Consider the following 55,740-nt stretch of genomic DNA (forward strand, 5'->3'; position numbering starts at 1 on the left):
GTGTGCTCGGCACGTTGGCGCTAGGTCTATGGCCGGGTATGGTGTTCGATCTGATTAATGCGCATTTCTCGATCGTCGGCGATTTACTGATTCGGTAGCGAAGAAGAGTGAATATTGATGCGAAGAAGAGAGAGGCTTTCCCCGGGAGGGGAAGGTCTTTTTGTGTGCACCAGCTAGCGCAGCGTAGGACGATTCTAGAAGAGGGTAAGAGAGTTGGAGTGGAAGCTGGTTCGGAGTTGCGAGATATTGACGACCCGTTTAAGACGGAGCAACCATAACAAAAAAGGCTCTTTTCGCCTGGCATATTCCGTATCGAAATCCGCATACACTGGGAGAATTTACGGGGAGCAGAGACTGTGCGGGGGCGATGTCTTTAGCGAGAATTAACATGACGGGCATCAAAAAAGAGGACTTATCGGGCCCGCAGTTTCATAATAACAAATTGCGGGTTAAAGGCTGAGTATGATGAACCGATACGATTAGGATTCGGTCAGGTTTAGAATGTGGGGCTCGCGATCAGACGGCGGTAACGAGTGCTTGCGTAGGTTGAACCTAGCTGGCTTGCAAGGGGCAAGCGACAGTGGGGGAACGCCGTCATTGTAGAAATGCGTACAATGCCGATTAATTCGATGATGAAAGTGGAGTTGCGTATAGGGAACGCTAGGTGAACAATCCGTCGTTTGATACGAAGTGGAGAGCGCAAGATAATACTAACCGGAAGGGGGCGTGAGACTTATGGCCTATTTGGATGCGAGAGCCGCTTCGGCAAAACCCGTTTCACATCGGCGGTCCCGCTGCCCGACGAACGGACGGGTGTTGAGCGGCTAAAGGTGGATCGGCAGGTAAGGTTCCACAATTTAAGGTTGTTGGATTTAATGGAAACATTTTCTTTACGTTGATCGTCTATCAACTGATGGCGGAGTCTCATGTCCGGATGATTGCAGTCAATGATTTCCCTATGGACGCCTAACGGATCGTTTCCTTGGTGAGATGAATGCCGAGAAACAGGTCCTAATCCTTACTGGCATACGAGATACATGTTGTTTATAATGGAACGATGGCAAGCGGCCGGGAGTGTGCAATCAATAAAGGCGGAGGCTATGAGATGGACGCGGTTGTGAACGATTTTGCGGCAAGAGCCGGCATGCAGGGACTTATTTACATTATTGTCGATTTAATTTGCATTACGGTGGCCTGGTTCGTCGTGCAGGAAGTTCGCCTCGACGTATTCATGAAACGAGCGCGAAGCGTACATACCAAGACTCTCCAAATTATGCTGGCCGTTATCCTTGGTCATCAGTTCGCCCGGTTCGTCCTCGATTACTGGCAATGGTCGAACCTGCTACGAGGACTTGTCGAATAACAACATAGAAACATGTCAACAATGGGTAATACATGACGGTACGAAAAAACAATCAGCCTCCGAATACCTATTATCGGCATGATTCGACAGGTATAAATTAACGCTTGTCGACTTATGTATCACGGTGATATGATGGGGAATAGTGGCGCTTTCGTTAAGTGCCAGATATAGGCAAAGAAAAACTGCGCGCGGAGGGAAACTTAAAGATGAGCAAAATAATCGTCCGCGGCGGTCAGCGACTAGTCGGAAACGTTCGTGTCAGCGGAGCCAAAAACGCTGTACTGCCGATACTCGCGGCCGCGTTACTTGCACAAGATGGAGAAAGCGTCATTGCCGACGTTCCATTCCTAGACGATGTGAATACAATTCAACAAGTGCTTGCCGCACTCGGGGCAAGTCTATCATACGAGAACGAAACCATGCGCATCTCCGCGCAGCAGTTGTCGTCATATGAAGCGCCTTACGATTTGGTTCGCAAGATGCGCGCGTCCTTCCTCGTGATGGGACCGCTGCTTGCGCGGCTTGGCTGCGCAAGAATTTCACTTCCGGGCGGATGCGCGATTGGCACGCGGCCGATCGACCAGCATTTGAAGGGATTCGAAGCCATGGGCGCCGAGATTATGCTCGGCCATGGATTTATTGAAGCGCGCGCGAACGGACGTTTGAAGGGTGCGAAGATTTATCTTGATGTCGCCAGCGTCGGCGCGACCGAGAACATCATGATGGCCGCCGCTCTTGCTCAGGGCACGACCACCATCGAGAATGCGGCAAAGGAGCCGGAGATCGTCGATCTGGCGAACTATCTCAATGCCATGGGCGCAATCGTCCGCGGAGCGGGTACGGGCGTCATCCGTATTGAAGGTGTTGAACGTATGACAGGCGTTCGCCATACGGTTATTCCTGACCGGGTCGAAGCCGGAACGTACATGATTGCGGCAGCGATTACGGGCGGAGACGTGCATGTGGAAGGCGCGATCGCCGATCATCTGGCACCGGTCATCTCGAAGATGGAAGAGATGGGCGTCGAGATTTCGGAGACCGATACGGGGATTCGCGTACGTGCGAGCAAGCCGCTCAGAGGCGTTGACGTGAAGACACTCCCTTATCCGGGCTTCCCGACCGACATGCAGTCGCAGATGATGGCGCTGCTGATGGTGTCCGAAGGTACGTCGGTCGTAACGGAGACGGTATTCGAGAACCGCTTCATGCATGTGGAAGAGTTCATGAAGATGAACGGAAGCATCAAGGTCGAAGGACGCACGGCGATTATTAACGGCGGCGTACCGCTTGCAGGCGCCAAAGTGTGTGCGACCGACCTGCGCGCAGGCGCGGCGCTCGTCTGTGTGGCGCTCGTCGCTGACGGCGAGACAGAGATTACTGGTATCCATCATGTGGACCGCGGCTACGTCGACATTACCGGTAAGTTGGCTAGCTTAGGCGCGAACATCGAGCGTGTCGAAGCGGTGAGCGAAGCCGCAACAGCCGCAACGGCAGTCGATAAGCTGCAGACCCTTGCCTCCGGCATTGAAGCCGCGGTTAGTGCGGTTGCAGCGCAAGCGGATACGGTGTTGACGGCGGCACTGGCCTCCGAGAGCGTCTCCGAGAAGAAACGCGACAAAGATGTCAGCCGTTTGAAGCCGCAGCCGACATGGGCCGTGACCTAATAATTGCAGGTAGATAACAAAAAGAACCTCCATACAACGTATGGAGGTTCTTTTTGTTTCTCTTTTGGTTCTCGACCGGAAAACGGTTATGACCATACATCGCTAACGTACAGACTCGCTTAGCGCCGCTGTGCCGCCCGTCGGCTACGAAGTGCGCGGCACAGGACGTAAGCGCCGAAGATGCCGATCGAATCGATCAAGACATCAATTAAGCGTCCGTCCCGGTTGAAGAATGGCTGTAACAGTTCGGTCAACAGGGCGTACAGGACGGCCCAGATCAGCCCGGAGGGTTGTTTGCCGCCTTTGGTCAACAGCAGCGACAAGATGAAGAAGCCGGTGATGTGGCCGATTTTTTGGATGACGTACAAGTTACTCTCCGGCATAATATCCAGCTTGAATAGATCTGTTAAGTGGGCATGTGACGTAAAGTCGAAATGAACATAAAAATCGCTCATTAGAAGACTTACGCTAACCGTACAGGTCCCCACGAATAGTACACCGCACCATAACACAATCGCTAACATACGCATTGGAAACACCTCTTGCCGCATGAAATACCCCTTATCATCTCTCTAATCTCTAGCATCGCCGCATAGGATGGATAACCGCCGAGGGCGGCCGGAACGCCAAGATCCTCAGAACAGTACCGCATCCGTCTATCTTTAGTGCATAACTATAGCATACACCGACGCGGTTCTCAAATTTCTCCATAAAAATGACAAGGGGAAGGCGCCTCTATTTCGTTCTATCCTATCAGCGGGCTTCATAGACTTTTGATATCACAGAATGGCGACCGCTGTGCCGGCAGAAGCGAGGAAGGGGAGAAGAGCGTGAACCGGATGAAATGGCCGAGAACGAAATGGACTCACCGCAATCGTGTACATCGATGGCGGTGGTGGATGGGGTTTGCAGCAGGGGTGCTCATGATGGGAGCGGCCAAGGGATTATGGTTTTCGGGCGGACAGCCTACCCCGATCGACCCGCTCGGTTCCGCGGGTTATCAGGAGTCGGCTCCTGTGGAGTCGAATCAATCGGACCATCCGCAGATGGGGACGGGACAAGCCCTCGACAGGGAAGCACCTGTGCCGACGAGGCCGGCAACGGGAGGACGGACCCCAAGTCCGGAGAACGAAAAGCCTGCGACGAGGACGTTCACCGACTACGACCGTCTCCGCGTAAGCGTATATTTGACTGAACATAAGCGCATTGAGCGTTTGCCTATCGAGCTGTACGTGCGCGGTGTGCTCGCAGGGGAGATGCCGATCGATTTCGAACTGGAAGCCTTAAAGGCGCAAGCGATCGCGGCGCGCACCTACATTTATCGGAGACTCATGAGCGGGGACCGCAGCGGGACGCCGGACGAGCAGGCGGACGTGACCGATACCGTGCAGCACCAGGTCTATGTTCCGATGGCTGATTTGCTGAACCGGTGGAAGGGGCAGACGAAAGAGGACAATCTCGCGAAGCTGAACCGGGCGGTCGAAGAGACGAAGGGGCTGATCATTACGTACGCGGGCGAACCGATCCAAGCGGCGTTCTTCTCCACGAGCAACGGCTATACCGAGAATGCAGCCGACTATTGGACGCTTGATGTGCCTTATCTGAAGAGCGTCGCCAGCCCGTGGGACAAAGCGATCTCCCCGCGGTACAAGGAGACCGTGACGATGAAGATTGCCGATCTGGCCGACAAGCTGGGTGTCAAGAAAAGCGCGATCAGCCACATGCGGGTGCTCGAGCGAACGGAGGGCAAACGCATCGCAACGATCAACGTGGGCGGCGAGAAGCTGAGCGGGCGCGAATTTCGCGAGAAACTAGGACTCGCCTCCTCGCAATTCACCTGGCAGCTCGATGGCAGCGAGATTCATATTACGACCTATGGATTCGGGCATGGCGTCGGCATGAGCCAGTGGGGGGCGAACGGAATGGCGCAAGCCGGCGCGGACGCCAAGCGAATCCTGCTCCATTACTACTCCGGCACGAAGGTGGAGCAAGTCTCCAAGCTGCCGGAAGGGCTGTAGAAACTTCCAAACTTCCAAACTTGAAATTGTTGAAAGCCTCACGTATAAAGTGCTAGCTTCTGGCAACAATGCTTGATGAGGTGATTAAACAATGAATGATCAAAACAAAAAACCATCGCAAGACGCTCCTAAAACCGTAGTGGGAGCCAGCAACGCCAATACTTCCGCCTGGAGAAAACTGTTCTCCAAGAAATGGGCAGCACCGGCAGCATTCATGGCAGCGGCGGCAATTATCGTAACCTTAATGTGGGTCTACCAGGGGCCGGACGAGACGCCGACAATGTCGACTACGCCGGATACCCAAGCCACGACGGGGACGACGGCCGAGGAAGCAACGACGCAGCCGGCGGAAGAAGAGGAAATCATCGCGAAGTCCGGCACGGAGACGATGCAGTGGCCGGTCGCCGACCGCAACGCGGTGAAGGTCGCCAAGCCGTTCTATGACATCAACGCGACGAAAGAAGAGCGCGAGAGCGCACTCGTTCAGATCAACGCCGATACGATCGTCGGCAGCACCGGCATCAGCTTGTCGGCGGCGGAAGGCGACAAAACGTTCGACGTCGCGGCGGCGCTGAGCGGCAAGGTATTCTTGGTGGACAAACATCCGACCAACGGCAACATCGTCGAGATCAAACACGCGGACGGGCTGAAGACGGTCTACCAAAGCTTGAGCGACGTTCAAGTGAAAGTCGGCGACGAAGTCGAGCAAGGCGCAATCATCGGCAAAGCCGGCCGCAACGAAGTCGAACGCCAGCTTGGCAACCACTTGTTCTTCGCAGTGTACCAAAACGGCACAGCGGTGAACCCAAGCACGCTGCTGGACCAGCAAGCCGACTAATCGAATGAATGTTCGGAGCAAGCCCGCGAGCGGGCTTGCCGCGAGGGCAGGGGATTCCCCCTGCTCTTGCGTTATTTTCGGCCGAAAGGGCCCTTGTCATGAAAATATTTGCATTCCTAGGCTTGTCATGCTTGGCCATAAAGAATATCTACCCGACCCCCTCATATAATGTACCAAACTATCTCGAGTAGGGAGGCGGGAGCGTGCACGACTACATCAAAGAACGTACGATCAAAATCGGCCGGTGCATCGTGGAAACGAAGCATACGGTGCGGACCATCGCCAAGGAGTTTGGCGTGTCCAAAAGCACGGTGCACAAGGATTTAACCGAGCGCTTGCCGGAGATAAATCCCGATTTGGCGGACCAGGTGAAACATATCCTGGAGTATCACAAATCGATCCGGCACCTGAGGGGCGGAGAAGCTACGAAAATCAAGTATAAGAAGAGCACAGGGCGTAAGCGCGAAGTGGTGGCCGCGGCAAAAACGTAAGCGATTTTTTCTACAAAAATAGAGGAATTTCGTATACAAAAGAACAAAAGCCTGCAAAATCAGCGGTTTTGCGGTGTTATGGGTGGTGCAAGTTGGGATAAGGTCACGGAAAGGTCACATTTCTTGCAAAATGGTGGATGGAAGGATGTCTTTGAAGTGGTCGTGTACTTTCACTCGGGCATCCTTTTTCATCTTATCGGTGACGTGCGTATAGATGCGCAACGTCGTATCAGGGTCATCGTGACCAACCCTTGCCATAATGGTCTTAAGGTCAACACCGGCTTCCGTAAGCATGCTGATATGCGTATGACGGAAAGTATGTGAGGTGACATGTTTCTGAATGGATGTCTTGCGCATGATTCGTGCAATCCGATAATTGATTTTTCCATGATTCATTGGATAGCCCATCTCGTTCCCAAAAACAAAATTCCCGTTATGAAAATGCTCGTCGAAATGAGCGATGGTCATTCTGTGTTTCTTCTTACTTTTGATGAGGTTGCGGATGAGCTGCATGACGCTCTGATCTATATCGATCCGGCGTACCGATCCTTTCGTCTTCGGTGGAACTAGTTCATATTTCTTCATATTGCCGGTTGGGTTATACAGCGTTTTGGTCACGCGAATCTCATTCTGCTCGAAATCAAAGTCGGGCTCCTTAAGGACAAGCATTTCACCGCAACGGATTCCGGAAAAAATCATCAGATTGAATATTTCATCATCAGCAGGCAAACCGTACTTACGAGCGGCATTTAGAAATTCAGCCACTTCATGGCGTTCCAGATAACTCGACTCTACAGAATCGTTTTCCAGTTCTTCGATTGTCTGGACCGCCTCGGGAATAGTCGTGCCAAAGGCAGGGTTATCCTTTCGATAACGCTTGAGAATGGCGAATTTGTAGATTAGGGATGCAGTGCCATGCACAGATGTAATATGGCTCTTGGAATAATTCTCGTCGGACAGGCTATTCAGAATGTGTTGGTGCATGTCATGCGTAATTTTATCAATATTGACGGCGCCGATATGTTTATTCAAAAGGTCGATATGGATACGGCGCTGTCTCACCGTCCCCTTTTTGACCTTGCGCTTTGAATAGACATCAAGCCATTCCGCAGCGAAGTCACGAAAAGGAAGCTTCTTCGCTTTCTTCTGGTCGATGCCGTCTTCCTCCAGTGCGCGAATGACGGCATCGACGCGGGCCTCGGCCTCCCCTTTGGTTTCCCCGCGTCGCTTTATCTGGTTACGTTTCCCGGTTACAGGATCGGCTGGCCCATCCTTAATACAAACCCATAGATATCCCTTTTTATTCTTCGCCTCGATTTTCTTGAAAGATGCCATGTCAACCTTACCTCCCTACCACTCATATTCAAAACGTATCCGACGCTGAAACACAACTTCTAAATCGGCAATGCTTATACGTAAAAAACTAATATCTCGCGTCCCCATCCGTTCTAATCCAATGATACTGACAAGATTGGGGAGTAGGATAGTCACAGACGATGTGTCCTGAGCCGCCTGTAGGGCCGCCAGAGGCACGGAAATGGCTTCGGCGTCCTGGACGAAGGTAAAGTCCGTCTCTCTCTTATAGACGCTTTCTAGGCGTATTTGAAGAGGCTTCCCCCAATCTACTTTATCGATGTAGGCATACAGGAAATACGGATCGCCGAGATTGTTACAGACAAGGGTTATCTGATGCGGTTCAAGTAATATGGGAGCCGATTCGATGCTTGTAAACGTCCGTTGATACTGGAACTTTAGATAAGCTTCGCCAATCTCAGCCTGTAGGATTCGCCGGACAATCTGCTGCATCCTTCGTACAACTAATTGTTCCGGAAGAGCGAATGAGTCAGACAGGACCTTAATGTAATTGTCATGCCCTTGAATAGCTTTGAATTCTTCCAACATGAATATCGGGATAGCGGCGTATAGCTGGAATTGGTCAGCCTGCATTTCTTGAAGTGCAATGAAAGAGTCACTCAGTTGTTCTTGTTTACCGCAGTGTTGAATTGGATGCGAAAGCTCATGAAAGAAAATCGCGCGCTTGGTCTTATTATCCAACTTATCATCAAGGAATATGAACCGATACCCATCCTCCTCCCATTCCGCGAAGGAGGGGCCAGGATATTTAGTTATCTCTGTATCCCAAATTGCAGCGATCCGCTCAATGTCCATATCAGCGGCGGATCGAAGACCGGCTTTACGATAGCTGTTATTAATCCAGGCTTCTAGTTCCGTTTCTTTGTATACTGACAAGTTGTAATTCATGCTGCCCCTCCAAGTTATATGGAACGTATGTTCTGTTTTTATGTTAAAAGAAAAGCCCAGATTAGGGCTATCCTCGTTTTATTTCCCTCGTTGCTGTTTACCTTTGCGATACGCTTCAACAGCAGCCTTAGCAGCCGCTCGTGCAATATCGAGTTCCTCTTCGGTATATTTGTCAGCACCACCGAAGAAAGCACGACCAACATTAGCGTCGAAATCAGTTGATTGTTCTCTAGCGCCAGTATCTGTGTTTTCAAGAACTCGTCCGAGTAAGTAATCAACAGAAGTCTCATAGAAATCAGCAAACTTTTGGAGCGTACTCTGACTAGGCTGTTTTTTATTCGTTTCATAATAAGCTATTGTACTTTGACTTAAGTTGAAGCGTTCGGCAAGTTCCTTTTGGGAAAGTTTCTTGCGCTCGCGAAGCTTCTTTAATCTCTCTCCAAAGGTCGACACAAACAGCCCTCCTCAAAGTCATCATATTATTACCGATGGTCATAAATAAAGGTTTATGACCGTTAGGTATAATATTTTGAAATAGTCATTGACATGATGACTTTGGGTCATATATTATTGAGTCATAAACAATGACAAATGGTCATAAAGGTGGTGTTGTAACGCATGAAGAATGTGAGAATAATCGCTCTACGTGAGGCCCGAGGCCTTACACAAGGGAAACTGGCAAAGGAAGTCGGTATGACCCAAAGTATGATTTCTCACGTTGAGGCAGGACGGAAAGAGCCCAGTAAAAAGTATAAGATTAACCTGGCGCGTTTCTTTGACGTTACGGTTGAATGGCTTTTTTATGAAGAAATCGATGACTTAAAGTCATTGGATAACACAGTTTCTGCTTAATCAAACGAAAGTAGGTGAACGCGATGTTCAAAGTCGAGATCGATTATGACGTGCTACAGACAATGATTAAGAATGCCATCGATGCTGCTCTTGAAAGTCATTCGTTTACGAACAGCCTGCCGCCAATTCTGAATCGGACGCAATTCATGGAGCTGTTGGACATTGGCGCGACCAAAGCGGCAGAGCTTTTCAACCGCAAAGACTTCCCAGTCATCCGGGAGTTCGGTCATCCAAAGATTCTAACACATCAACTTATGCAGTGGTGTGAGCAGCATTCGGAATGGGTCAGTCAGCATGCTGGGCCAGCATACCCGGCTAAAAGAGCACCGCATATCAGGCGGGCTAAATAAAGAAATCCCGACAACCGGAAGGATGTCGGGGGACGGGGGCATTGGCAACCGGCTACGTTGTGATTTTATGGTAGCATGTCTGACTGTCCAAAGTCAGACTTCATTTTGGACAAATTGGGGTGTATTTGAATGGAGTTTGGATCGATGCTCGATTCGGTTTTAACCGAAAGAAAGGAGACTCAGCTTCAAGCGGCTGCGTCATTGAACGCAAGCAATTCAGCTATCAGCAAAGTGACGCTCGGGACTCGGAAGCCGTCCAAAGAGCTGATGCAATCAGCAGTTGCATATTATGATGAGCCATTCCTTGCGGTGGCAGCTGCGACGGAAGCCACGGGAGGGGCGTTCGTTCCCTATATGAACAATGCAGACCTTCACCGCGCATCAACTCATCTGAAGACGATGGAGGAGCTGGAAGAAGCCGTGACTGCGATGCGGCTAGCGCCGATCACGAAACGCAAGGATCAACTCAGTGCTGACGAGAGAGAGCTGATTCGCAGGGCGATCTTTGAATGCGTAGAGGCGATTACGGCGCTGACGCACCACGTTGCGGTTTTATGCAAGGAGTATGCGTTTAGCTGGTTTGGGGTCTGGAAAGAACATAGGGCTAAGCTCAAGGCCCACAAATACATATCGTAAGGGTGATTTGATGAGTCGGGAATATGACTTAAAGACGGGGCGCCAGCGGATCGACGACCTGGTCATGATGCGGCGGCGGTTGATGCACACACAACAGCCTAATGGAACGTGGGATTGGTTTCTTGAACAAGAGATTGCGGCGATCGAAGCCGAGATGGCTGAGGCAAAAAGCAAAATGACCGCCTGGCGGGGCGATCATTTTGAGGTAGAGCAGTTATTAAGATTGTTTCCAGTATACACACCTGAGCAAGCTGCGGCAAGTGCTGCGCTGTGAGGGGCGACAAAGGATTTATCTTGTCGTCGTCGGCTTACATGACTAGGCCAGTAAATCAAGAGGAGGTGGAGAGAGTCAGTGGCATGGATCGAATTACACCAATCGTTGTGGACCCACCGCAAGACCCTGATCCTGGCTGCAATGCTTCAGATCAATGAGACATATGCAGGTGGGCACCTGTCTCGCTTTTGGACTTGGGCGCTGGACAATGCACAAGACGGCGACTTGTCTGGCTTGCCTGATTTGGTTATTGCCTTTGGTGCTGGGTGGCAGGGAGACGCCACAGCGTTCGTCAATGCATTGGTCAAAGCAGGGTGGATTGACCGGGACGGGGACCAAGTTGTTATTCACGATTGGCACGACTACGCGGGGCGTCTCGCCGAGAAGAAGAAAGCGAACAAGTTGCGCATGCAGAAAGCACGCGAGTCGAGAAAAATGAAAACAAACGACGAACGTGCGGCGAATGTGCAGCGCACAAACGATGCACAAGGCGATAACGAGCAAGGCACGGGCGAAACACGAAATGAGCACGTGCAGGGGCTACCTAACCTAACCATACCTAACCATATTATTACTATTATTCCTAGCGAATCAGGATCGAACGATGACGGTTACAACCGAATCGTTGATGCGTACTGCGAACTGCATCAGAAAGGAACATGGCAGCTAGGGAACGAGGTCACCGAGATCCATAAGGTGGTCAACAAGGGGGTGCCAACTGACTTTGCAATCATTCAGATGAACCGTCTTCTATCCCAAAAACAGGAGCGCGAAGGTCAGCGCTTCCGACTGCCCAAGTCGTTTTCATATTACAGTCAAGCCATCTTAGATGCTTGGGACGATGACCAACTCATGCGAAAGGGAGATGTATCGAATGCTCCGAAAAATGGCCGGATTCAGCAGTCTGGATCTGGAAGAGCTCAAACGCAGGGCCGAAATCCTTCGTTCTCAGACGACGAACTCGACGAGCTCGTCGTATAGCAGCGTTTGCCCAAAATGTCATGATACTGGCACGATCAACGTCATCGAACTGGTAGATACGGGGTTTACAAACAGTAAGGGCGAGTCCATCATGCGGGAGCAAATCAAAACGGACCCCATAACCGGGAAGTTGCCGCTATGTGAGTGCTACAAGGACAAGCTGTTCGACAAGTACAACGCTTCGGCCGGCATGAAACCGGAAGAGCGAATGCGTCTCTTTGATTCCGCGGATATCGACGACGAGAACGCTTCGAAATTCGAAATTGCCCGCGCTTTTGTCGAGCAGATCGAGCACCACTTGGCGGCGGGGGCATGGCTCTACATTTTCGGAGACGCCGCGCGGGCTCGGCCCAGGGGATTGAGCGAAGTCGGAACGGGTAAATCGTACCTCACCCATTGCATTGGCAATGAGCTGACGCGAGCGAAATTCAAAGCCATTTACGTGACGGAGGACAAGCTTTTCGGCGATATCAAAGCTACTTACAACCGGGATTCCGAGGAAAGCGAAGGCGAGGTGTTGTCACGTTATCAAGACGTGCCGATCTTGCTGATAGACGATTTGTTCAAGAGCAAGCAGACAGATTGGACCGAGGACAAGCTGTTCCACCTGCTCAATAACCGTCTGGGCCCGAATAAGGTCACCATCATCAACAGCAACTATGCGCCGAACCGAATCGAGCTTGTTTGCCCAAAGACGGGGAGCGCTATCAGCAGTCGTATTCTCGGGGCTGCCTTAAACGTGGAGATGATCGGGAAGGATCGGCGGCGTCAGCAACGGAGAACGGAGGTTCCAAAGTGGACGAGTTCGAATTCGATGCAGAAACGGTTTGTCGACTAATGCGTGAAGAACTGCTTTGGGAACAGCATCAGATGCTTTTGGAGGATTTGGATTGGTTCGAGGATCAGGAGGTCATATGCGGAAAAAGCGGATTAACACCTATATCGCTTGCGAAGACCTCAATCATGTTTGGGATGAGAGCGAAGTAATCGCGTTCGATCAGATGTGGTGCGAGGGGCTCTGCATATACGAAATTGCAGAGGCGTTCCAGCGCGATCCTGACGAGGTGGCGATTCTCGCCATTGATCGAGCCTGTAAGCGGATGATCAAGCCGCGGGGAACGGGCGCGCTTGGAGCAACACAGAAAGGACAAAAGAAATGGGCTTGAATCATGGGGATAGATTCCCACATCAAGAGGATGTACTTGCCCTGGCGGACGGGCAAAAATACGTAGTCGAAATACAGGGGAGATTCTTTATAGTGACGCCAGCCACGGACGAGGATCTGATGAAGGCAAAAAAGGACCCGGTATGCAAGGATTAACAAGGAGTGTGCTCAATCGATGAACTTTAACATTCACCGCAATGATTTACTGCCGTCACTCAGCAAGGCAGCTGAAGCAGTTGATTCGCGTTGTCCTGTACCGGTTATGACGGGCGTCTATATCGAAGCAAATGAACACGGGCTTCGACTGGTGGGTTCATCTTACCAGGTCACGATCGAGACCCACGTCAGTTCGGACAGGATCGCAATCAGCAGGCACGGAATCGCCGTCTTGGCGGCGAAATCGGTATTGGAGATTGTCCGGAAAATGCCGGAGGCAATTATCGAAGTCGAAAGCTTGGGTTCATCAGTAAGGTTTCGATCCGGCCGTATGAAGCTGGAGTTGGCCAACTACCCTGATCGTGAAGACTTTAATTTGCCTTCGCCTATAGCATCCGAGGGTCAGCTAATCGATGGGGGCGCCTTTGCAGAAATGGTCACACGTTCCGTTTATGCCGTCATGAAAGAGGAGAGAGGCGGCGCCTTGTCCGGAGTAAAGATAGACTCGGACGAAGACAAACTAATCTTCATGGCTACCGATAGGCAGCGACTTGCAATGGTTTGCGAACCATCATCTATCGAGCTGAAGAAAGAGCTTGTCATCCATGGCGATCACCTAAAATTGGTTCGATCCTTGTTACAGTCGGGAGACGAGATGCGGTTCCGTGCCGCTGATGACCATGTGTCTTTTTCGGTCAAGGATACAACGGCACACATCCGATTGATGAACGGATCGTTCCCGCGGCTTCATAACATCATACCAAGCAAGACAGAAGCCCTCATTACAGTCTTATCAAAACCATTGGCTGATGCGGTAGAGCGAGCCAAAATCACGGCCGAGAAGAGCACCATTCTGTTCAGGTTTGGGGACGGGGAGATCGAGATCCGGAGCAAGAACGAGAAGGGCGATCGAACCGAGGAGTTTATAACCGTTGAGTCAATCGAGGGAGATTCGGGCGAAATATCGCTGAATGCGAGGTTATTGACTGAAGCACTTAAAGCTAACGATAGCGAAGAAACCCTAATTCGTTTCACAGGCCAAAAAAGCCCATTCATTTTATCGGACGGCGACGAAAGCAGGGGTATCCACTTGCTGGCACCAATGGCGACAGAGGAGGACTATTGGAAATGACAAACACAGTTGAAGTATATGAACAGCTTTGCTTTGAAATTGTGGATGACGTGTTCGTAGTTAGCTCGGAAATTCAATTTGACAAAAAAGAGGTGGCTTAAAATGTATAACGCATTCAATAAGTACGACGCCCAGCGGAAAACAGCACTCGTAAAAACTCTCATGAAAGCGAAAGAGCAGGCTGAGACGGCAAGTCTGTACTTGACGGCCCGCGACGAGGTCGAGCAGATCGTCGCTGTTAGCCAGGTGCTAGGGTGGATCGAAGATGCGATTCAGTTGCTTGGAGTGGAGGAAGGTGACGAGTTGGCAGGATGAAGCGAGGGGAGTACCGGTTGGATGTAAAAACGTAATCAGCAAGGTTGTAGGATAAAATTCTGGTATGAGATTCAAGTATACTTCAGCCGTTACATTTGATATTTTGACAGTAACAATAATATACAATGAACGGTGGTATTATGATGGAGTATTTTCATGGTTTAAATCCTGGCGATACTGTTAACAACAAAGGTCTTATGAACCTTTTCGATTGTGGGATATCAGGTGGTATGCGAAGAGCGAAGAAAAATAATGCGTTAGTTTTGGTGTCGGACTCCTTCAAGTCCACATACGAGGATCGATGGATAGGAGACATTTTTCATTACACAGGTATGGGTCTTGTGGGTGATCAGAGCTTAAATTACATGCAAAACAAGACGTTAAATGAATCAGGCAAGAACGGCGTACTTATCTTTTTGTTTGAGGTCTTCAAGGAAGGCGTATACACCTACCGCGGTCGCGTAGAGTTAGCTGGTAAACCTTACATGGAAGATCAACTTGATACAAACAAGGACTTAAGAAAGGTTTGGGTGTTTCCTCTGAGGCTCATTGCTGATTCTGATATAGTCTACCAGCCTTCAATTGAGTTGTTGAGTGAAGTAACTGAGCATCAAGAGAAGCGTGCAAGACGAATGCCATTAGAAGAATTAAGTAAACGTGCAATGCATGCCCGTAAATCCACTACTACCAAGGAGAACAGAGTTAATGTCTTCTATAGAGATCCGTATGTCTCGGAGTTTGCGAAGCGACGTGCAAACGGGCGTTGCCAATTATGTGAACAAGCAGCCCCATTTTTAAATAAAAACAAGGAGCCTTACCTTGAAACACATCATATCAAGTGGCTAGCCAAAGGAGGGGAAGATACAGTGGAAAATACCGTTGCACTGTGTCCGAATTGTCATCGCAAGATGCATGTCCTCGATCTCCACTCTGATGTTCAGAAACTATTGAAAATTGCAGGAGGCTGGCTAGTCATATGAAGACGATCGATGTAGTAGGTGCTGTCATCGTTGATGAGCTAGATCGAGTCTTGTGTGCTAAACGTTCGGCACGCATGAGTATGCCGTTTTTGTGGGAATTCCCTGGTGGGAAGATTGAAGAACATGAAGAGCCAGAAGTAGCCCTTATCAGAGAAATAAAAGAGGAACTGAATTGCCAAGTTGAAGTTGGGGAGCAAATTGCTGATAATATTTATTCCTATCCAGCAATCAATGTTAGATTGATTACCTTCTTCGCGACAGTAAAAGAAGGTCAGCCTACTGCAACTGAGCATGAAGAACTCAGGTGGGTTCCGAGGAAAGAGCTTGCAAAATTGGATTGGGCCCCAGCAGATATTCCAACGGTACAAGCCCTCATCTAAAGAACAAAACCCCCGGTGTCGTTGGGGAACGGGTTCCGGGGGCAAACGGATATTCTCATCTACTCTAATATACCATAAATAGAGACGGGTGAGGGGAATGTTGGCAAATGGCAATGGCAGAACATCAGCTGGAATTGTTTCCACGCGCGACCGCTGAACAAATAGAAAAGACAAAGCGGCTGCTTGAAGAGTACCAATCCTGCGCCCGCATCTGCGCCGCCTTCGAGGAGGAAGGCATCGAGACGCTTTGCGAGACGGAGAGGGCCTCGTACAACAAGTCCACAAGCAAGGTTAAACGAATCCGGCGCGCTGTGAAACTGATCTTCGATCGCGAGATCCGGGAGATCATCGAATACCGATATCTCCAAGAAAACACGTATACGGATACGATCCAGCAGTTTACAAAAGCGATGGACGATCGTACAGTAGACAGGAAATTGAACAAAGGCATCGAGGCCGTCGCTGAATCGCTTATTCTTTTTTAAGTGGCGAAAATGACGGTTGGACGACGGACAGCGGACGGGCGGGGGACGGTATCCTGCCAGTCAAATAATTCTTCCCCAAAGGTACAGTGGAGTTACATAAAGAGTTCACTTCGAACTCGGGTAACCGTCCACTGTACCTTTTCACTGTGGGCACTCGGCCGCGCTGTGGGATGCGATATGCCTTAGACGCTAGTCGTCAAGGGTGTGGTGTGAGGAGGGGTTAGATGCCCCGGTTTTATTAATAAATTTACAGACAGGGTCGCGACAATGTTGCGGCTCTTTTTTATTGCATATAAAAGGAGTGCTGCCGGATTGACTAGGTATTATCGAACGAAGGCAAAACCCACCGATAACTCTAAGAATCAGCCGGCCAGGTGCAAAGGATGCATTTGGGGGCGGTGGGAGGCATCGAAGCAATTTTGCTCCCGGGTGAAATGCCCAAAGGATAGTAAAACGAAAAAACCTCGGGGATGCTTTCCCACGAGGTTTCTGACCGGTGCTTCCGGATTTGAGTTGATTATACCAAGACAGTCCATTTTTATGCAATAGGGATGCATTGAATAGCTGCAAATGTACTCCATGCATTTGGTGGTATGGAGCGTTACATCCGCTGCCTCATAATTTTACAAGCATTTGATTTTTAAAAAAATTATCGATTGAATGAAAAATTCATCTTAGTTACACCCCATTATTTATGAGGGAGGCAGTAAGACAGAAAGTATACTGACTTACCGACATTCCCCAAAACCACTCACACAGGACGAACAATAGTCGACCTAAAAAGGAGAGTTTATATGGCAAAGAACTTTGAATCAGATCTAATTGCAGATTTAATCCAAGTTGACAAGGCTATGGAAAGCTGGAGAGACTCTGGATTTGATTTATCAACTGCAATCGGCGAGCCAGTCGATAATTCAATTGAGGCTAGTGCAAAATTGATACGTATTGAAACCAGAGGTTCTAACAATAAAATTGATGAAATTATTATTGCTGATGACGGACTTGGTATCAATCCCGGAGTATTAGCGCAGGTTCTAAAGATGGGTTTTTCCACTAGATACAACCAACGTAAAGGGCTAGGTCGATATGGCGTGGGCATGAAACTTGCAGCTCTAAGCCAAGCAACGCGAGTTGATATATACACTAACCCTAAAGTTAACTCTGATCGGTACTACCATGCTTTTCTTGATTTGAGTCTAATCAGTGTTGAAAAGCAAAAAGATATTCGTGCAGTGGGTGTGTCAGGGTATCCAGAGAAATACAGGAAACTGATGACTTATGCTGACGGGAGAGAGTTTGAGACAGGTACATTAATCGTGTGGTCGGACGTGGATAGATTGGAGAACGGAGGGAAGTATGGAAACTCAATTCAGGAGCACCTTAATGAGTTGACTAAGTTTTTGGCGAGAGCATATAGGAAGTTCATTAACGCTGGGATTACAATTGAGTTAAACGGCAAGGTGGTCGAACTATATGATCCTCTCTTTTTACTAGAAAGCGATCGTATCAAGAAGATGTTTGAGCCCGATTCTTGGCAGGCTACTTTAATGGATGAGTCGGAGATTGATATTGATGGCCACATTGTAAATGTAAAGGTATCACTGTACCCCAAGGCTGTTCGTTTGAAAAAAGGTGAAGGTGGAGGATCCCGGGGAAGTGCTAAGAAATTTGATAAGCTCCATATCGAAGAGAATCAAGGACGAGTTAGCATTTTAAGAAATGGTCGTGAGATTTACTATAACGTAATTCCACGTCTGTTCCCCACAAGAATTGAACATATCGACCGGTTTATTGGTGTTGAGTTAAGTTTTCCGGCTGAAATTGATGAGTATTTTCAAGTACGGAACGTCAAGCGCGGTGCAGAGCCGGTAGGAAAACTTAAGAAACGTATCGAAGAGATAATCGATAAACCAATTCGTACGGCGCGAAAGCTAATTAAAGATACATTTAATGAGACAGCACACAATGAACGTAAGGCGGCAAATAATCACACTGCTGCAACTCAGGCAGTGAATATAGTTGAAGAAACATCCCCTCGTGGAAGAGGGGATTCGGGAATCGAGCCAGAGCAGATTGTTGAGGATCTTGTAGCTGATCTTGATCTGGATAAGAAACATGATCTTTACCAGATTAAGGAACTTGAGAAAAGACTCGAGGATCAGACAATAACTATTACCGATGGTAGTTGGCCAGGTAAAGAGTTGTTCGAAATTGTTCATTACAACGGAAGGGCAGTAATTACCTTAAATTACAGACATCCTTTCATGAAAGAAATTTATCTACCGCTCAAACAGCTTGGCGACGACGAACCATCTAATCTTGACCCTGAGGATTTGATCCGTCACGCTCGTCTTATGGAAGCAGCAATTGATGTATTGTTTATGGCATTCGCAAAAGCTGAAAATATGGAGAGAGACCCAGACCGTGCTTACAGTGACTTAAGATCCTATTGGGGGCAATTTTCTGCTGCTTATATGAGGGAGCTTGTAAAGCATGTCTAACCAAAAGGACGAAGATGAGAATCTTCGTCTTTTTTTTATGTTGATTGAAAAAAATGGAACCCTCAGCCCCCATTATAGATGAGGGGGATAAGCTCTTCCTTGATATGGGCACGAGCCCTATGGTACAATCTTCCTGATTTCAGCTGTAACCGACCCGTCGGCGGATATAGAGACTGGAATCGGAGCGGGTGGCCGCTTAAAACCACATCCCAATATGAGCGATTGACCGATGATTAAGTTCGCGGACAGTCGAAGGAGGAAACTGAATATGAATTTTAGTATGGATACGCTCGAGGCAATGGAAATTTTGTATAGGATGGAACAGGGGACAGGTGATTCGCGTACGAAGGACAGAATTGACCGTGCGCTGGACGAGCTCGCAAGAAACCCTGTTCGTACAGGCGATCCTAAAAAGATCGCAAATAATGCAATGGGAAATGCGGGGAAGGTCCTCAGGAGCCGTGAACAGTTACAAGTTCATTTTGACGTTGATGTAACTGAAGTTCTTCAAACGTCGAAAATCGGTCAGCCAGCCTTCAACTCTGTGCAGTTGAAGTTCGAGGTTATCGACTTCATCGATCGTTCTAATTTTAATGCGAAAGACAAGCGGATCGCTTATGCATTGTTGAATGGTAAGGATGTAAAAGACCTTGCCGTTACTCATGAGGTTAATGAAAGTAGGGCAAGCTTGTGGGTCACTCGTTTGAAGAAAAAGATACACCAAAAATGGAATAACGCTTAGTTTAAAAGTCCAAGCTGCGACGGAGCTTGGACTTTTTGTTTTTCTAAAACACGGTCATCCCAGTGCCAGGGTGGTGGTTATGTGAATTTTGTCCAGCCAATTCGTGATCCAATGGTTATCGAAGGCATTAAGGAGTATATGAAGATTAGAAGCCTGCGGAATTATCTCTTCTTTTGTTTCGGAATATACAGTGGGCTACGGGTGAGTGACTTAAGAATGCTTCAAGCCGGAATGGTACGAGGCACCCATGTAAATATAAAAGAGCGGAAGAACAGGAATCGGAAGCGCTTTATCATCCATCCGTCCATTCGGGGAGATTTGCACAGGTACATTGCTAACATGGCTGATGACGATTTCTTATTCCCGAGTCGACAGGCAAAGAAGAAAACAAAGATGAAATTGCAGCCCTTTGATCGGAGCACGGCATACAAGATGCTCAACCATGCAGCAAGGCAATTTGGTCTCCGGGAAATCGGCTGCCATACGATGCGTAAGACGTGGGGCTACCAATTGTACATACAGGACCCACGAAATTTAGCGTTACTTATGGAGATGTACGGACACAGCGATCCGTCGATAACTCTACGCTATATTGGAATGACGCAGGATATGATGGATGCGGCAATTATTCGTTTGAGTACCCCACAATTAGGCAGAAATCGTACTCATTTTCTGTAAGCGAATTAATGCTAGAAGCAGCAAGGGGATCGCTAATTTAATGAGTGCAACAGAATATCCATTATGGTTCACTTCAGAACCAGAAATTAGGAGAATCAGCATTAATCAATCGGGTTTTAAGAGCATGCCGTGAGCGCTCCAAATGCTTTCGGAAAACGCAAAAGCGTTCCGCTCAAACTCAAATAACGCGGAGGTGGCGATATGTAATGTCGAGAGAGCGAAGTCCGCTGCGCAAGAAGGCGCTGAAATTATGGCTAGATAGCAATCGACAGTTGCAACCCACAGCCATTGCAAGGGCCTTGGGTACGTCCGGCTCGCAGATAAGGAAGTGGAAGTCTTTAGACAAATGGGACGAGCTGCCGGAAGGGCCTCGCAAGAAGGGAGCTCAGCCGGGGAACAAAAACGCCAAAGGAAATAAAGGCGGCGGCGCGCCAAAGGGCAACAGAAACGCTTTTAAAAACGGAAACGGGGCCATATGGGAAGACTCGTTTGATTGGGTCGAACGGATGCTTCTCTATGAAGTGGATACCGATCCGGTAGGACAAATCAATAACCAGATCCGCATGCTGGAGATTCGCGAGCGGCGATGCCTGCTAAGAATCAATCAGATTATGGATGGTTGGGATCAAAGCGAGCAAATAAGCAAGAGTCAGCTGATCGACGAAGAGACGGAAGTCACCATGATCGAGCAAGACGGCAAGGTGGCCGCCATGACCGTCAATCAGCCGAGATTCGGCGAGGTGGAGCGCATCACCAAAACACCTCAGCAACTTGAACGCATCCTTTCGATCGAAGAAACGTTGACCCGTATCCAGGATAAGAAGGCCAAGCTGATCGACATGAAGACCAAGCTTGGACTGAAGCAGCTGAGCGAGCAAGAGGCCGCGTTGCGGATCCAGAAGATGCAGCTGGAAATCAAGAAGATGGAAGAGGCGGCATGGTGATATGGTAAAGCATACGATCCTTCACACCTTCTATTCATCACAGAAGTGGAGGGACTTCCGGCAAGGGCTGATCGCTGAACGCGGCAACAAATGCGAGCAGTGCGGGCGTCTGATCGCTCGGTCGATCGACATTATCGGTCACCACTTGATCGAGCTGACGCCAGAGAACGTCCATGACCACAATATCAGCCTCAATCCGCAAAAGACCGAGCTGATCTGCTACGATTGCCATAACAAAGAGCATAAGCGCTTTGGTTATCAGGGCAGGAAGGAAGTCTATTTGGTCTATGGTCCGCCGTTTGCGGGTAAGGCCGAAATGGTGAGGCAACGACTGCATCGCGGCGATCTAGTGGTCGACATGGACCGGCTGTATGAAGCCATGTCTGGTCTGCCTTATTACGACAAGCCGGATGGTCTGTTCGGCAATGTCATCGGCGTCCATAATGTCTTGATCGATAACATCAGGACGCGTCTAGGCAAATGGGGCACCGCATGGGTGATCGGCGGTTATGCGGACAAGTTCAAGCGAGAGCGCCTTGCCGATGACCTGGGCGCTGATCTGGTATTCTGTGAGATGAGCCGGGAAGAATGCTTGCGCAGGCTGGAGGCCGACGAGGATCGGCGATACCGGCAAGCGGAGTGGAAGGGCTACATCGATAAGTGGTTCGAACAATATAGGGCATAGAAGGTTGTAATACTTTCACCATGTTTATATAGTCTGCCTCATGCTAAACTAGAAAAAAAGATGAGGACGTGACTGTTGATGAATTGGACATGCCCATTTTGCCAAAGGAATGCTGTTATTACCGGGGAAAGTCATATCTCTGCCACTTCGTATATTCCTAACAAGAGTGTTGACGGTATAGTTGCTCATGTGTTAGACGCGATTGTTTGCCCTAACAAAGAGTGTAACCGGCGGACATTAACAGCAAGATTGTATCAAGCAGATGTGAAGCACGGTGGTGCAGGATACTACAAAGTCAAACATCTAATGACCTGGCAACTCATTCCTAACTCAAGCGCAGTACCGCTACCGAGCTACATTAAACCAGCTATCACTGCCGATTACTATGAAGCTTGTGCTATTCAAGACCTAAGTCCGAAGGCTTCAGCTACATTGGCAAGAAGATGTTTACAGGGCATGATTCGTGATTTCTGGGGGGTAAGTAAAAGGACCCTTTTTGAAGAAATTGAGGCTATTAGAGATAGAGTCGATCCGTTGACTTGGGATGCGATAACCGCAGTTCGTAAGATTGGCAATATCGGTGCACATATGGAGAAAGACATTGATGTCATTATCGATGTCGAACCAAATGAAGCTCAGTTACTTACCTCACTTATAGAAATTCTGTTCAAAGAATGGTACATCGCAAGGCATGAGCGCGAGCTTCGAATGAAGGAATTAATCGAACTAGCTAACCAGAAAGAGCTGCAGAGACAAGCGGAAGCATAATAAGGCCCCCCCCGGGGTCTTTTTTTATTGCTGGGAAACCAAGACCGTATAGGGGACACAATTTTGATACACGCCTTAAATTTTGAAATTCGTCGGGAGGGAAAATTCGTTGGAAAAAAACGAAGTCCTCCAGCAAGAACGCACGAAGCTTTACGAGATCTTCGCTGATGTCGACCCCTCCAAGAGCAGGCTTGTCGAGGGACTGATTGAAGACGCGGCGTTCCTACGCGCGGAGAACCACGTTCTGCGGCAGCAGCTGGCCAAAACGGGGATGGTGAAAATCCACCCCACTAATCCGGACCTGCAGAAACCGGTGGAAACCGGGAAGCAGTATTTGAAGAACATCAACTCCTATTCGGTCATTATCAAGACGTTGAACGGCATTCTGGCGAAGAACGTAATCGAGGATGACGACGATCTGAGTGAGTTCGAATGACGACAAACGTATTGGCGCACTCGTATCTGCTGGAATACATGGCGAAATGCCGATCGGGAGAGATCCTTGTCGGGCAGGAGCTGCTTCAGATGTTCGACATTTTGGACCAGCACTTGGCCGACCCGGACATTCGATTTGAGACAGCAGACGCACACAAGCGGATCAACTTTATCGAAAAGCAATGCAAGCATTACGAAGCACCCTTCTCGGGGAAGCCCTTCATCCTGATGCTTTTCCAAAAGGCATTCATTGAAGCGATCTACTCGTTCAAGATTTACGACGAGGAAGTCGGACGGTTTGTGCGACAGTACCAGGACGTGCTTTACCTGGTCGGCCGGAAAAACGGCAAAACGCCGCTGGTCAGCGCGCAAAACCTATCCGAATATTTCTGCGGTCCGGAAGGCATCAAAATCCTTTGCTCGAGCAACGACTACGAGCAGGCCGATTTGATGTTCCAAGCCATCAACGCCATGCGGGAGGAAAGCCCGGCTTTAGAGCGGGTGACGCGGGTCAATATCAAAGGCATCTTCTTCGGACACCGGAAAAAGGTCACTCGTAAAGGGAAATTCAGCTATCGCAACAAAGGCAGCATTCGGAAAATATCGGCTAAGACCGGCGCGAAGGAAGGGCGCAACATCGGGGTCGGTTCGGTCGACGAAGTCCACGAGATGAAAGACAATACGTCGGTCATGCCGATCCGTCAGGCTCTATCCACTCAGGATGAGCCTCTTTACTTTGAGCTGACAACCGAAGGGTTCACGAATGACGGCTATTTGGACGGGCGGATGATCGAGGCGCGCCGCGTGCTGAACGGCGAGCTGGAGCGGAAGCGCTGGCTAATTTGGCTTTATACCCAGGACAACGAGAAAGAAGTTTGGCAGGACGAAAAAACATGGGTCAAGAGTAACCCGGGCCTCGGCACAATTAAGAAGTGGAGCTTCCTGCGGCGGATGATCGACGAGGCGCGGTCTAATCAAGAAATGCGATCGTTCGTCCTCGCCAAGGATTTCAACATCAAGCAGAATAACGCTGCGGCCTGGCTGACTGATGAGGATATGAGCACCGAAGACGAGTTTGACATTGAAGAGTTTCGCGGTGCCTTCGCGATTGGCGCGGTCGACTTATCCAAGTCGGGGGACTTGGCATCTGCCCGTGTGCTGCTGATGAAGGACGGCAAGAAGTACACGTATCAGCAATATTTTATCCCGGAATCCAAAATCGGAACCTTATCGAAGGAGGACCGGGAGAAATTCGAGGCGTGGATCGCCAATGGCTTGATGACGGTATCCGACGGGAACGAAAACGACTTCCGGCATGTGACGGCGTGGTTCGTTAAGCTGTTCAGGGATTTCGGAATTCGCTGCTTCAAGGTGGGTTACGATAAATGGTCGGCGATCTACTGGGTCAAGGAGATGGAGGAGCACGGCTTTGACATGGTCCGGATTAGCCAGGACTGGGGCAGCTTGAGCGAACCCATGAAGATGGTCAAGACGGACCTGCAGAGCAAGCTGATCAATTACAACAAGCATCCTATTGACCGATGGTGCCTGGAGAATACCGCCCGTGAAATGAACGGGAAGATGGAGATCCGGCCCGTGAAGATTCAGGGCAAGGACGACAAGAAAATTGACGGCACGCTGACGTTGATCTTTGCCCAGAAAGTCTACATGGACAATCGGACGGAGTTCCTTCAGCTCGTAAACGGCAGGTGATGAAATGGCATTTATCGATAATCTCAAGGGGCTATTTTGGAAAGGCGCCGAGGCGAAGCGGGCGAGAATGCTGAACGGCTACGTCCCGATCTTCAGCCAATTTGGCCAGGACATCTACGCATCGGATGTCGTGCAGAACTGCATTCATGCGATCGCGACGGAGATCAGTAAGCTTCAGCCGCGGCACATTCGCACGGACGGCAATGGGATGCAGAGCACGCCGAACGGCGCGCTCAACCGGCTGTTCAAATTCGCCCCGAATGAATTGATGACCACGCGGGAGTTTTTGGAGAAGATCGTGTGGCTGCTTTATCAGAACGACAACGCCTTCGTGTTCCCGGTTTTCGATTCGACTACCGGCAACGATGGCCAAGAGCGGCGGACCTATCGGGCCTTCTACCCACTTAACCCGACAAGGGTCGAATTTTTGAATGACGCGGCGGGCGTGCTGCTGATTAAGCTCTACTTTAATTCCGGTTCGGACTTCACGCTGCGCTACTCGGACATCATCCATATCCGACGCAAGTTCGGTCTCAATGACATGATGGGTGGCGGGGCAAACGGCCAGCCGGACAACGCAGCACTGCTTAAGGTGCTGCGCATTAACGACGCCGTACTTCAGGGGCTCGAGAAGGGCGTTAAAACAAGCATGTCGGTTCGCGGCATCCTGAAGATTCAAACGATGACCGATACGGAAGGACAGCGCGCGGAGCGGGAGAAGCTGGAGCGGGCAATTGAATCCGGCAATTCGGGGATTGTAGCGCTGGATTTGAAGGGCGATTACACGCCGCTTGTCATTGATCCGAAGCTAATCGACAAAGACACGCTGGGATTTTTGGACAGCAAGATTTTGCGCTGGTTTAGCGTATCACCTCCGATCATATCCGGCGATTACACGGACGAGCAGTATCAGGCGTTTTATGAAAAAACGCTGGAACCCATCGTGTTGGGGCTTGGCCAGGCATTCAGCAAAACCATCTTCACCCAGCGCGAGCTGGATGTCGGGAACGAGATCGTCTTCTACGGTAAAGACATGATGTACCTGTCGACGAATGCCAAGCTGCTCCTGCTCAAAACGGCAGGCGAGCAGGGTTTATTGTCGGACAACCAAAAGCTTGCCTTAATCGGCTATCCGCCAATCCAGGGCGGCGACCGACGGACGCAGTCGTTAAACTACATGGATACGCGGCTTATTAACGCGTATCAGATGGCCGGCAAGAAGAAGACGACGTCAAAGGAGGAAGACGAAGATGGCTGACAAGCCTAAACAACTCCCGGACGGCGCGGTTAAGCGAAGCTTTGGCATCGCGGACATGCGCGCCGTGGATGATGGGACATACATCGAGGGGCATGCCGCCGTCTACAACCAAAAGACAGCAATCGGCGACTGGTTCTACGAAGTTATCGAGCGCGGCGCGTTCGATTCATGCAACTTCGATGATGTGCTGTTTTGCGTGAACCATGACCTGCAGAAAATTCCACTCGCCCGCAGCCGGCGAAACAACGCGAACTCCACCATGCAGCTGCGAATGGACGAAGCGGGCCTGTACATCCGAGCGAATCTCGACATCGAAAACAATTCGGAGTCGAAGTCCCTATATAGCGCAGTCACACGACAAGACATCGACGGGATGTCTTTTATTTTTTTCATCGGCGAAGAGAAGTGGGAAGACCTCGACTCCAAGATGCCGACCCGTCGCATTCTGAAGATCAACCGTGTGATTGAAGTCAGTGCCGTCAACTTCCCGGCTTATTCGGGAACTGACATAAATGCTCGTGACCAAGGTGCGTTGGATAACGCCCAATCGGCATTGGAAAATGCCCGGTCCCAGTTGGATAACTCGGCAGACGAGCTGGAAATGGAACGCCTCAGAACACTAATCCTAATCAAAGGGGTATGACCGATGAAGAAGAAACTGAAGGATATGCTGGCAAAGAAGGAAGCTCGCAAAGCAGAACTGGTTTCGCGTTCGGCCGCGGCTACGGAGATCGCAGAGCTGCGCAGTATTAATACAGAGCTGGATACGCTGAACGGGGAAATTGCGGAGCTGCGCAGCATGATCGATGCCATGCCGGATGAGCAGGACAGCGAACAACGCGGCCAAGTACCACCAGCCCCGCCCGCAGGTGGCGGACTCGGCTATCAGCAGCCGGATCAGCGCAGCCAGCACCCCGGAATGGCGCAAGCATTGGCCGCATACGGTATGGGCGGCGCCCAGGGGCAGCAGCAACGCTCGCATGAGCAGGCCGACCCGTACAGCACGGCGGAATACCGCAGCGCGTTTATGGCGTTCGCCAAAACGGGCGAGATCCGGCCGGAGCTTCGCGCCAATGCGGTAACGACGACGGCAGATGTATCGGCGGTCATCCCGACGACGATCCTGAACGAGATCATCAAGAAACTGACGGTTTATGGCCAAGTGTTTTCCCGCGTACGCCGACTCAATGTCAAAGGCGGCGTGAACATTCCAGTCCTTTCGCTCAAGCCCGTGGCGACGTGGATCGGGGAGAACACCGTATCGGACAAGCAAAAGGTTCAGGCCAATACGAACGTATCGTTCTCCTATTACGGTCTGGAATGCAAAGTATCCGTGTCGCTGCTTGCCGATACTGTCACGCTTGAAGGGTTCGAAACCACGATTACCGACCTGATCGTCGAGGCCATGATCAAGGCGATTGACCTGGCTGTCATTAAGGGCAACGGAACCGGGAAGCTGCTCGGCATTACAGCAGACACCCGTGTTCCCGCGGCACAGGTAGTGAACATGACGCCTGCGGAGTTCTCCGCGTGGGATCAATGGGCAAAGAAAGTATTGGCCAAGATGCCGCTTGCCTATAAAGCTGGCGCGACTTTCCTCATGGCTTCTGGTACCTTTGAGGGCTATATCAACGGCATGACGGACGATAATGGCCAACCTATCGGCCGCGTGAACTACGGCATCACGGAAGGCCCACAGGAGCGTTTCGCGGGTAAAGAAGTCATCCAGGTAGAGGACGATGTCATCGTGCCGTTTGCCGACGCGGTAGCGGGTGACGTGGTGGCCATCTACTGCAATCTGAAGAACTATGGCTTCAACTCGAATCTGCAGATGACGATGTTCCGCTATTTCGACCATGACACGAATGAGTGGGTCGACAAAGCGATCCTCATCGCGGACGGCAAGCTGATCGATCCGAACGGCGTTGTTATCGTTAAGAAAGCCGCAGCTGTTTAATTCTAACGCGGGGGCGGACAGCCCCCATTGAAGGGAGCACAAGACAATGGCAGCAAAACAACGGGTAACGAAGATGAAGGAGAAGGCCGGAAACGCGGCAGGCGAGACGGTCCTGTTGTTCAAAGTGAACCAGGCCCTGAGCGAAGACGAGCATGCTATCTTGGCGGAGCGGGTGCGCGATGAGCAAGAGCGGAGCGGCGTCAAGATCGTGCTCGTGCCGCAGGTGGTGACGGCCGAGGTCGTCACACTCGGAGCAGTGGCGGAAGAAACTCCAGAAGCCACGCAAGGCGAGGAAGACAACAAGCAGGAGCCGACAGCGGACAGCAGCGGCGATGAGTAATTCGACGCTCTTGGAGTCCTGCAAGATCGGCTTGAATATTCCCGTCAACAGCACCGCATTCGACGGTGTGCTGACCCAAAAAATGTTGACCGTGAAGGGATACTTGAAGGGCGCGGGCGTAGCCGATGCGGAGCTGGAGAGCGACTTGGGGGTAGGCGTCATCGTGATGGGCGTTAACGATCTGTGGAACGTGGAGGGTGGGGAAGTTAAGTTCTCCCCACTCTTCCACGTCCTGCTGACACAGCTGGCGGTGAAGGGGGGAAGCCCGTGAGAATGGCCGAGGTTGTGCAGTTGATCGGGCTGGCCTACATCACGGGGGGCGATCGGGACGTTATAGAAGCGGCGGAGCCGCGCGAGACGTTTGCCGAGAAGAAATCCATCCGGCAGTCCGAATATTACCAAGCGTTTGCGAATTCGCTGCGGCCAACGGCCACGTTCGTCATTTGGCTGGAGGAATACAGGGGAGAAAACCGGCTTATCCATCGCGATATCGCCTACGAAATCATTCGCACCTATGAAGCGGGGAACCGGCGGATCGAGCTCGTATGCCAGGCGCTCGACGATGTGCAGACGAATCTATCCCGGATGCGGGATGAGGTTGAAATCTGGCATAACGAGATGGTGGAGAATGAAATAGACGAGCAAATGCCGCATGCTACGCGCTTATGCATCGTGCCAGCCAGCATAGAGCATAAGGGTGGCGGGTCGGCAGAAGGCGACGGCGTCATCGAAACCACGACGCTATTGACCGTCATTATCCGGTATCGGGAAGGGATTACTCTAGACATGTTCCTGATGATCGACGGTAGCCGCTATGACATCCGCTATATCGAAGACCCGTACAACCGGCATCATACGCTTGTTCTTACGGTGGAAAGGGTGGTTCCCTAATGCTGAGCCGGTCTAAATTGAATCGCGCGATTAACGAGCGGATCAAAGCGGGATTCCCAGATATTCCGTTTCAGAGCGACGTCGAGGAGGGCTTTCAGCGGCCCTCTTTTTTTGTTGTGCTGGAGACAGCCAGCAGTAAAGCCGTCATGGGCAGCGTCCTTCGGGACATGACGTGCCGCATCCGATATTTCCCGTCGGATCGGCATCAGTTTAAATTAGAATCCTATGATGCGCAGGATCGGTTGGAGGCGTTATTCAGCGGTTCCTTCGAAGCGGAAGGGCGCGTAATAATTGTCAGCGAATGCAGGCCGGAGGTCATCGACAAGGTGGTTCATTTCGACTTTGATTTCACCTTCTACGATGACAAATCCGAAGTTGACGGAAGCGGGGCCGACCCGGGCAGCGGGAACGGCGGCGCTGGCGGAAGCCAGTTCATGGAGGAGATCATCAGCGATGGCAGCCTTTGAAATGAAGGATAAAGGGATGGATGACTGGAAGCGGGCCATGACCCTGATGGAGAAGGAGATGCCGAGACAGGCCAAGCAAATGCTGCGCGGAGTGGGCGCGCGAGCACGGAAGGTCGTGGCGAAACGAGCCCGGCAACTGGTCCGCAAAGATTCGGGCACCTATCACAGGTCCATTAAACGCGGCAAGCTTTGGACGGAGTCCGGTCAGCTCATGATCCGCGTGTTTTCCACCGCGCCACATCAGTATCTCATTGAACATGGCCATCGCATCGTCGGGAAAGACGGTTCCGAGCATGGATTTCAGCCGGGCCTTCATGTATTCGAGCGAGCGGGCCATGAGATCGAACTCGGCTTCGATGCGCTCATCGAAGCCGAGTTCGACAAGCTCATGAAGCGTTATGCGAAATAGAAAGGACGTGCACAATGGGGCTTCCCGAAATCAGTATTACATTCAGCAGTTTGGCCGTTTCGGCGGTCGAGCGCAGCCAGCGCGGTATCGTCGCGCTCATCCTGCGGGATGCAACGAAAACAACGCCGGAGATGATGTATAGCGCGGCCAGCGATGTCAGCGCCGCCGATTGGACGGCCGGTAACTTGCAGTTCATCAAGGATGCCTTTATGGGGACGCCGTATAAGGTGCTTGTGGTGCGCGGGGCAGTGAACGACGAGGACTATAACGATCAGCTGTCGCGGCTGTCCGCCAAGCGGTTCAATTACCTTGCAATCCCGGGTATTGCGGCCGACGACGTGATGGAGATTGCGTCTTGGATTAAAACGCAGCGCATTCTCAACAAAAAGACATTCAAGGCGGTGCTGCCGAATGTCGACGCGGATTACGAGGGAATTGTGAATTTCGCGACAGGCGGAATCGTAGTAGGTGAGCGAACCTGCAGCGCTAGCGAATATACCGCACGGATCGCGGGTATTCTGGCGGGGCTTCCGCTGGAACGATCGGCAACCTATTACGAATTGGCCGAGGTTTCGGCCATTACGGAGAGCGCCAACCCGGACGCGGACATTGATGACGGCAAACTGATCTTGATCAATGACGATGAGTCGATCAAGATTGGCCGTGCTGTTAACTCGTTAACCACCTTGGTGGCCGGCAAGGGTGACGACTGGATGAAGATAAAGATCATCGAAGGGCATGATTTGGTTCAGGACGACATCCGGACGACCTTCAACAATAACTACGTCGGCAAGGTCGTGAACAGCTACGACAACCAAGTGTTGTTTCTGACGAGCGTCAATGCCTACCTGCGGGATTTGGAAGGTATAGTTCTGGATGCGGCGGCCGTTAATGCGGTTTCGGTCGATGTTGCTGCCCAGCGCAGCGCATGGGCTTCCATCGGGACAGATGTAAGCGCGCTGACCGATGACGACATCAAGCGTAAAGCCTTCCAGTCACAGGTTTTCTTGAGCGGTTCGCTGAAGTTCCTCGATGCGATGGAAGACCTGCAATTCAAGGCGTTTGTCTAAGAAAGGGGATATGCGGATATGGCCAACAATCCATCCAACGTACTGCGGGGAAAGATGGGGGCGGTATGGGTCGACGACGAACAATGGCTCCATGTCGAGTCGCTGGACGGCACAATCAACATCGAGTACGGGGACATCAAGTTCTTGGGCGATCAGGCGACGTATAAAAAACAGACTGGCTGGAACGGTACCGGCTCGTTAACTTACCGGAAAATCAATTCCCGCGTCCAAAATAAGATGGCTAACAAGGTCAAGGCCGGGATGACTGTCCGCGCGAAAATCGTGGTCAAAAACGATGACCCGGACGTGAGGGGGACCCAGCACATCGTGCTGAATGATGTCACCTTTGACAGCTTCGTCCTCACTAAGCTGGATGCGAATGCGGAGTTCATCACGGAAGAGCTGCCGTTCGCATTCAGCCATTTTGAAATTGTCGATTCCATTGCATAAATTTTATTCCGGAGGTGCTGTACATGAGTAAGCTAACGGTAGCGGAGCTGCTTAAACGAAAAGAGGATGTGAAAGGCCGCCGAAAGTCGACAGCAACGCTTTACGTCGATTCCTTAAGCGCGGAGATCGAAATTACGGAGCTGTCGCCGGATATTCTTGGCGAAGCGATGGAACAAAGCGAAGGGAACGACGACTACTGCCTGCTTTACGGCGTCACGGAGCCGAAGCTGCTTGATCCGGAACTGCAGGCGGCATATGCTCCTACACAGCCGACGGAGGTTGTCAGAATGATTTTCCGGCCGGGAGAAGTGCAGGCTATCGCCGCTGAAATCCTGAAGTTAAGCGGATACGGCAGCAATGCCGTCAAAGTGGTGGAGGCCAAGGTAAAAAACTAATCAAGAGTGGTGACGAGGATTTTTATTTCCTTCACCACTACATCCAACGCGGGTTTACGCCCGAATACCTGCTGCAACTCGATCGGATCACGAAACGCCTATTTATGGCCTCGATGTCCATCGAGCTGGGGGTCGATTAGCAAGGGCGGGAATCCGCCCTTTTTTCATGGGAGGAGGTGCGTTAGGCCATGTCTGCAACGGCAGCAAGCAGCGGCAAGGCGATACAGCGCGTCATGACGCTGCGGGACTTGGTGAGTCCGGCCCTTCGAACAATTACGCGCAACCAGGACCGTTTTAAAGATTCGACGGAAGCAGCGGCGCGGGAAACGAACACGTTATGGACCAGTATTCGAACCGGGTCCGCGCTAGCGACACGGTCGATCCTTCGCGTCGGCGGCGCGCTGGCGATCGCAGCGGGCGGCGCGGCTGTAAAAGGGGTCATGATGCTGGATGCCTACAAATCGTCGGTGAATCAGCTGCAGGCGTCTTCGGGTGCATCCGCAAGCGAGATGGTGGTCTTGAAGAAATCAATGGATGCCGTGTATCGGGCGGGATACGGCGAGGGGTTTGACGATATTGCCGCCTCACTCGCGAATGTCCGGCAAGTGGCGGGAATCAGCGGCAAGACGCTGGAAGAAGCAACGGCCAACTCGCTCACGTTGCGGGACGTATTCGGCGCGGAGATTGCCGCAACGACAAGAGCAGCGTCATCGCTGGTCAAGCAGTTCGGCATCGACTACAAGCAGGCCCAGACCCTGATTGCGCAAGGTTTTCAGAAGGGCGCCAACAAGAATGACGATTTTCTGGATACGCTCAACGAATACGCCGTTCAATTTAAATCTCTAGGCTTTGATGCCAACCAGTTTACGAGCGTGCTTATTGACGGGGCCGAACGTGGGGCTTGGTCAATCGATAAGGTCGGCGACCTCATCAAAGAGTTTAACATCCGGAGCAAGGACTTATCGAAGACGTCACTGGATGGCTATAAAGCCCTCGGGCTGAACGGCAAAAAGCTATCTGCGGAATTCGCCAAGGGTGGCGCATCTGCGCAGGCATCATTTAAGAAGGTTGTCACCGCGCTGAACAAGGTCAAAGATCCGTTGAAGCGGAATGCGATCGGCGTCCAGCTATTCGGCACGCAGTTTGAAGATTTGGAAGCCGGTGCGCTCGTGGCGCTCGGAAACATCTCGGATTCAGCGGATATGACGGCCGATACCCTGAAGCAAATCAACAAGGTCAAATACAACGATATCAAGCATCAAGTGACTTCATTTGGCCGCGCGGTCCGGCTGGATTTGATTAACCCGTTAGCAGACAAACTTGCACCGACGGTAGAGCGGGCCGTGACGAAAGCCAAGCAGCAATTTGCCGCGTGGCAGAAAGATGGCACACTGGATAGCCTGGCCAACAGCATCAATGATCTGGCGCTGAAGGCGGAGAAGAACCTCCCGCAAGTGATTGATTGGTTCATCGGCATGAAAGAACCGGCATCTGCCGTATGGTCCGCTGTTTCGGGCATCGGATCAGGGTTGGCCGGCATCGCCTCTTGGGTACAAGATAACCCTGACTTGGCCAAATCGATCGGGATCGGGGCGGCGGCTACATGGGCGGTTAGCCGTGGCAAAGGCATTTGGGACAATTTGAGGGGCGGAGCTGGCGAAGCGATCGCCACGCAAAACGTAAACGCGAATATCGTGAACGTCTACGCTTCGAGAATCAACCAGCCGGGCAACGTACCAGCAGCGGGCGCAGGTGCGGCGGGCGGTGCAAAGACGCCGGGCCGGTCGGGGTCAGCGCCGGCTGAAACGTCATCCACCCCAAGCCGAGTTACGACATACGGCAAAAAGGGCGGGGGGATTGTGGGAAGTGTCAAAGGCGCGGTAGGCGGGAGTATGCGCGGCGGGATCGGCGCGGCCGGGAGCATGTTTGGCGGCGCAGTCATTGCGGAAGTCGCGCGGTCCATCTTTGGCGACAACGACTTTTCCCGCGCGCTGGAAGGGCGGCCAAGTCAGACGCTGGAGAAGCATCTCGCTGAAAAAACAGCACAGGACCAAGCGGCAGCAGCTGCGCTGTTAGAGCAAATCGCCGCGAATACCAATAAGCCGCCGATGGCTCCCGTCGTGCACATGAGTATCCAGGGCACGGTACGAGAAGAGGCGGACGTGCAGCGAATCGCGCAGGAAATGTCTTCGCAGCTGCGGCTGACGCTTATGAATTTGTCGAAAGGGTGATGGCGTTGGATATTTTTATTAGCCAAAACAACCAACCGGTGCTGCAACTGCCGGTTTTGCCTGCAGAGCTATCCATCAGCAGCCCTCAGAACAATGGCGCGTTCGAAACGATCAATCAGGGCGAACTGCGCTTGATCAGTCCCGTCGGCTTGAAGCAGATTAGCTTCGAAAGCTTCTTTCCGTATGCGATCGACAATGCCCATTATATTCGCGGCAAAAAGCATAACGGCTGGTCCATGGTCAATTACTTGGAGCACTTCAGGGCGCGGCGCTTGCCAATCCGCTTTGTGGTAAGTGGCACGCCGATTAATCTAGCGATGGTCATTGACCAGTTTGATTACCGAATTCGCACCGATAAGGACATCCATTACTCCATCACGCTTACGGAGTATCGGTTCCCGAATGTGAAGGGGGTCAAGGGATGAGCCACAAGCTTTACGTGGCAACCGGGGAAAAGACGGTTGATCTGACGCCGATTGTCGGCAACATCTCCTTATCATCTGATATGGACACGCTTGGCCAGCAGCTTACCTTTGAGGTGGCGTACTCGGATGTCGCGCAGCTGTTCCCGAAAAACCCCTGCGATCTTGGCCATCTCGTTATGTTGACGAACGGCCACGATGAACTGTATCGAGGCATCATCGTGACGGAGGATCGGAACGGCCGCGAAGCCATTGCCTACACTTCCCTGGATGCCGCGTTCTATCTGAACCAGTCGACGGTGGTCTATCAATTTAACCGGACGGTTGCGGCCAATGCGACGGAAGCGATCCGGAAGGTCTGCCGGGATTTTGGCGTACCGATCGGCGGGATACTGCCGCTCTCCCCCGTCATCAAAAAGATCTATCTGCAGGAGACGCCGGCAGACATTATTCGGGACATCATCTCGCAATCCGAGAAGAAACTTGGAATCAAGATCCGAATGGAGATGCGGGCCGGAAAACTCTATGTCGAGAAGCAAAGCGACCTGGAGGTAAGCGGCACCTTTACGGCGACGATCTCAGAGCCCCAGAGACGCCGTACAATCGAAGAGATGCGTAACAGCATCCAGATTGTCCTTCAAGGGGAAAACGACTCCTACACGGTCAAAGCGAAAGCCAAAGATACCGCGTTGATTGAACGGTATGGTCTCCTGCAGCATACAGAGACGATCGAGGCGTCGGACATCGCGAAGGCGCGCCAAGTAGCTTCTGTGCGGCTGAAGGAGCTCGGCCGAGTTTTTGAGGACAACAGCGTACGGCTCTTGGGCAATGACGCCGTGCGAGCGGGCCGAATTGTAGCGCTGCAGGAGCCGATGACCGGACTGACGGGGAGATGGCTGATTCGCGGGGTCCATCATTCCATCACAAGCGCCGGTCACATCATGGATGTCCGATTGGGGGTCTTGCCTTGAAAGATGGGTTTGTAGAGCTGGCCAAAATGTTTCGAGAGCGGGACAACCCCAAACTGATTACCGTTGGACTAGCGACTGTAATCTCGCCGCTGCCGGCCCTGCAGCTGCAGTTTGGCGAAGCAATTATCCTAGAACGCGAGGATCTGGTGATCGCGGCGCATTTGGCTGCGTCAGCTGCCTTAGCGGTCGGTGATCAAGTGATTGTCATACCGACTACGGATATGCAGAAATTTGTGGCGATCGATAAGGTGGGGGAACTATGAGCTTACCGCGCTTGGCGCAGCTTGAATTTACCGCTGCCGATCTGATAGCCTCCCAATCCGAGGCTGCGGTGCATGCCACGTTTGACTGGGATTTTGAAGCCGGGGACTTCCGTCTCGTGGATGGGCGGCCGGTCGTGCTGACCGGCATGGCGTATTTGCAGGTATGGATTCAAAAGGTACTTCGAACGCCAAAGGACACGCTGATCTACGATGCATACGGGTCAGGGCATCGATCCTTGATCGGCCAGAATCTGCATCCGGATTACACGCAGGCCGAGCTGGAACGTGAAGTCAGGGAGGCGCTGCTGCAAAATGAGGCCATTACCGGTGTTCATACGTTTACATTCACGCAGTCCAGCGCAGGCATGCACGTTACATTTATCGTCGAGAGCCTGTACGGTTCATTGACGGGGGAGGTGAAAGTATAGGTGGCGGGGGAGATTTTAACGGCCATGCTGGCCGCGATTTCAAACACGTACGACAAGCGAGAGGGCTCATTTGTTTTTGATGCACTTGCGCCTGTAGCGGAGCAGCTGGAGCTCATGGAGCTGGACATCGCCGGCGTAAGCGGCCTGATGTCGATCGAGAATCTATCTGGCGACATGCTCGCCCAACGGGTGAAGGAGCGGACTGGGATTAATCGCAAAGTCGCCACGCATGCCAAAGGTTTCGTTACCGTGGTAGGCACAGGGACCATTAACCAAGGGGATTTGTTCGAGACTGCGAGCGGCATTCAGTTTCGAGCGATGGAGACGAAGGCTGTAACGGTCAGCGGTTCGATTGCGGTCGAGGCCGTAGCAGCGGGTGCGACCGGTAATGTACCGGCCGCCGCCATCACAATGTTCCCGGTGACGCTGGCCGGCTTCACAGCCGTTACGAATCCAGAGGAGACGCAGGACGGATTTGATGCGGAATCGGATCTTGATTTACTGTCCCGGTACTACGAGCACATCCGGACGCCAGTCACGAGCGGGAATAAAGCGCATTACCTAAACTGGGCCAAGTCGATTCCCGGCGTAGGGGATGCGCGCGTGATACCGCTGTGGGCGGGGAACAACACGGTTAAAGTCGTCATTATCGACAGCAATAAAGGACCAGCAAGCGAGCCCATTGTGGCGGAGGCACAAGCCTATATTGATCCGGGAGTCACGGGACTAGGGAACGGCGCAGCTCCGATCGGAGCCATTGTCACCGTAGCCAGTGCGGATGCGCTGACGGTCAACGTAGAGGCGAACGTCGCTCTAGTCCAAGGTTATACGCTAGATCAGGCGACAACCGCCGTTATCGATCGCCTGGAACTCTGCCTTCGGGAGGCGGCATTCGGAGAGACGTCAGTCAGTTACGCCAAGGTCGGCGCGACGATAGTCGGCAGCGAAGGCATCGCGGATTACACGAGCTTGACGGTAAATGGAGGGACAACCAACCTGTCGGTTGGCACCGAAGAGGTTGCGGTCCTTGGGACGGTGACGCTGCATGTCGCGTAGCTCTACCATGATGAAGCGGCTGCCGCCCTTTATGCGCGGTTCGGCTTTGTACAAAACGTTGTTCGATACGAGTGCAGCGCAGCTTGCCATTCGGGATGTGAAGATTGCCAATATAACTGCCCAGCTTTCCGTTGACACGGCGACTTGGGCTTTATCTATATACGAAACAGAGCTCGGCATACCGGTAGAAACAAGTAAGCCCGCAAGCGAGCGACGTTCCGTGATTAAGTCTCGAATGCGTGGGACAGGCAAGGTAGACGCCGCGCTGATCCGGCTCGTCGCCAATAGTTGGACCAACGGGGGAGCAGCTGTATCTTTCTCGGATGGTCGAATCACGGTGACGTTTAACGACGTGATTGGGGTTCCGGAAAATATCGAAGATGTGAAGCGCGCGATCGAAGAAGTGAAGCCTGCTCATCTGGCCGTCGAGTATGTGTTCCTGTTCAACACGTGGAAAGACGCGGCAACCAAGACATGGGGCGAGCTGAATAATTATACCTGGGGTCAGGTCATGAGCGGTGACATCTTCTAGAAAGGGGATAGACAATATGCCGGAGTACACAGAGAATTTCAATTTGGCCAAGCCAGTCCAGGAAACGGAAACAGCGGACATTAACGTCATCAACAGCAACATGGACATTATCGATACGCAGCTGATGGCAGCTCAGATGGGAAGCGCCAATATCGCTGAACTAGTGAACGAGGCTTTGACGCGGATCGGAATGAATAGCGATGTGGCCGGGAATACGACCCTGTTTGCGTTGCTTACGCAGCTCGCAGCGTATACCGACTCGTTGGAAGCCTTAATCGGCCCGGCTGGAGCGACAGCCGGCACGGGTAGTGTATTTGCTCGTTTAGCCCAAATCTCCGGTTTTACGGACACGCTAGAAGCTAGCGTAACGACACTTGGAGTAGGGGCCAATGACATACTATACAGAATCGGTTTGAATACCGACGCAGCAGGGGTTAGCACATTATTCGCACGATTAGCCCAAATCGCCGCATTCGTGGATACGCTAGAGACCCTTGTAGGCGCGACCGGCGACGCCTTGGGTGCCAATACGTTGTTTGGCAAGATCAAAAACGCCGAAGCGTACTCGTCCAGAATCGGTGCCAACAACGACGCGGCTGGTACCGGGACGGTATTCGCGCGCCTCGCGCAGCTTGCAGCCTACTTCAACGACGCATTGCCTAACGGGGTATTTGCCCGATTTACGCAAATCGTGACCGCGCTAGGGGCCACAACGGACGCGGCGAGCACGACGGGGACGGTGCACGCCAAGCTCGCGCAGCTCATGGGGCATATCGGGGTTATCGGGGATGACGTGGCGCGCGTGAAAAATGGATATCCCCAATATCCTATAAATTTATTGGCTCACCCGTCGACGTACCCGGCGAGTATGTCGAGTTCCAATACAGCGAATACGATTACGAGCGACAGAGCTAGATATATCTATGTGGCTAATGGTCAAACAGCAACAGATAATTTTTGGAGGTACGACACGCAAACGCATACGTGGGCAAAAATGGCCAATATACCCGTCAGCGCTTATGACGTCGCGTTGTGTTACGATGGCGGGAATTATATTTACGCCGCTAACAGCACGGACACGACTTTGCGTCGTTACAGCATTTCCGGGAATTCGTGGTCATCTCTCGCGGCTCATAGCGGGCCGACAACGATATATGGCGCGTCGCTCATCTATGATGGTGGGGATTACCTTTACTATCATCAGCCATATTCAAATTCCACCGTGCAAGACTACCACGCGCGTTACAGCATTTCTGGGAATTCGTGGGCGCTCATGGCGAGTTACGGGAGTAGTTCGTTTTATAGCTATTCTCATGGCGTATACGACGGACAAGAACGGATTTACTACGCTAACAATTCAAGCAACTACGGCGTGTTTGTGTACATCATCCCAAACAACAGTTGGCAAATGATGAATTTGCCGCAGGGCTTCAGCGATTGGACCAGCGACCTCCGGCTAACGGCGGCCTATTTTGATGGCGGCGACTACATCGAGTTCCAAACAGGTTCGAATATTTTGGTTCGTTATAACCGAATCTCCGGGTTTGGGGAATTGCGCTATAACCCGTACGCCTACGGATACCCAACGTATTACACGACATTTAAAGACGGGAACATCTGGGGAGTCAGCTTGCATTCGTCGGCAAATAAATACCGAATCATCAAGCCGTCGGCATACGCGACAACGCCGTTGTCGTCCAAGATCATTAGATAGCGAAAGGGTGAAAATGCATGTCGTATGACGTTTACGCCATCGCCGGTGGATTTGGTGTGATGATCGAAAAAGGCACCGTTAGGATGGATCAAACGTTACATCCTTTCGAAAATCGTCCCATGCAGGAAGGCGAAGCGGAGGCGTTTGGTGCGGCGGTTGTCAATGGCGATCCGATTCCCTTCGACCGGCCGGAACCTCCGCCATTCACGCCGCCAGTCAAGACTCAGCAGGAGCTTAGATTTGAGCAGCTTGAAGCGGATAAACTGACGCTTATGGAAGTCGTCGTGGATCTATATGAACTGATCGAAGAGAAGCTGAGTAGCGCATGATGGTCCTGCTGCATCAGCTTCTTTTGCTTTTGATATTAAAAATGGGAGGCATCACCATGGCCATTATCGACGTATACGTAACACTTATCATTGCGGGTCGTCGCACCTTCGTCCAGGTGCCGGCATCTCTTAAACCGGCCGTAAAAACGGAATTGGAAGCTATGGGACTCGGTACGGACGGCAAGCCGCTAGAAACAACTAACTAAGCGAGGTCATATTCAATGGCAGCACCAACACCAAGGCATCCAGATACTTATCAAGCTTCGATGTCGGTTTTTCCGGGGGACGGCAAACCTATGCCCAACACGAACGTGGTCGGGTATCCGCCGGCAGATTCGAATCTCGACTCCATGAATGTCAATAAGATGGGCAAAGGTGACATGAAAACGTCCGCTATATTTGTGAATTCGACGGCAGCAACGCTCACGGACGACCCCGTAAACATGTGCAACCACAAGCATGTGGCCGTAGAGATTACCGTCGATCAGATTGCGGCGGGAAACATCTTGCTGGAGCTGATCGGCTGCGCGACCGTTAATGGCACCTACGGGAACGAAATGCGAATGAAAGATGACGGCGCATTTGTGCCGCAACGGGCGACCATCAACGCTAATGGCAGCTACGTTTTCACGTTCCGGGATCTCGGGTCCAGGTGGATTAAGGCGCGAACCACAAGGACGACCGATGGACGTGTTGTATCCGTTCGTTACACACCATTTAACTAGGAGGGTATATGCCAAGAGCCACACTACCTAAAGATCTGCTGACATCAGCAGGCACCGTCATCCTTCCATGCAACACGCTGACCGGATGGACAACAACAGCGGGCACAATTGCGCTGGACAACCAAACGTTTTTAGCTGGTAAGTCGCAATCTGTACGGATCGAGCAGACCGTTGCGGGCACTGCCGCATATTCGCGCAAGACGGGAATGGCCTTAGACCTTAGCGATCTGGAGACGCTGGAAGTTGTATTCCGAATCAAAAAACGTGCGGACTTATCCAGTATCCGCATATCTCTGGAAAACGGCGGTTCGAACTATTATTACGTTTACCTCCCAGTTCAGTTCTCCGACATGATCGACAATCACGGTTGGTACCGGATTCGCGTATCCCGCAAGGAGTTCTTGATTAACGGATCGCCGTCGTGGTTGTCTCCGTTTACGGCGATCGGTCTGCGGGTATCCGGCAACGCTGGCGTGATGGCTTCGGTTCAATTCGACCAAGTGGCATACAACGTGAAGGGCCTGCCGAAGGTCCTTTTTACGTATGATGACGCGTGGCAGTCCGTGTACGACAAGGCGTTTCCAATTCATCAACGTTATGGGCAGCGCGCAACGACTTGGGCCGTCAGCCGATTCGCTCAAAGCAATGACCCGAACTATGCCCGACCGGCCACGCTCGATATCCTGCACAATGCGGGTTGGGACATTGGCAATCATACCGACGGCCATGATCGATACACGCAGCAAGCCGAAGTCGGCGGGCTTACGGGACTGGTCGAAAGCTACCGGGTATGCCGAGATTGGCTCCGATCGCGGGGCTATCGCGGGGTGGATCACGTCTGCTATCCGGCTGGCGAATTTGGGGACGACCTCATTGAGGGGCTCAAGTCGCTGGGCGTTAAGACGGCGCGCAGTACGATTTCGGACGTCACGGCGACGCCGGTCGACAACCTCCATAAGCTTAAGACCTTTCCGCTTGGCTCGACGACGACGCGGGCGGCCGTCCTGGATGTGCTGCAGAAGGTAAGGGATACCGGATGCAGCGTTCATTTTATGTTGCACCGTGTGGAGGACATTCCGATCCCGCCGATTCCGGACATCTGTTATCCGACAGCCGAGCTGGAATGGCTGTGTGATGTCGTGAAAAGCATGGGCTTTGATGTCGTGACCATTAGCGAATGGTACGAGCAGCTGACCAGCCCGCGCCGTCCAGTCAACCGGATCTAGCACAGAATATTTAGCCCTCGCCCCGAACCGATCGGGGCTATTTTATTTGGGTGGGGGACGTATAGATGGAAAAGAAATTGGTTGCAATGGCAGGGGCGGCATTCATGCCTGTGTTTGAGCTCCTGTATGGGGTGGACAAGACGGCCAAGTCGTTTATGTTGGCGATTGCGCTGTTCATTATCTTGGATTGGCTGGCAGGCGTGCGGGCAGCGAAGAAAGATAAATCTTATGGAAGTCGGTATGGTCTCGACGGATTATTCCGCTCGTTTTTCATCTTGCTCCTGCCTGCGGGCGGTCACATGCTGGACAACGTGTTCGGTTTGGAGGGGATCGTCTTCGGACTGTTTGCGATCGGCATCCTGTATCATCACGCTCAGAGCATGACCGCCAACGCGATCCGCGCCGGATGGGGTGACCACTTCCCACAATGGATTTTGAATCCACTGCTGCAATGGGTACGCAGCGAGCTGGAGCAGAAGATCGCGCGGGCAACCGGTCGCCAGGTTGAGAATAAAGGAGATGGCACGGAATGACGACACTCTCTTATGTAAAAAGCAAGTCGGCCAAGCGGTTGGAAGGGCTTCATCCATCTGTCCGGCTTGCTACGGAAAGATTAATCGAGCAGAGCTACGCGGCCGGCGTGCCAATCGTTATCACGCAAGGGCTTCGCACGATCGCCGAGCAGGACGCGCTGTTTGCTAAAGGTCGCGATGCGAACGGGAAAATTATTAAGCCCAAAGATGTGGTTACAAACGCCAGGGGCGGACGCAGTTATCATAATTACGGGCTGGCTGTTGATTATGCCCTGCTGATGCCGGATGGGGCAACAGTTACATGGGATACCGCCCGCGATGGTGATAAGGACGGTCAGCGTGATTGGTTTGAGGTGGCGGCGATCGGCAAGGCGCTAGGCTTCGAATGGGGCGGTGACTGGGACCATTTCGTGGACATGCCTCATTTCCAAATGACGTTCGGATTGACGCTTGATGATTGTCAGCGGGGCAAGCAACCGCATGAAGTGAAGGAGGAGGAAAATCAATTGGATAAAGTGAAAACGACGATTAACGGGAAAGCTGCAGCTGACGCTCTCGTGTATGAAGGAAGCACCTACATCAAGGTGTCGGAGTTGGCCAAGCTTGGCGTGCCGTTCTACTGGGACAATTCGAACAAAACAGTTGTACTCGGCAAATAAGCAACGCCCGTCGGCTTCGGTCGGCGGGCGTTTTTACGTTTCCTAGGCGCTTGTGATTATCGAAGGACCAACACCAAACTAACGAGACTGATTATAAGCGCCGCCGCCGCAATGCCCAAAGATGCATACATCATTTTGGTTGGTTTCATATTCGGTACCCCTTTATGGTAAAATGAATTTACGAGAAAGAAAAAGCGCCCTTATTTTTTCACCATCATTCCCCGGAAGGGGTGGCCCATCTTTCGATGGGCCGTTGGCTTAGCGGGCCAGTGTGACGATGAGGGTTACGATCGAATTTACTAGGGCTACGATTGCCGTCGTAAGCGCCAGTACACTATTCGAATCGTCTTGCTTTTTCTTTCTCTTTTTTGCCATCTCCTTCACCTCCTTTCTATACTCTAATTATACAACGATATTCGTTGATTGTCAACTATATTCGTTGAATAATTAAACGATATTAGTTGATGTTGTGTGTGGAAATAGAGTATATTGGTGGTGAGGTGAAAAGTATGATATATCTTAAACTGGCGCAACTAATGGAAGCGCGCCGTATAAATACAAAGCAACTCAGCGAAATGACCGGCATTCGATGGAATACCGTTGATGACCTGGTCAAGAATAAAGCCAAGCATTGGTCGCCCGAGAACCTCGAAAAGATTATGGTTGCGCTGGATGTCGAGGATGTAAGCGAGCTGATTGGCTATGAGGGAAAAGCGATTGAATAGTTCTGCACTTCGAACGATCATACGTGAAATGGGACTGATGATCAGCAGTCCCATTTTTCACTTCCCAACAACTTATTTATGTTGAATAATATACCAAGAAAGGGAGCGTGAAAAATGGGGGACTTTTTCAAAGAATTATTAGACAAAATGCCGGGGTGGTTCTTTGCCTGTGCAGCGATTATTTTCTTGATTGGTCTTGGCGGCATAATTTTGTGGTTCGTGCTAGGGGCTAGACGGTTTTCTGCTGAGATGGGGAAAGACACTAAACTGCAAGTATTACAGGAGTCATTATCTGCTGAAAAAGAGAACAATCGGCAGAATATCGAGAGAGTGTCGCAACTAAACGGAGCATTAGCAGCTATTAATCCTCTTTTGGATTCACTCAACAAACTAAGAGTCATGGATCCTTCCCAAGAAAAGATGTACTCTGCTGTTAACCTTATCAAGAGAGCGATCGATACATTGGCAAACGATGTGAAGTCTAAAGCAGGCGAGCGACATAGGTGCGGCTTGTGGATTGAAAGTGATCGGAATCTGAGGCTTCAAGCTGCTAGCTCTGGTTTTCCCAACAACTATGCTCAATACAGAGTTCTTCATGTTGATAGGTCGCTGGCCGGCAAGTCGTTCAGATTGGGACAGATTTTAAACATTCCAGATGTCACCACTCAAGACGAATGGCAAAAAAATGAACAATCTACAAGCAAGTATAAATCCCTCATTTGTGTTCCGATCAACAATTGGGGGGTATTAACAATAGATGGATTAAATCCGATGTCCGACGAATGTCAATTAATCGGTGAGGTATACGCAACGATTCTAGAAGGTGCCTTCAACGAATACATGTCATTATTGCCATCTTTACATGATGACGAAGAAGATGTAAGCTAGAGATACTGGGAGGGGATATTATGTATAATCAAAATGATCTGCTTTTTCAACGTGCTGCGAAAACGGCCCTAGATAAGGGGATTATTACTCCCGAGCATTACGAAAAATTAATTAAAGATTTGCGAAATAAAGCAGCTCACCAAACCCATAGTGCAGATGTTATGAGAAAAGCTAAAGAACGTCTGCTTGAAATGGCATAAAAAAACACCACCTTATTAAGGTGGTGTTTTTTTATGCATCAAACCTATAATGGCTCTTCAATAATATTACTGCATGCCCGCCTCTACGCAATACAAAGTATCGCGTTAGAGGCGGGACTTGTATTACTAAAAATCGATGAACCATCATAGAATAGATTTGAATCACGATGTCAACAATTAATATGGGGCCAAGTATCCCGAGCAAGTCACATTAGGTCACGGAAAAGTCACGGATATTCCGAAAGCAGGCGAATACATGTGAAACGAATTAGCGACAAGATGGGCAGGGAACAGCATTGGTAAGTGGTGCGAACATTGGCGAATGCAGAAAAAAAGCACGACAAGAATAGAGGAATTTCGTTGATTTTAGCGAATACTGTACGATATGTTTATCGGATCGACAACTATTCGCTTTGGAGGATTTCAGACGTATGTTTAGCAAGGATATCGGGATTGATTTAGGCACGGCTAACGTGTCGATACACGTGAAAGGGAGGGGCGTCGTACTCGATGAGCCTTCGGTCGTCGCGATCGAGAGCGAGACGAAACGCGTGCTCGCCGTAGGCGAAGAAGCGCACCGGATGGTAGGCCGTACGCCAGGCAACATCATTGCCATCCGGCCGCTTCGCGACGGGGTTATCGCCGACTTCGAGATTACGGAGATCATGCTGAAGTCGTTCATCGACCGGATCGGCGGCCGCTCCTGGTACAGCCGCCCGCGCATTCTCATTTGCGCGCCGACGAACATTACGTCCGTCGAGCAGAAGGCGATCCGCGAAGCGGCTGAACGAAGCGGAGCGAAAGACGTCTTTCTGGAAGAGGAACCGAAAGCAGCGGCCATCGGCGCGGGCATGGACATCTACCAGCCTAGCGGCAACATGGTCGTCGATATCGGCGGCGGAACGACGGACGTAGCCGTTCTCTCGATGGGCGACGTCGTGACCGCCTCTTCCATTAAGGTCGCGGGGGACAAGTTCGACTCCGCGATCATGCGGTATATCAAGAATAAGTACAAGCTCCTGATCGGTGAACGGACAAGCGAAGATATCAAGATCAAGATCGGTACGGTATACGAGACCGGACGCAAGGAAGAGATTGACATCCGCGGGCGCGATATGGTCTCCGGCCTGCCGCTGACGGTGACGATCCATTCCGACGAAGTGCGCGAAGCGCTGTGGGAGCCGGTCTCCTCGATCGTCGCTGCGGCGAAGTCGGTGCTGGAGCGGACGCCACCCGAGCTGTCGGCGGACATTATCGACCGCGGCGTCATCCTGACCGGCGGCGGCGCGCTGCTGGGTGGACTCGATGCGTTGCTCGCTGAAGAGCTGAAGGTGCCTGTGTTGATTGCGGAAGATCCGATGCATTGCGTCGTCAAAGGTACAGGCCTGCTGCTGGATTATTTGGACCGGTCGCCCCGCAAAAGATAGCTTGTGAGCGGTAACTTCTGGCATAACGTAGAGATCGGCTGGGCGGACAAGCCCAGCACCGGCGCGGGTAGGACGCTTAGGGGAGCGTGCCGAGGCGCCGGCGGACGCTAAGTCGTAAGGAGCAGCTATTCAACCAGAACGGGCGCGTGCCGATATAACAGATATCGAGAGCCAGACTTACGCTTACTATGCTTGCCATTCGCGGCCGAAGCCGCAGTGGCACTACGGGGAGGATCACCTCATGTTAAGAGGCTTATATACGGCAGCGGCGGGTATGACGGCCCAGCAGCGCCGCCACGACACGGTGACGAATAATATCGCCAATATCAATACGCCGGGATACAAGCAGTCCAATGCGGTGACACGCTCGTTCCCAGAGATGATGATCGCGCTGACCGAAGGCAACAGCAAAACGCCGATCGGCCGTTTGAATACGGGCGTCTTCGCAGAGGAAAGCTTATCCGTGCAGCTGCAAGGCGATCTCATGCAGACGAACCGATCCTCCGACTTCGCGATCATGTCGGACATTGAGGTGCCGGGCGTCGCGTTCGACGAATCCGGTAAGTCCGTCTCCGAAGGCGGCGAAGTAACGTATCAACCGCAAGCCTTCTTTACTGTACAGGATGCCTCCGGTGAGACCAGATATACACGCGGGGGACGATTTACGGTGGATGATCAAGGCTACGTGACGACGAGCGACGGTTCGAAGGTGTTGGGCCAGGACGGTAACCCGCTACAACTGGCGCCGGATCAATCGATGGACAAGCTGACCGTCACGAGCGATTACCGTTTGGTGGATCCGCTCACGGGCGGGCAGGTCGGCCAGTTTATGCTCTCCCGTATTGATAACCCGAACAACCTGGTGCGCATTGGCAACGGCAAGTTTGCTCTGCAAGGGGGCGAACAAGCGCAAGTTGTCGGAGTGAACGATCGGGTTGAACTGCGTCAAGGTTATTTGGAGCGCTCGAACGTGGACTCCGCCCAGTCGATGGTGGATCTGATGTCGGCGATGCGCGCGTACGAGGCGAACCAGAAGGTCATCCAATTCTACGATAAGAGCTTGGATAAGGCCGTCAACGAAGTCGGCCGGGTGAATTAATGGCCGTTCCGGTCTTGTGTCGTCATCAATCTATTAGGAGGCATGCAGCATGAACAGCTCGATGATCAACGCCATGGTGTCGATGAACGGCTTGCAGCAGAAATTAGACCTGCTGGCGGATAACATCGCGAACGTGAATACGGTAGGATATAAACGTAAAGAGGCCTCCTTCGAGGATTTGCTGACGACGATGACGAAGCAGCCCGACGAGTTCTCCCAACCCGGACGCCGTACGCCGCTTGGCTTGAACCAAGGCTGGGGATCGCGCCTTGTATCGATCCAGCCAGACCTCTCGCAAGGACCGATGCAGCAGACGGATTTGCCTTACGATCTGGCAATTACGGGCAACGCGATGTTCGAGGTCATTACGGATGACGCGGGCACACGGGCGTACACGCGCAACGGAGCGTTCCAGATGACGAACGACGCGTCGGGCGAGGCGATCCTGACGACGAAGGAAGGATACCCGGTCGTAGGCGCGGACGGCGACCGCATCGTGCTGCCGACGAATGCCAAATCGGTTCGGATCGATCCGGATGGCACGATCGTGAGCCAGAACCAGGCGGGCGAGTTCCAAGAGGTCGGCCAGCTTCGCCTAGTACAGGCGCAGAAGCCGGCGATGCTCTCGCAAGTCGCGGATAATTTATACGCAGTGAGCGACAGCTTGAATGTCAACGATGTACTGACGGATGTAACAGGAGGCGTTGGCGGGGATATTTCGGTTCGCCAAGGATACCTGGAGCAGTCCAACGTGAATTTGACAGATGAAATGACCGAATTGACCACCGTGCAAAGGGCGTATCAGCTCACGGCAAGGGCGTTAACGTCCAGTGACACCATGATGGGGCTGGCCAACAACCTGCGCGCGTAAGAAATGAGTGTTACGGATGGATACGAAGAACGACACGGTTGTATTTGAAGGATTGGGTGCGGCAGCAGAGCGGGCTGGCGCTGCGCCGCCCGAGAGCGGTCCGGAGACGGCGGCCGGCAAGACCGAAGGACGCACGAAGAAGCAGCAGAAGCGCGAGGCTCGTGCACGTAGGCATCCGGCGCTTCGCGTGCTGCTGTGGGTGCTGCGCAAAAGCATCGTGCCGATCCTGTTACTGGTTGCGCTCGCGGGCGGCTTGTATATCGGCTACACGAAACTCGGCAACGGATCAGGTGACGATGTGTTCGAGTGGTCCACGTGGAAGCATATGTACGATCTCGTTTTTTCAAATGCATAGGTTGACAAAACCGTTTATCGCGAATTCACGCGGTAAGCGGTTTTTTATTGCAGATGCGCAAATAGTCCCGAATAGCTTTTAGATCTGTCTATAATGCTGCAATGATAATGGATTATGTCTATAGATCTAAATAGTAGGGGGAATTTGTCGGATGATGGCGGGTTTCATGTAACAGTTTGGGAAAAAATCGACTGTTATCTATGGCGTGATCGTGGACATGCTCGGCGATCCGAACGCCAAGACGCAGTTCTTGCCTAATGGCGGGACGCTCGTGCGCAAGGCCGGCATCTATAACGGCTCCACGGCCTATTCGCAGAACGGAGAGTATACGCTTTATCCGAAAGGCTCATATCAATTCATGGGCAATCATACACCATAATGATGCGTTTTCACTTAAAGCATCTTGGGTTACCGCATTTCAACTTAAGCTTCGACCATTCTCTCCGTCGCTGTTCGAGTTCTGCAACAGCAATCATGTACTTTTCTTGGCTATGGCATTCCGCGGTTCATTAACGATAATACGCCGGCTCGACCATCCGCATACTCTGGTGGATTACGATCCTCTAGTACCGTATCGCTTTGGATAATTTCGTCTTGCAGATCCTGTGGCTCGAAAATAACATCTATGCGTAGCTCCCGCAAAGTTCCCTAGCCCTCCGTATCCACGCCTTGTTTGGTGGCCTAGCTAAAAGGGGAAGTATTTACCCTGCGCTGGAGGAATAGCCCTACTCAATCTCATTACAAAAAGAAGCTTTTGGCGGCAGATACGTAAACGCTTGATGAGCAAGGGGGGATGTCTCTCGGTTCGTCCAATGTATGAACTGGAGAGAGCACTGGGACAGATCAGCAGCAAATGGGGATGCCTGCTTCGAAGATTAGCTAAGAGCGAGCCTAGAGGTTGAATGGACTTCGCTAGAGCGCAATCTGCTGAAGTCACAGGTGGCCACAAACGGCAAACGGCGCCACAGGGCTAGAACCCTGTGACGCCGCTTATTGTACGATCGAGGAACATCGGGATTAGAAGACATGCACTTCAATCCTTTGAGCCGCTCACTTCGTCTGCTTCTATGGCTTCACCGTCACGCGAATCGTGGCGGTCTTGCCTTCGTAGGCGACTTTGATCGTCGCGGTGCCTTTCGCGAGCGCGATGACGGTGCCGTCACTAACGGCGGCCGTTGCCGCTTTGGACGAGGTCCAGACCGCGGCTTTCGTCACGTCGATGGATTTACCGTTCTCGTATTCAGCCGTCACCTTGAACGTCTTGGCCGAGCCTGGCGCCATCGTGAACGACTTCTCGGAGACGATCAATTTCAGCAGCTTCGGCTTCACCGCGATCGTCGCGGTAACGGTCTTCGATTGGTACGTGCCGGTCAGCGTAACCGTGCCTTCGGCCAACCCTTTCACGATGTTGGAATTGACCGTTGCGGTCGTCTCGGAATTGAGCGACCAGTTCATTTTCGTGCTGAGCGTCACGCTCTGCCCGCTTTTGTACACGCCCGTTACTTTGAAGGCTTTCGTCTTGCCGATTGTGAGTGTAACATTCGAAGCATCGATGAACAGCTTCGCGAGTTCTTCTTCGATCGTTACTTTGAACGTGATCGATTTGCCCAGATAAGTGGCAGTCAGCGTCACGTTGGATTTGACGAGGCCTTTCATTTTCGGCGCTTTAAGCAGCAGGTTCGCCGACGAAGCTTTCCACGTGACCTTGCTCGTTACGTCTTCTTCCGAGCCGCTCTCATTGATGACTTTGATCGCGGGAAGATCCGCTTCTTTGCCGATCACGAGCGACAGGTTCGTCGTTTCCGACATAAGAGCCAGTGGCTTCTCGCTGACTTTCACGGATACTTCGACCGATTTGTCGCCGATTGCAGCCGTCAGCTTCGCTTCGCCGACTTTCTTGCCGATCCACGCGTCGTCCTTGAGATCGACGACTGTCGTATCGCTGGTCGTCCAAGTTACCAGATCGTCGGCGACGAACTCTTCGTCCGCCAACGATGTTGCCGTAATCTTAGGAAGCGTCACCGCTTCATCGACGAACGCGTCGACCGTTTCTTTCGAGGCTTTCATCGTGTTGATCGTAGGGTAGACGTGCACTAGCACGGATTTGACCAACCCTTTGTAGGTAGCCGTAATCGTCGTGCTGCCGATTTCCTTCGGCGTTACTTTGCCCGAGCTGTCAACCGTCGCGGCATAAATGTCGCTGGACGTCCATGTCGCTTCGGTCGTTTTTTCTTTCCACACATTATTCTCGGGAATAGAGACTTTGAATTGAACGCCATTGCCATTGATCAAAATATGCTGCGTATCCGAAGGCGTGATGCGCATCGCTTCGAAGGCGGGGCGGACGACAACCGTTACCGAGGCAGTAACGCCCAGGTAGGTAGCCGTGATGGTTGCTTTGCCCGGCGCGACCGGCGTAATTTTGCCGTCCTCTACCGTAACCACGCCGGCGCTGCTTGTCGTCCAAGCAGCCTCGTCCTCAACCTCATCCGTTCCCCCCGAGGCTTTCGTTGCCGTTGCCGTCAGTTGAATCGCCGCATTGCCGACTTTGAACTCGCGAATGCTGTCGCCGTCGATCTTCAATTCTTTATAAGGAGAAGCGACTGTCAGCTTCACGGTATCCTTGCGGCCCTTGTAGGAAGCGGTGATCGTCGTCGTGCCGGCCGCGATCAGCGTTACGACGCCATCGCCATCGACGGAGGCAACCGAAGCATCCGAGCTTGTCCACGTCGCGTCGGCAATATCGTCCGTAACCGTGCTGCCTTTGGTAGCTGCCAGCGTGAATTCGAGATCATCGCCAATATTCAGGTTCAGACTGTCGCTTGCCGCGGAGCCGTCCTGCTTGATCGTAACGCTGTCATACATATATTCGCTCGTCATATCGAGTGAGACTTTAAAGCCGCTGTACTGCGCGCTGATTTTGGCCGTGCCCGTCGTGAGCGCGGTTAGCGTGCCGCCGGTGACTTTAATAACCGCCGGATTGGAGGAGGTCCATGTCGCGCTGGAGGTGACGTCTTTTTTGGTCGTGGTGGAGGAAGAAACGGTCGCCAAGACGTTCATCGCCATCGTCCCGTTGCTTACATACATTGTCGTCGGGTAGGAATCCTCGAATTGGAGACCCGTTACCGTCTCGTCCGCGGCGAACGCCATGCCGCTCATTAAGGTTAGCATCATCACAAACGCAAGCAGCGCCGACACCGCGGAACGGGAGTTAAAGCCTGCCTTGCTTTGTTTATCTGGTTTCCTCAACTTGTTCTCACCTGCTTTGTTTTATTTCGTTGCCTCCTTCTATTAACGGCAGGCGCTTCGTGAAAATGAAGCTTTTCGTCCGATTTGATTGAAAATAGACGGGGAGTTTTAAAGAAAAAGGGGCTGAAAGCCGCGGTTTTGCGGGCTTTTCGCATGGTTTTATTTTTCATGGCGGAGAGGTATAATGATGGAGGAACTTGAACCGCCAGAAAAAGGTAAGGGGGCATGACGGTTTGAATGTGCCTAACATGCTGACCACGCTGCGGTTCGCGCTCATTCCAGTTTACATCGTTGTGTATGCATCCGGTCATATGAAATGGGCTTTCGCGGTGGTGGTAGTAGCCGGGATGACGGATATCCTCGACGGGTATCTCGCCAGGCGCCATGGCCAAGTGACGGCTGTCGGAGCGATGCTTGATCCGCTCGCAGACAAGTCGATGATGATCGCGGTGATTATCTCGCTCCTTGCCACCGGCCATCTCCACTGGACGGCTTGCGCGGCGTTCTTCATTCGGGACATCGGCATGATCGCCGGCTCGGCGATCTTTCATTTTCGCGGCAAGAAGACGGTGCCGGCCAATTGGATGGGGAAATTGACGACCGTTTTGTATTATGCGGCCATCGCGTTTATATTTTTCGAGCTTCCGTTCGCGCAAGCCTACCTATGGGGCGTGATCGGGTTTTCGTTTGTTACGTCGTTTATCTACATTATATTGTTTGCCCGGCTCAACAAGCTGGAGCGACGCGGCGGTCAGGCGAAGTCCGATTCGGGCGTGGCCGCGGATCAAGCCAAATAAACGCGCGCACAAAGAAGTCCGGCCATCCCGGCGCTTCAGGCCAGACGGTCGGACTCCCTTATCTTAACCCCCATGACTGCAGTTTCACGAAGGATATGTCTATTGTGGCTCAAGGAGAGTCAAAATATTACGCCAACCAGGCGCGAAAGGGGCACTTTTCAAAATGCTCGATATTCAACAAATCCAACAAATTATTCCGCACCGCCCGCCGTTCTTGCTCGTGGACCGAATCTTGGAGGTCGAAGCGGGCAAGCGCGCTGTCGGCCTGAAGAATGTTACGATGAATGAGCCGTTCTTCACCGGGCACTTCCCGGAATATGCCGTTATGCCAGGCGTGCTAATCGTCGAGGCGCTTGCGCAAGTGGGGACGGTCGCAATCTTGATGGTCGAAGCGAACAAGGGCAAAATCGGCTTCTTCGCCGGCATCGACAACTTCCGATTCCGCGGTCAAGTCACGCCGGGCGACACGCTTATTTTGGAAGTCGAGATCACGCGTCTTAAAGGGCCGATCGGCAAAGGACAAGCCACAGCCAAGGTTGGGGACAAAGTCGTCGCCGAGGGCGAGATCATGTTCGCGCTTCAAGATCCGAAGAAGGCATAGGGCAGCGGGTGGAAACCATTCGGCGGCAGAAGTCGTCCTAGATGATGTACATACATGAATGACACATATAGATGAATAGACAAAGATCATTATTGGAGAGGCAGGAAATGGAGACAATGACACAAACAGCGGTTGAACGTTACGAAGCATGGTTGAACGACGCGACGATTGATGCGGCAACGAAGGAGGAACTTGCCTCCATCTCGGGCAACGCGAAAGAAATCGAAGACCGATTCTACCGTGATCTTGAATTCGGCACAGGGGGCTTGCGCGGCGTGATGGGGGCCGGCACGAACCGCATGAATCCATATACCGTAGGCAAGGCGACGCAGGGGCTGGCCAACTGGCTGCTGCAGCGTGCGGAGAAGCCGTCCGTCGTCATTGCGCATGACTCCCGCAACAACTCGCCGGAATTCGCGCTGGATTCGGCGCTTGTGCTCGCGGCGAACGGCATCACCGCTTATCTGTTCCCGTCGCTCCGTCCGACGCCGCAGCTGTCGTTTGCGGTTCGTTCGGTTGGCGCGACCGGCGGCATCGTAATCACGGCCAGCCACAACCCGCCGGAGTATAACGGCTATAAGGTCTACGATCAGAACGGCGGCCAGCTCGTTCCGGCCGATGCAGAGCAGGCCATCGGTGCGATCCAGCAGGTCACGAGCTTCGATCAAGTCCGCCGCATCTCCCGCGAGGAAGCGGAAGCGAAGGGACTGCTCCGCTGGCTGGACGAGGAAGAGGACCGCAAGTATATCGATACGGTTGTCTCGCATAGCTTGAACGCGGACTTGCTGAAGAACGGGCTCGGCGCAGCGGTTTCCGTCGTCTTCACGGCGCTTCACGGCTCGGGCAACTTGCCGGTGCGCGGCGTGCTCGAGGCAGCCGGCTTCTCCAACGTCCATATCGTGCCGGAGCAGGAGCAGCCGGATGGCTATTTCAGCACGGTGAAGTCGCCGAATCCGGAGGAGCGCGAAGCGTTCACGCTGGCGATCAAGCTGGCAAGCGAAGTCGGGGCTGACATCATTATCGGCACGGATCCGGACGCAGACCGCGTCGGGGCGGTCGTTCGCAACAACGAAGGCGAATACGTCGTGCTCTCCGGCAACCAGTCGGGCGCGATCATGGTGTACTACCTCCTCTCGACACTGAAGGAGCGCGGCCAGCTGCCGGCTAACGGCGTCGTCGTCAAGACGATCGTGACGAGCGAGATGGGCGCGGACATCGCCCGCCATTTCGGCGCGGATGTGGTGAATACGCTAACCGGATTTAAGTATATCGGCGAGAAAATGAACCAGTACGAGCAAAGCGGCGAGCGCACATTCCTCTTCGGCTACGAGGAGAGCTACGGCTACCTGGCGGGCACGTACGCGCGCGACAAGGACGCGGTAATCGGTTCCTTGCTCATCGCGGAAGCGGCTGCTTACTACAAGAGCCAAGGAAAGACGCTGTACGACGTGCTGCTGGAACTGTACGAGCAATTCGGCACGTATCAGGAGCAGTTGGAATCCCGCACGCTCAAGGGCGTGGACGGCGTGCAGCAAATCCAAGGCATCATGAACGACTGGCGTTCGAACCCGCCGGCTGAGGTCGCGGGCATTGCCGTCACGAAAGTGCTCGACTATGCGCCGGGTCTGGATGGACTGCCGCCGGAGAACGTGCTCAAGTTTCTGCTCGAGGACGGCTCATGGTTCTGCCTGCGTCCGTCCGGCACGGAACCGAAAATCAAAGTATATTTCGCCGTCAATGGCGGTACTCGGGAAGAAGCGGCGGCCGCGATCGGCCGTCTGACCGCGGCTGTCATGGAGCGCGTAGACAACAAGGCTTAAGGAGTGGAAGGCGTGCAACAATCTTGGCAGCAATGGAATCGTAAAGCGCGCGCATTCATGTGGGTGCTGACGCTCGTCGGCGTCCTGGCGGCTCTGCCGCTGGGCGCCACGCGCTGGCAGATGGAAGATACATCGTCGAAGAAAGTGGAGTTCGTATTTGACTACCGGGATCTCGTGCAGGCTGCGTCTTATACGGCGCATCCGCGGCAGTACATCGCCGAGGAACTCGTCAAAATGAAGGAGGCCGGCGTGACGTCGATGGCGGTATATGAGACGTCGCTGGAAGAGATGGTGTGGGCGGATTATTTGGCCGTCTACAATTCAGCCGCAGCCGCCGAGCTGCAGGACAAGCCGGCCGCGCAGGATGAGAATTACACCTATCTTCTGTTCGCGGGCGAAGAGGAAGAAGCGGCGCTCTCCCCGATGATCGAGCAGACGTTCGCCTATTGGGAGATTGCCGTGAAGCCTTGGTCCTTCGGAGGACGCACGGGATTGATTTTGGAGACGCCGGTGGAGAACGCCATGCTCAAGCCGATGAATCCCGACCCGATCGCGCTGCAAAAGATCCATGCAG

68 protein-coding genes (2 of these 68 only partly in view) are annotated in these 55,740 nt (G+C 52.2%); 63 read left to right on the forward strand and 5 right to left on the reverse strand.

Annotated elements, in window-relative coordinates:
* From ACFFSY_RS13605 to murA, 3 genes are all read left to right on the forward strand, one after another.
* Nucleotides 1-98 carry the 3' portion of an NADH-quinone oxidoreductase subunit N gene (locus ACFFSY_RS13605; protein ID WP_377494737.1) on the forward strand. 1,471 nt of this gene lie to the left of the window's left edge, so 98 of the gene's 1,569 nt are visible here — the last part of the coding sequence; its start codon lies off the left edge, out of view; its stop codon occupies nt 96-98.
* Nucleotides 99-1,105: 1,007 nt separating this feature from the next.
* Entirely contained in the window at nt 1,106-1,363 is a 258-nt protein-coding gene (locus ACFFSY_RS13610) for a DUF1146 domain-containing protein (protein WP_377494739.1), read from the forward strand.
* 206 nt (nt 1,364-1,569) lie between these two features.
* Nucleotides 1,570-3,027 (forward strand): UDP-N-acetylglucosamine 1-carboxyvinyltransferase, encoded by a 1,458-nt coding sequence (murA, locus tag ACFFSY_RS13615; protein ID WP_377494741.1) that lies wholly within the window; start codon nt 1,570-1,572, stop codon nt 3,025-3,027.
* A gap of 119 nt (nt 3,028-3,146) precedes the next feature.
* Here murA and ACFFSY_RS13620 read toward each other — a convergent pair whose 3' ends face one another.
* Complete coding sequence (locus ACFFSY_RS13620; RefSeq protein ID WP_377494743.1) at nt 3,147-3,557, reverse strand: VanZ family protein; 411 nt, start codon at nt 3,555-3,557, stop codon at nt 3,147-3,149.
* A 369-nt stretch (nt 3,558-3,926) separates the two neighbouring features.
* Here ACFFSY_RS13620 and spoIID point away from each other — a divergent pair, with 369 nt between their 5' ends.
* From spoIID to spoIIID, 3 genes are all read left to right on the forward strand, one after another.
* Nucleotides 3,927-5,045 (forward strand): stage II sporulation protein D, encoded by a 1,119-nt coding sequence (spoIID, locus tag ACFFSY_RS13625; RefSeq protein ID WP_377494745.1) that lies wholly within the window; start codon nt 3,927-3,929, stop codon nt 5,043-5,045.
* 91 nt (nt 5,046-5,136) lie between these two features.
* Nucleotides 5,137-5,883, forward strand: coding sequence for a peptidoglycan DD-metalloendopeptidase family protein (locus tag ACFFSY_RS13630; protein WP_377494747.1), 747 nt, complete (start codon nt 5,137-5,139; stop codon nt 5,881-5,883).
* A 203-nt stretch (nt 5,884-6,086) separates the two neighbouring features.
* The gene (spoIIID, locus tag ACFFSY_RS13635) at nt 6,087-6,374 is read left to right on the forward strand and encodes a sporulation transcriptional regulator SpoIIID (RefSeq protein WP_148929602.1); all 288 of its coding nucleotides are present in this window, start codon (nt 6,087-6,089) and stop codon (nt 6,372-6,374) included.
* 114 nt (nt 6,375-6,488) lie between these two features.
* Here the strand turns inward: spoIIID and ACFFSY_RS13640 are convergent, their stop codons facing one another.
* The 3 genes from ACFFSY_RS13640 to ACFFSY_RS13650 all read right to left on the reverse strand — a co-directional run bounded on the left by ACFFSY_RS13640 (nt 6,489) and on the right by ACFFSY_RS13650 (nt 9,089).
* A complete protein-coding gene (locus ACFFSY_RS13640; RefSeq protein WP_377494749.1) occupies nt 6,489-7,709 on the reverse strand; it encodes a tyrosine-type recombinase/integrase in 1,221 nt (406 codons plus the stop codon).
* Nucleotides 7,710-7,724: 15 nt separating this feature from the next.
* A complete protein-coding gene (locus ACFFSY_RS13645; protein WP_377494751.1) occupies nt 7,725-8,636 on the reverse strand; it encodes an ImmA/IrrE family metallo-endopeptidase in 912 nt (303 codons plus the stop codon).
* A gap of 78 nt (nt 8,637-8,714) precedes the next feature.
* On the reverse strand, nt 8,715-9,089 hold the full coding sequence (locus tag ACFFSY_RS13650; RefSeq protein ID WP_377494753.1) for a helix-turn-helix domain-containing protein: 375 nt from the start codon (nt 9,087-9,089) through the stop codon (nt 8,715-8,717).
* Between the two features lie 165 nt (nt 9,090-9,254).
* On the opposite strand from ACFFSY_RS13650, the gene ACFFSY_RS13655 reads away from it, so the two are divergent.
* The 53 genes from ACFFSY_RS13655 to ACFFSY_RS13915 all read left to right on the forward strand — a co-directional run bounded on the left by ACFFSY_RS13655 (nt 9,255) and on the right by ACFFSY_RS13915 (nt 49,078).
* Nucleotides 9,255-9,488 carry a helix-turn-helix transcriptional regulator gene (locus ACFFSY_RS13655; RefSeq protein ID WP_377494755.1) on the forward strand — a complete coding sequence of 78 codons (234 nt, stop codon included), beginning with the start codon at nt 9,255-9,257 and terminating at the stop codon, nt 9,486-9,488.
* Between the two features lie 23 nt (nt 9,489-9,511).
* Entirely contained in the window at nt 9,512-9,838 is a 327-nt protein-coding gene (locus tag ACFFSY_RS13660) for a DNA-binding protein (RefSeq protein WP_377494757.1), read from the forward strand.
* A gap of 129 nt (nt 9,839-9,967) precedes the next feature.
* Nucleotides 9,968-10,474, forward strand: a complete 507-nt coding sequence (locus tag ACFFSY_RS13665; protein ID WP_377494759.1) for an XRE family transcriptional regulator — start codon at nt 9,968-9,970, stop codon at nt 10,472-10,474.
* Nucleotides 10,475-10,484: 10 nt separating this feature from the next.
* Nucleotides 10,485-10,748 carry a hypothetical protein gene (locus ACFFSY_RS13670; protein ID WP_377494761.1) on the forward strand — a complete coding sequence of 88 codons (264 nt, stop codon included), beginning with the start codon at nt 10,485-10,487 and terminating at the stop codon, nt 10,746-10,748.
* A gap of 78 nt (nt 10,749-10,826) precedes the next feature.
* Nucleotides 10,827-11,729: a hypothetical protein gene (locus ACFFSY_RS13675; RefSeq protein WP_377494763.1), complete on the forward strand. Its 903-nt coding sequence runs from the start codon at nt 10,827-10,829 to the stop codon at nt 11,727-11,729.
* The gene (locus tag ACFFSY_RS13680; protein ID WP_377494765.1) at nt 11,623-12,567 is read left to right on the forward strand and encodes a DnaA ATPase domain-containing protein; all 945 of its coding nucleotides are present in this window, start codon (nt 11,623-11,625) and stop codon (nt 12,565-12,567) included. The genes ACFFSY_RS13675 and ACFFSY_RS13680 overlap by 107 nt, the downstream gene beginning before the upstream one ends.
* A 76-nt stretch (nt 12,568-12,643) precedes the next feature.
* A complete protein-coding gene (locus ACFFSY_RS13685; RefSeq protein ID WP_377494767.1) occupies nt 12,644-12,895 on the forward strand; it encodes a helix-turn-helix domain containing protein in 252 nt (83 codons plus the stop codon).
* 174 nt (nt 12,896-13,069) lie between these two features.
* Complete coding sequence (gene dnaN, locus ACFFSY_RS13690) at nt 13,070-14,182, forward strand: DNA polymerase III subunit beta (RefSeq protein ID WP_377494769.1); 1,113 nt, start codon at nt 13,070-13,072, stop codon at nt 14,180-14,182.
* Between the two features lie 102 nt (nt 14,183-14,284).
* Nucleotides 14,285-14,497 carry a hypothetical protein gene (locus ACFFSY_RS13695; protein ID WP_377494771.1) on the forward strand — a complete coding sequence of 71 codons (213 nt, stop codon included), beginning with the start codon at nt 14,285-14,287 and terminating at the stop codon, nt 14,495-14,497.
* A gap of 140 nt (nt 14,498-14,637) precedes the next feature.
* Nucleotides 14,638-15,477, forward strand: a complete 840-nt coding sequence (locus ACFFSY_RS13700) for an HNH endonuclease (protein ID WP_377494773.1) — start codon at nt 14,638-14,640, stop codon at nt 15,475-15,477.
* Entirely contained in the window at nt 15,474-15,857 is a 384-nt protein-coding gene (locus ACFFSY_RS13705; RefSeq protein WP_377494775.1) for a (deoxy)nucleoside triphosphate pyrophosphohydrolase, read from the forward strand. Before ACFFSY_RS13700 ends, ACFFSY_RS13705 begins: the two co-directional genes overlap by 4 nt.
* 107 nt (nt 15,858-15,964) lie before the next feature.
* On the forward strand, nt 15,965-16,342 hold the full coding sequence (locus ACFFSY_RS13710; RefSeq protein ID WP_377494777.1) for a hypothetical protein: 378 nt from the start codon (nt 15,965-15,967) through the stop codon (nt 16,340-16,342).
* Between the two features lie 794 nt (nt 16,343-17,136).
* Nucleotides 17,137-18,843 carry an ATP-binding protein gene (locus ACFFSY_RS13715; RefSeq protein ID WP_377494779.1) on the forward strand — a complete coding sequence of 569 codons (1,707 nt, stop codon included), beginning with the start codon at nt 17,137-17,139 and terminating at the stop codon, nt 18,841-18,843.
* A 268-nt stretch (nt 18,844-19,111) separates the two neighbouring features.
* Nucleotides 19,112-19,585, forward strand: coding sequence for a hypothetical protein (locus tag ACFFSY_RS13720; RefSeq protein ID WP_377494781.1), 474 nt, complete (start codon nt 19,112-19,114; stop codon nt 19,583-19,585).
* Nucleotides 19,586-19,666: 81 nt separating this feature from the next.
* The gene (locus ACFFSY_RS13725; protein WP_377494783.1) at nt 19,667-20,263 is read left to right on the forward strand and encodes a tyrosine-type recombinase/integrase; all 597 of its coding nucleotides are present in this window, start codon (nt 19,667-19,669) and stop codon (nt 20,261-20,263) included.
* A 206-nt stretch (nt 20,264-20,469) separates the two neighbouring features.
* The gene (gene terS, locus ACFFSY_RS13730) at nt 20,470-21,207 is read left to right on the forward strand and encodes a phage terminase small subunit (protein WP_377494785.1); all 738 of its coding nucleotides are present in this window, start codon (nt 20,470-20,472) and stop codon (nt 21,205-21,207) included.
* 1 nt (nt 21,208) lies between these two features.
* Nucleotides 21,209-21,892 (forward strand): HNH endonuclease signature motif containing protein, encoded by a 684-nt coding sequence (locus tag ACFFSY_RS13735; protein WP_377494787.1) that lies wholly within the window; start codon nt 21,209-21,211, stop codon nt 21,890-21,892.
* Between the two features lie 78 nt (nt 21,893-21,970).
* Nucleotides 21,971-22,660, forward strand: coding sequence for a DUF4145 domain-containing protein (locus tag ACFFSY_RS13740; RefSeq protein ID WP_377494963.1), 690 nt, complete (start codon nt 21,971-21,973; stop codon nt 22,658-22,660).
* A gap of 109 nt (nt 22,661-22,769) precedes the next feature.
* A complete protein-coding gene (locus ACFFSY_RS13745; RefSeq protein WP_377494789.1) occupies nt 22,770-23,096 on the forward strand; it encodes a hypothetical protein in 327 nt (108 codons plus the stop codon).
* Entirely contained in the window at nt 23,093-24,808 is a 1,716-nt protein-coding gene (locus ACFFSY_RS13750; protein ID WP_377494791.1) for a terminase large subunit, read from the forward strand. The genes ACFFSY_RS13745 and ACFFSY_RS13750 overlap by 4 nt, the downstream gene beginning before the upstream one ends.
* 4 nt (nt 24,809-24,812) lie before the next feature.
* Nucleotides 24,813-26,066, forward strand: a complete 1,254-nt coding sequence (locus ACFFSY_RS13755) for a phage portal protein (protein ID WP_377494793.1) — start codon at nt 24,813-24,815, stop codon at nt 26,064-26,066.
* The gene (locus tag ACFFSY_RS13760) at nt 26,059-26,709 is read left to right on the forward strand and encodes an HK97 family phage prohead protease (protein WP_377494795.1); all 651 of its coding nucleotides are present in this window, start codon (nt 26,059-26,061) and stop codon (nt 26,707-26,709) included. The genes ACFFSY_RS13755 and ACFFSY_RS13760 overlap by 8 nt, the downstream gene beginning before the upstream one ends.
* A gap of 3 nt (nt 26,710-26,712) precedes the next feature.
* Nucleotides 26,713-28,023, forward strand: coding sequence for a phage major capsid protein (locus ACFFSY_RS13765; protein ID WP_377494797.1), 1,311 nt, complete (start codon nt 26,713-26,715; stop codon nt 28,021-28,023).
* A gap of 46 nt (nt 28,024-28,069) precedes the next feature.
* Nucleotides 28,070-28,363, forward strand: a complete 294-nt coding sequence (locus tag ACFFSY_RS13770; RefSeq protein WP_377494799.1) for a hypothetical protein — start codon at nt 28,070-28,072, stop codon at nt 28,361-28,363.
* On the forward strand, nt 28,356-28,634 hold the full coding sequence (locus tag ACFFSY_RS13775; RefSeq protein ID WP_377494801.1) for a hypothetical protein: 279 nt from the start codon (nt 28,356-28,358) through the stop codon (nt 28,632-28,634). The genes ACFFSY_RS13770 and ACFFSY_RS13775 overlap by 8 nt, the downstream gene beginning before the upstream one ends.
* A 2-nt stretch (nt 28,635-28,636) precedes the next feature.
* Complete coding sequence (locus ACFFSY_RS13780; protein ID WP_377494965.1) at nt 28,637-29,254, forward strand: phage head closure protein; 618 nt, start codon at nt 28,637-28,639, stop codon at nt 29,252-29,254.
* Complete coding sequence (locus ACFFSY_RS13785; RefSeq protein WP_377494803.1) at nt 29,254-29,721, forward strand: phage tail terminator family protein; 468 nt, start codon at nt 29,254-29,256, stop codon at nt 29,719-29,721. Before ACFFSY_RS13780 ends, ACFFSY_RS13785 begins: the two co-directional genes overlap by 1 nt.
* On the forward strand, nt 29,708-30,130 hold the full coding sequence (locus tag ACFFSY_RS13790; RefSeq protein ID WP_377494805.1) for an HK97 gp10 family phage protein: 423 nt from the start codon (nt 29,708-29,710) through the stop codon (nt 30,128-30,130). Before ACFFSY_RS13785 ends, ACFFSY_RS13790 begins: the two co-directional genes overlap by 14 nt.
* Before the next feature lie 14 nt (nt 30,131-30,144).
* Complete coding sequence (locus ACFFSY_RS13795; RefSeq protein WP_377494807.1) at nt 30,145-31,200, forward strand: phage tail sheath C-terminal domain-containing protein; 1,056 nt, start codon at nt 30,145-30,147, stop codon at nt 31,198-31,200.
* An 18-nt stretch (nt 31,201-31,218) separates the two neighbouring features.
* On the forward strand, nt 31,219-31,650 hold the full coding sequence (locus ACFFSY_RS13800) for a phage tail tube protein (RefSeq protein WP_377494809.1): 432 nt from the start codon (nt 31,219-31,221) through the stop codon (nt 31,648-31,650).
* A gap of 23 nt (nt 31,651-31,673) precedes the next feature.
* On the forward strand, nt 31,674-32,045 hold the full coding sequence (locus ACFFSY_RS13805) for a phage tail assembly chaperone (RefSeq protein ID WP_377494811.1): 372 nt from the start codon (nt 31,674-31,676) through the stop codon (nt 32,043-32,045).
* Nucleotides 32,046-32,233: 188 nt separating this feature from the next.
* Entirely contained in the window at nt 32,234-34,276 is a 2,043-nt protein-coding gene (locus ACFFSY_RS13810) for a phage tail tape measure protein (protein WP_377494813.1), read from the forward strand.
* Nucleotides 34,273-34,701, forward strand: coding sequence for a hypothetical protein (locus tag ACFFSY_RS13815; protein ID WP_377494815.1), 429 nt, complete (start codon nt 34,273-34,275; stop codon nt 34,699-34,701). Before ACFFSY_RS13810 ends, ACFFSY_RS13815 begins: the two co-directional genes overlap by 4 nt.
* Nucleotides 34,698-35,669 carry an XkdQ/YqbQ family protein gene (locus ACFFSY_RS13820; RefSeq protein WP_377494817.1) on the forward strand — a complete coding sequence of 324 codons (972 nt, stop codon included), beginning with the start codon at nt 34,698-34,700 and terminating at the stop codon, nt 35,667-35,669. Before ACFFSY_RS13815 ends, ACFFSY_RS13820 begins: the two co-directional genes overlap by 4 nt.
* Nucleotides 35,666-35,932, forward strand: coding sequence for a DUF2577 family protein (locus ACFFSY_RS13825; protein WP_377494819.1), 267 nt, complete (start codon nt 35,666-35,668; stop codon nt 35,930-35,932). Before ACFFSY_RS13820 ends, ACFFSY_RS13825 begins: the two co-directional genes overlap by 4 nt.
* Nucleotides 35,929-36,360 carry a DUF2634 domain-containing protein gene (locus ACFFSY_RS13830; protein ID WP_377494821.1) on the forward strand — a complete coding sequence of 144 codons (432 nt, stop codon included), beginning with the start codon at nt 35,929-35,931 and terminating at the stop codon, nt 36,358-36,360. The genes ACFFSY_RS13825 and ACFFSY_RS13830 overlap by 4 nt, the downstream gene beginning before the upstream one ends.
* The gene (locus ACFFSY_RS13835) at nt 36,361-37,416 is read left to right on the forward strand and encodes a baseplate J/gp47 family protein (protein WP_377494823.1); all 1,056 of its coding nucleotides are present in this window, start codon (nt 36,361-36,363) and stop codon (nt 37,414-37,416) included.
* A gap of 7 nt (nt 37,417-37,423) precedes the next feature.
* Nucleotides 37,424-37,948: a putative phage tail protein gene (locus ACFFSY_RS13840; RefSeq protein WP_377494825.1), complete on the forward strand. Its 525-nt coding sequence runs from the start codon at nt 37,424-37,426 to the stop codon at nt 37,946-37,948.
* A 16-nt stretch (nt 37,949-37,964) separates the two neighbouring features.
* Complete coding sequence (locus tag ACFFSY_RS13845) at nt 37,965-39,662, forward strand: Kelch repeat-containing protein (RefSeq protein WP_377494827.1); 1,698 nt, start codon at nt 37,965-37,967, stop codon at nt 39,660-39,662.
* Between the two features lie 17 nt (nt 39,663-39,679).
* A complete protein-coding gene (locus ACFFSY_RS13850; protein ID WP_377494829.1) occupies nt 39,680-39,991 on the forward strand; it encodes a hypothetical protein in 312 nt (103 codons plus the stop codon).
* Nucleotides 39,988-40,197, forward strand: coding sequence for a CD1375 family protein (locus ACFFSY_RS13855; protein WP_377494830.1), 210 nt, complete (start codon nt 39,988-39,990; stop codon nt 40,195-40,197). Before ACFFSY_RS13850 ends, ACFFSY_RS13855 begins: the two co-directional genes overlap by 4 nt.
* A gap of 15 nt (nt 40,198-40,212) precedes the next feature.
* Nucleotides 40,213-40,716, forward strand: coding sequence for a hypothetical protein (locus ACFFSY_RS13860; protein WP_377494833.1), 504 nt, complete (start codon nt 40,213-40,215; stop codon nt 40,714-40,716).
* A gap of 8 nt (nt 40,717-40,724) precedes the next feature.
* The gene (locus tag ACFFSY_RS13865) at nt 40,725-41,942 is read left to right on the forward strand and encodes a polysaccharide deacetylase family protein (RefSeq protein WP_377494835.1); all 1,218 of its coding nucleotides are present in this window, start codon (nt 40,725-40,727) and stop codon (nt 41,940-41,942) included.
* Nucleotides 41,943-42,007: 65 nt separating this feature from the next.
* A complete protein-coding gene (locus ACFFSY_RS13870; protein WP_377494837.1) occupies nt 42,008-42,475 on the forward strand; it encodes a phage holin family protein in 468 nt (155 codons plus the stop codon).
* The gene (locus ACFFSY_RS13875; RefSeq protein ID WP_377494839.1) at nt 42,472-43,134 is read left to right on the forward strand and encodes a M15 family metallopeptidase; all 663 of its coding nucleotides are present in this window, start codon (nt 42,472-42,474) and stop codon (nt 43,132-43,134) included. The genes ACFFSY_RS13870 and ACFFSY_RS13875 overlap by 4 nt, the downstream gene beginning before the upstream one ends.
* A gap of 509 nt (nt 43,135-43,643) precedes the next feature.
* On the forward strand, nt 43,644-43,859 hold the full coding sequence (locus ACFFSY_RS13880; RefSeq protein ID WP_377494841.1) for a helix-turn-helix domain-containing protein: 216 nt from the start codon (nt 43,644-43,646) through the stop codon (nt 43,857-43,859).
* Nucleotides 43,860-43,973: 114 nt separating this feature from the next.
* On the forward strand, nt 43,974-44,747 hold the full coding sequence (locus ACFFSY_RS13885; protein ID WP_377494843.1) for a GAF domain-containing protein: 774 nt from the start codon (nt 43,974-43,976) through the stop codon (nt 44,745-44,747).
* A 20-nt stretch (nt 44,748-44,767) separates the two neighbouring features.
* Nucleotides 44,768-44,947: a hypothetical protein gene (locus ACFFSY_RS13890; protein WP_377494845.1), complete on the forward strand. Its 180-nt coding sequence runs from the start codon at nt 44,768-44,770 to the stop codon at nt 44,945-44,947.
* A 431-nt stretch (nt 44,948-45,378) separates the two neighbouring features.
* A complete protein-coding gene (gene mreB, locus ACFFSY_RS13895) occupies nt 45,379-46,374 on the forward strand; it encodes a rod shape-determining protein MreB (protein WP_377494847.1) in 996 nt (331 codons plus the stop codon).
* A 241-nt stretch (nt 46,375-46,615) separates the two neighbouring features.
* Nucleotides 46,616-47,473: a flagellar hook-basal body protein gene (locus ACFFSY_RS13900; protein WP_377494849.1), complete on the forward strand. Its 858-nt coding sequence runs from the start codon at nt 46,616-46,618 to the stop codon at nt 47,471-47,473.
* 49 nt (nt 47,474-47,522) lie between these two features.
* Complete coding sequence (locus ACFFSY_RS13905; protein WP_377494851.1) at nt 47,523-48,344, forward strand: flagellar hook-basal body protein; 822 nt, start codon at nt 47,523-47,525, stop codon at nt 48,342-48,344.
* Between the two features lie 16 nt (nt 48,345-48,360).
* Complete coding sequence (locus ACFFSY_RS13910) at nt 48,361-48,699, forward strand: DNA-directed RNA polymerase subunit beta (RefSeq protein ID WP_377494853.1); 339 nt, start codon at nt 48,361-48,363, stop codon at nt 48,697-48,699.
* Between the two features lie 205 nt (nt 48,700-48,904).
* Nucleotides 48,905-49,078, forward strand: coding sequence for a hypothetical protein (locus tag ACFFSY_RS13915; protein WP_377494855.1), 174 nt, complete (start codon nt 48,905-48,907; stop codon nt 49,076-49,078).
* 686 nt (nt 49,079-49,764) lie between these two features.
* On the opposite strand, the gene ACFFSY_RS13920 is transcribed toward ACFFSY_RS13915, so the two are convergent.
* Nucleotides 49,765-51,948: an Ig-like domain-containing protein gene (locus ACFFSY_RS13920; protein ID WP_377494857.1), complete on the reverse strand. Its 2,184-nt coding sequence runs from the start codon at nt 51,946-51,948 to the stop codon at nt 49,765-49,767.
* A gap of 233 nt (nt 51,949-52,181) precedes the next feature.
* Here ACFFSY_RS13920 and ACFFSY_RS13925 point away from each other — a divergent pair, with 233 nt between their 5' ends.
* The 4 genes from ACFFSY_RS13925 to ACFFSY_RS13940 all read left to right on the forward strand — a co-directional run.
* A complete protein-coding gene (locus ACFFSY_RS13925; protein ID WP_377494859.1) occupies nt 52,182-52,745 on the forward strand; it encodes a CDP-alcohol phosphatidyltransferase family protein in 564 nt (187 codons plus the stop codon).
* 163 nt (nt 52,746-52,908) lie between these two features.
* On the forward strand, nt 52,909-53,346 hold the full coding sequence (fabZ, locus tag ACFFSY_RS13930; RefSeq protein ID WP_377494861.1) for a 3-hydroxyacyl-ACP dehydratase FabZ: 438 nt from the start codon (nt 52,909-52,911) through the stop codon (nt 53,344-53,346).
* 107 nt (nt 53,347-53,453) lie between these two features.
* Nucleotides 53,454-55,166 (forward strand): phospho-sugar mutase, encoded by a 1,713-nt coding sequence (locus tag ACFFSY_RS13935; RefSeq protein WP_377494863.1) that lies wholly within the window; start codon nt 53,454-53,456, stop codon nt 55,164-55,166.
* Between the two features lie 12 nt (nt 55,167-55,178).
* On the forward strand, nt 55,179-55,740 hold the 5' end (the start) of the coding sequence (locus ACFFSY_RS13940) for a DUF5693 family protein (protein WP_377494865.1). Its footprint extends 1,541 nt past the window's final position; only the first 562 of its 2,103 coding nucleotides appear in the window; its start codon is at nt 55,179-55,181; its stop codon lies beyond the right edge, outside the window.

The sequence above is a fragment of the Paenibacillus aurantiacus genome, assembly GCF_042431225.1.
GTDB lineage: Bacteria > Bacillota > Bacilli > Paenibacillales > Paenibacillaceae > Paenibacillus_Z > Paenibacillus_Z aurantiacus.

Coding starts and splice junctions, on each gene's coding strand:
- ACFFSY_RS13695 (WP_377494771.1), top strand. CDS start 14,285: ATGTATAACGCATTCAATAAGTACGACGCCCAGCGGAAAACAGCACTC.
- mreB (WP_377494847.1), top strand. CDS start 45,379: ATGTTTAGCAAGGATATCGGGATTGATTTAGGCACGGCTAACGTGTCG.
- ACFFSY_RS13620 (WP_377494743.1), bottom strand. CDS start 3,557: ATGCGTATGTTAGCGATTGTGTTATGGTGCGGTGTACTATTCGTGGGG.
- ACFFSY_RS13870 (WP_377494837.1), top strand. CDS start 42,008: ATGGAAAAGAAATTGGTTGCAATGGCAGGGGCGGCATTCATGCCTGTG.
- dnaN (WP_377494769.1), top strand. CDS start 13,070: ATGAACTTTAACATTCACCGCAATGATTTACTGCCGTCACTCAGCAAG.
- terS (WP_377494785.1), top strand. CDS start 20,470: ATGTCGAGAGAGCGAAGTCCGCTGCGCAAGAAGGCGCTGAAATTATGG.
- ACFFSY_RS13935 (WP_377494863.1), top strand. CDS start 53,454: ATGGAGACAATGACACAAACAGCGGTTGAACGTTACGAAGCATGGTTG.
- ACFFSY_RS13800 (WP_377494809.1), top strand. CDS start 31,219: ATGGCCAACAATCCATCCAACGTACTGCGGGGAAAGATGGGGGCGGTA.
- ACFFSY_RS13860 (WP_377494833.1), top strand. CDS start 40,213: ATGGCAGCACCAACACCAAGGCATCCAGATACTTATCAAGCTTCGATG.
- ACFFSY_RS13850 (WP_377494829.1), top strand. CDS start 39,680: ATGTCGTATGACGTTTACGCCATCGCCGGTGGATTTGGTGTGATGATC.
- ACFFSY_RS13630 (WP_377494747.1), top strand. CDS start 5,137: ATGAATGATCAAAACAAAAAACCATCGCAAGACGCTCCTAAAACCGTA.
- ACFFSY_RS13905 (WP_377494851.1), top strand. CDS start 47,523: ATGAACAGCTCGATGATCAACGCCATGGTGTCGATGAACGGCTTGCAG.
- ACFFSY_RS13880 (WP_377494841.1), top strand. CDS start 43,644: ATGATATATCTTAAACTGGCGCAACTAATGGAAGCGCGCCGTATAAAT.
- ACFFSY_RS13780 (WP_377494965.1), top strand. CDS start 28,637: ATGGCCGAGGTTGTGCAGTTGATCGGGCTGGCCTACATCACGGGGGGC.
- ACFFSY_RS13670 (WP_377494761.1), top strand. CDS start 10,485: ATGAGTCGGGAATATGACTTAAAGACGGGGCGCCAGCGGATCGACGAC.
- ACFFSY_RS13660 (WP_377494757.1), top strand. CDS start 9,512: ATGTTCAAAGTCGAGATCGATTATGACGTGCTACAGACAATGATTAAG.
- ACFFSY_RS13845 (WP_377494827.1), top strand. CDS start 37,965: ATGCCGGAGTACACAGAGAATTTCAATTTGGCCAAGCCAGTCCAGGAA.
- ACFFSY_RS13765 (WP_377494797.1), top strand. CDS start 26,713: ATGAAGAAGAAACTGAAGGATATGCTGGCAAAGAAGGAAGCTCGCAAA.
- fabZ (WP_377494861.1), top strand. CDS start 52,909: ATGCTCGATATTCAACAAATCCAACAAATTATTCCGCACCGCCCGCCG.
- ACFFSY_RS13890 (WP_377494845.1), top strand. CDS start 44,768: ATGTATAATCAAAATGATCTGCTTTTTCAACGTGCTGCGAAAACGGCC.
- ACFFSY_RS13900 (WP_377494849.1), top strand. CDS start 46,616: ATGTTAAGAGGCTTATATACGGCAGCGGCGGGTATGACGGCCCAGCAG.
- ACFFSY_RS13750 (WP_377494791.1), top strand. CDS start 23,093: ATGACGACAAACGTATTGGCGCACTCGTATCTGCTGGAATACATGGCG.
- ACFFSY_RS13810 (WP_377494813.1), top strand. CDS start 32,234: ATGTCTGCAACGGCAGCAAGCAGCGGCAAGGCGATACAGCGCGTCATG.
- ACFFSY_RS13875 (WP_377494839.1), top strand. CDS start 42,472: ATGACGACACTCTCTTATGTAAAAAGCAAGTCGGCCAAGCGGTTGGAA.
- ACFFSY_RS13840 (WP_377494825.1), top strand. CDS start 37,424: ATGATGAAGCGGCTGCCGCCCTTTATGCGCGGTTCGGCTTTGTACAAA.
- ACFFSY_RS13655 (WP_377494755.1), top strand. CDS start 9,255: ATGAAGAATGTGAGAATAATCGCTCTACGTGAGGCCCGAGGCCTTACA.
- ACFFSY_RS13665 (WP_377494759.1), top strand. CDS start 9,968: ATGGAGTTTGGATCGATGCTCGATTCGGTTTTAACCGAAAGAAAGGAG.
- ACFFSY_RS13755 (WP_377494793.1), top strand. CDS start 24,813: ATGGCATTTATCGATAATCTCAAGGGGCTATTTTGGAAAGGCGCCGAG.
- ACFFSY_RS13805 (WP_377494811.1), top strand. CDS start 31,674: ATGAGTAAGCTAACGGTAGCGGAGCTGCTTAAACGAAAAGAGGATGTG.
- ACFFSY_RS13790 (WP_377494805.1), top strand. CDS start 29,708: ATGGCAGCCTTTGAAATGAAGGATAAAGGGATGGATGACTGGAAGCGG.
- ACFFSY_RS13795 (WP_377494807.1), top strand. CDS start 30,145: ATGGGGCTTCCCGAAATCAGTATTACATTCAGCAGTTTGGCCGTTTCG.
- ACFFSY_RS13760 (WP_377494795.1), top strand. CDS start 26,059: ATGGCTGACAAGCCTAAACAACTCCCGGACGGCGCGGTTAAGCGAAGC.
- ACFFSY_RS13830 (WP_377494821.1), top strand. CDS start 35,929: ATGAGCTTACCGCGCTTGGCGCAGCTTGAATTTACCGCTGCCGATCTG.
- ACFFSY_RS13645 (WP_377494751.1), bottom strand. CDS start 8,636: ATGAATTACAACTTGTCAGTATACAAAGAAACGGAACTAGAAGCCTGG.
- spoIID (WP_377494745.1), top strand. CDS start 3,927: ATGGGGTTTGCAGCAGGGGTGCTCATGATGGGAGCGGCCAAGGGATTA.
- ACFFSY_RS13720 (WP_377494781.1), top strand. CDS start 19,112: ATGAATTTTAGTATGGATACGCTCGAGGCAATGGAAATTTTGTATAGG.
- ACFFSY_RS13685 (WP_377494767.1), top strand. CDS start 12,644: ATGCGGAAAAAGCGGATTAACACCTATATCGCTTGCGAAGACCTCAAT.
- ACFFSY_RS13700 (WP_377494773.1), top strand. CDS start 14,638: ATGATGGAGTATTTTCATGGTTTAAATCCTGGCGATACTGTTAACAAC.
- ACFFSY_RS13680 (WP_377494765.1), top strand. CDS start 11,623: ATGCTCCGAAAAATGGCCGGATTCAGCAGTCTGGATCTGGAAGAGCTC.
- ACFFSY_RS13715 (WP_377494779.1), top strand. CDS start 17,137: ATGGCAAAGAACTTTGAATCAGATCTAATTGCAGATTTAATCCAAGTT.
- ACFFSY_RS13785 (WP_377494803.1), top strand. CDS start 29,254: ATGCTGAGCCGGTCTAAATTGAATCGCGCGATTAACGAGCGGATCAAA.
- ACFFSY_RS13770 (WP_377494799.1), top strand. CDS start 28,070: ATGGCAGCAAAACAACGGGTAACGAAGATGAAGGAGAAGGCCGGAAAC.
- ACFFSY_RS13910 (WP_377494853.1), top strand. CDS start 48,361: ATGGATACGAAGAACGACACGGTTGTATTTGAAGGATTGGGTGCGGCA.
- ACFFSY_RS13610 (WP_377494739.1), top strand. CDS start 1,106: ATGGACGCGGTTGTGAACGATTTTGCGGCAAGAGCCGGCATGCAGGGA.
- ACFFSY_RS13885 (WP_377494843.1), top strand. CDS start 43,974: ATGGGGGACTTTTTCAAAGAATTATTAGACAAAATGCCGGGGTGGTTC.
- ACFFSY_RS13865 (WP_377494835.1), top strand. CDS start 40,725: ATGCCAAGAGCCACACTACCTAAAGATCTGCTGACATCAGCAGGCACC.
- ACFFSY_RS13735 (WP_377494787.1), top strand. CDS start 21,209: ATGGTAAAGCATACGATCCTTCACACCTTCTATTCATCACAGAAGTGG.
- ACFFSY_RS13705 (WP_377494775.1), top strand. CDS start 15,474: ATGAAGACGATCGATGTAGTAGGTGCTGTCATCGTTGATGAGCTAGAT.
- ACFFSY_RS13740 (WP_377494963.1), top strand. CDS start 21,971: ATGAATTGGACATGCCCATTTTGCCAAAGGAATGCTGTTATTACCGGG.
- ACFFSY_RS13640 (WP_377494749.1), bottom strand. CDS start 7,709: ATGGCATCTTTCAAGAAAATCGAGGCGAAGAATAAAAAGGGATATCTA.
- ACFFSY_RS13775 (WP_377494801.1), top strand. CDS start 28,356: ATGAGTAATTCGACGCTCTTGGAGTCCTGCAAGATCGGCTTGAATATT.
- ACFFSY_RS13710 (WP_377494777.1), top strand. CDS start 15,965: ATGGCAATGGCAGAACATCAGCTGGAATTGTTTCCACGCGCGACCGCT.
- ACFFSY_RS13855 (WP_377494830.1), top strand. CDS start 39,988: ATGATGGTCCTGCTGCATCAGCTTCTTTTGCTTTTGATATTAAAAATG.
- murA (WP_377494741.1), top strand. CDS start 1,570: ATGAGCAAAATAATCGTCCGCGGCGGTCAGCGACTAGTCGGAAACGTT.
- ACFFSY_RS13820 (WP_377494817.1), top strand. CDS start 34,698: ATGAGCCACAAGCTTTACGTGGCAACCGGGGAAAAGACGGTTGATCTG.